General features: G+C 70.5%; 48 protein-coding genes, 1 tRNA gene and 1 pseudogene. 19 read left to right on the top strand and 31 right to left on the bottom strand.

Going from position 1 to position 49,884, the window contains the following annotated elements; translation table 11 throughout:
- Positions 1-123: 123 nt before the first annotated feature.
- From ABD073_RS08470 to ABD073_RS08455, 4 genes are all read right to left on the bottom strand, one after another.
- Complete coding sequence (locus ABD073_RS08470; protein WP_386751695.1) at positions 124-888, bottom strand: carbohydrate ABC transporter permease; 765 nt, start codon at positions 886-888, stop codon at positions 124-126.
- A 173-nt stretch (positions 889-1,061) separates the two neighbouring features.
- A complete protein-coding gene (locus tag ABD073_RS08465) occupies positions 1,062-2,141 on the bottom strand; it encodes a carbohydrate ABC transporter permease (protein ID WP_343873614.1) in 1,080 nt (359 codons plus the stop codon).
- A 72-nt stretch (positions 2,142-2,213) separates the two neighbouring features.
- Positions 2,214-3,524 (bottom strand): ABC transporter substrate-binding protein, encoded by a 1,311-nt coding sequence (locus tag ABD073_RS08460; protein WP_343873612.1) that lies wholly within the window; start codon positions 3,522-3,524, stop codon positions 2,214-2,216.
- Positions 3,525-3,841: 317 nt separating this feature from the next.
- Complete coding sequence (locus tag ABD073_RS08455) at positions 3,842-4,153, bottom strand: DUF3618 domain-containing protein (protein WP_343873610.1); 312 nt, start codon at positions 4,151-4,153, stop codon at positions 3,842-3,844.
- A gap of 140 nt (positions 4,154-4,293) precedes the next feature.
- Here ABD073_RS08455 and ABD073_RS08450 point away from each other — a divergent pair, with 140 nt between their 5' ends.
- Both ABD073_RS08450 and ABD073_RS08445 read left to right on the top strand, forming a co-directional pair.
- Positions 4,294-4,773 (top strand): peroxiredoxin, encoded by a 480-nt coding sequence (locus ABD073_RS08450; RefSeq protein WP_343873608.1) that lies wholly within the window; start codon positions 4,294-4,296, stop codon positions 4,771-4,773.
- Between the two features lie 45 nt (positions 4,774-4,818).
- Positions 4,819-4,904: transfer RNA gene (locus ABD073_RS08445), tRNA-Leu, on the top strand.
- Here ABD073_RS08445 and ABD073_RS08440 read toward each other — a convergent pair.
- The 13 genes from ABD073_RS08440 to clpS all read right to left on the bottom strand — a co-directional run bounded on the left by ABD073_RS08440 (position 4,883) and on the right by clpS (position 16,475).
- Positions 4,883-6,259 carry a DNA polymerase IV gene (locus ABD073_RS08440; RefSeq protein WP_343873606.1) on the bottom strand — a complete coding sequence of 459 codons (1,377 nt, stop codon included), beginning with the start codon at positions 6,257-6,259 and terminating at the stop codon, positions 4,883-4,885. The genes ABD073_RS08445 and ABD073_RS08440 overlap by 22 nt on opposite strands.
- Positions 6,256-7,227 carry a dihydrofolate reductase gene (locus tag ABD073_RS08435; protein WP_343873604.1) on the bottom strand — a complete coding sequence of 324 codons (972 nt, stop codon included), beginning with the start codon at positions 7,225-7,227 and terminating at the stop codon, positions 6,256-6,258. Before ABD073_RS08435 ends, ABD073_RS08440 begins: the two co-directional genes overlap by 4 nt.
- Positions 7,228-7,464: 237 nt before the next feature.
- Positions 7,465-8,259, bottom strand: a complete 795-nt coding sequence (locus ABD073_RS08430) for a thymidylate synthase (protein WP_343873602.1) — start codon at positions 8,257-8,259, stop codon at positions 7,465-7,467.
- Positions 8,243-8,977: a non-canonical purine NTP pyrophosphatase gene (locus tag ABD073_RS08425; protein WP_343873600.1), complete on the bottom strand. Its 735-nt coding sequence runs from the start codon at positions 8,975-8,977 to the stop codon at positions 8,243-8,245. Before ABD073_RS08425 ends, ABD073_RS08430 begins: the two co-directional genes overlap by 17 nt.
- The gene (gene rph / locus ABD073_RS08420) at positions 8,977-9,741 is read right to left on the bottom strand and encodes a ribonuclease PH (protein ID WP_343873599.1); all 765 of its coding nucleotides are present in this window, start codon (positions 9,739-9,741) and stop codon (positions 8,977-8,979) included. The genes ABD073_RS08425 and rph overlap by 1 nt, the downstream gene beginning before the upstream one ends.
- 48 nt (positions 9,742-9,789) lie before the next feature.
- A complete protein-coding gene (locus ABD073_RS08415) occupies positions 9,790-10,404 on the bottom strand; it encodes an MBL fold metallo-hydrolase (protein ID WP_343873598.1) in 615 nt (204 codons plus the stop codon).
- A 22-nt stretch (positions 10,405-10,426) separates the two neighbouring features.
- The gene (locus ABD073_RS08410) at positions 10,427-11,518 is read right to left on the bottom strand and encodes an S-(hydroxymethyl)mycothiol dehydrogenase (protein WP_343873597.1); all 1,092 of its coding nucleotides are present in this window, start codon (positions 11,516-11,518) and stop codon (positions 10,427-10,429) included.
- Between the two features lie 264 nt (positions 11,519-11,782).
- On the bottom strand, positions 11,783-12,598 hold the full coding sequence (gene murI, locus ABD073_RS08405) for a glutamate racemase (RefSeq protein WP_343873617.1): 816 nt from the start codon (positions 12,596-12,598) through the stop codon (positions 11,783-11,785).
- Positions 12,599-12,646: 48 nt separating this feature from the next.
- On the bottom strand, positions 12,647-12,934 hold the full coding sequence (locus ABD073_RS08400; RefSeq protein ID WP_343873596.1) for a FeoC-like transcriptional regulator: 288 nt from the start codon (positions 12,932-12,934) through the stop codon (positions 12,647-12,649).
- Positions 12,931-15,000 carry a ferrous iron transport protein B gene (gene feoB / locus ABD073_RS08395; RefSeq protein WP_343873595.1) on the bottom strand — a complete coding sequence of 690 codons (2,070 nt, stop codon included), beginning with the start codon at positions 14,998-15,000 and terminating at the stop codon, positions 12,931-12,933. The genes ABD073_RS08400 and feoB overlap by 4 nt, the downstream gene beginning before the upstream one ends.
- Complete coding sequence (locus ABD073_RS08390; protein WP_343873594.1) at positions 14,997-15,272, bottom strand: FeoA family protein; 276 nt, start codon at positions 15,270-15,272, stop codon at positions 14,997-14,999. Before ABD073_RS08390 ends, feoB begins: the two co-directional genes overlap by 4 nt.
- Positions 15,273-15,561: 289 nt before the next feature.
- Positions 15,562-16,161, bottom strand: a complete 600-nt coding sequence (locus ABD073_RS08385; RefSeq protein WP_343873593.1) for a DUF2017 domain-containing protein — start codon at positions 16,159-16,161, stop codon at positions 15,562-15,564.
- Entirely contained in the window at positions 16,161-16,475 is a 315-nt protein-coding gene (gene clpS / locus ABD073_RS08380) for an ATP-dependent Clp protease adapter ClpS (RefSeq protein ID WP_343873592.1), read from the bottom strand. Before clpS ends, ABD073_RS08385 begins: the two co-directional genes overlap by 1 nt.
- Positions 16,476-16,606: 131 nt before the next feature.
- Between clpS and ABD073_RS08375 the strand changes: the two genes are divergently transcribed.
- Positions 16,607-17,983: a cation:dicarboxylate symporter family transporter gene (locus ABD073_RS08375; RefSeq protein WP_343873591.1), complete on the top strand. Its 1,377-nt coding sequence runs from the start codon at positions 16,607-16,609 to the stop codon at positions 17,981-17,983.
- Positions 17,984-18,156: 173 nt separating this feature from the next.
- On the opposite strand, the gene ABD073_RS08370 is transcribed toward ABD073_RS08375, so the two are convergent.
- The 5 genes from ABD073_RS08370 to ABD073_RS08350 all read right to left on the bottom strand — a co-directional run bounded on the left by ABD073_RS08370 (position 18,157) and on the right by ABD073_RS08350 (position 23,316).
- A complete protein-coding gene (locus ABD073_RS08370; RefSeq protein ID WP_343873590.1) occupies positions 18,157-18,612 on the bottom strand; it encodes a hypothetical protein in 456 nt (151 codons plus the stop codon).
- Positions 18,613-19,199: 587 nt separating this feature from the next.
- Positions 19,200-19,754, bottom strand: a complete 555-nt coding sequence (locus tag ABD073_RS08365) for a hypothetical protein (RefSeq protein ID WP_343873589.1) — start codon at positions 19,752-19,754, stop codon at positions 19,200-19,202.
- Between the two features lie 155 nt (positions 19,755-19,909).
- A complete protein-coding gene (locus ABD073_RS08360; protein ID WP_343873588.1) occupies positions 19,910-20,902 on the bottom strand; it encodes a type IV toxin-antitoxin system AbiEi family antitoxin domain-containing protein in 993 nt (330 codons plus the stop codon).
- A gap of 150 nt (positions 20,903-21,052) precedes the next feature.
- Positions 21,053-21,790, bottom strand: a complete 738-nt coding sequence (locus ABD073_RS08355) for an aspartate/glutamate racemase family protein (RefSeq protein ID WP_343873587.1) — start codon at positions 21,788-21,790, stop codon at positions 21,053-21,055.
- Complete coding sequence (locus ABD073_RS08350; protein WP_343873586.1) at positions 21,787-23,316, bottom strand: NCS1 family nucleobase:cation symporter-1; 1,530 nt, start codon at positions 23,314-23,316, stop codon at positions 21,787-21,789. Before ABD073_RS08350 ends, ABD073_RS08355 begins: the two co-directional genes overlap by 4 nt.
- A gap of 183 nt (positions 23,317-23,499) precedes the next feature.
- On the opposite strand from ABD073_RS08350, the gene allB reads away from it, so the two are divergent.
- Genes allB through ABD073_RS08330 form a run of 4 tightly spaced genes read left to right on the top strand, consistent with a single transcriptional unit; the run spans position 23,500 to position 28,186 of the window.
- Positions 23,500-24,837 (top strand): allantoinase AllB, encoded by a 1,338-nt coding sequence (allB, locus tag ABD073_RS08345; RefSeq protein ID WP_343873585.1) that lies wholly within the window; start codon positions 23,500-23,502, stop codon positions 24,835-24,837.
- Positions 24,838-24,852: 15 nt separating this feature from the next.
- The gene (locus tag ABD073_RS08340) at positions 24,853-26,088 is read left to right on the top strand and encodes a pyridoxal-phosphate-dependent aminotransferase family protein (protein WP_343873584.1); all 1,236 of its coding nucleotides are present in this window, start codon (positions 24,853-24,855) and stop codon (positions 26,086-26,088) included.
- Complete coding sequence (locus ABD073_RS08335) at positions 26,085-27,368, top strand: allantoate amidohydrolase (protein ID WP_343873583.1); 1,284 nt, start codon at positions 26,085-26,087, stop codon at positions 27,366-27,368. The genes ABD073_RS08340 and ABD073_RS08335 overlap by 4 nt, the downstream gene beginning before the upstream one ends.
- Positions 27,365-28,186 carry a MurR/RpiR family transcriptional regulator gene (locus tag ABD073_RS08330; RefSeq protein WP_343873582.1) on the top strand — a complete coding sequence of 274 codons (822 nt, stop codon included), beginning with the start codon at positions 27,365-27,367 and terminating at the stop codon, positions 28,184-28,186. The genes ABD073_RS08335 and ABD073_RS08330 overlap by 4 nt, the downstream gene beginning before the upstream one ends.
- On the opposite strand, the gene ABD073_RS08325 is transcribed toward ABD073_RS08330, so the two are convergent.
- A complete protein-coding gene (locus tag ABD073_RS08325) occupies positions 28,156-29,001 on the bottom strand; it encodes a TetR/AcrR family transcriptional regulator (RefSeq protein ID WP_343873580.1) in 846 nt (281 codons plus the stop codon). The two genes, ABD073_RS08330 and ABD073_RS08325, sit on opposite strands and share 31 nt — an antisense overlap.
- A gap of 95 nt (positions 29,002-29,096) precedes the next feature.
- On the opposite strand from ABD073_RS08325, the gene ABD073_RS08320 reads away from it, so the two are divergent.
- Positions 29,097-30,098, top strand: a complete 1,002-nt coding sequence (locus ABD073_RS08320; protein ID WP_343873578.1) for an ABC transporter ATP-binding protein — start codon at positions 29,097-29,099, stop codon at positions 30,096-30,098.
- Positions 30,095-30,715: pseudogene (locus tag ABD073_RS15550) on the top strand (hypothetical protein); the annotation flags it as partial. The gene ABD073_RS08320 and the pseudogene ABD073_RS15550, both read left to right, overlap by 4 nt.
- Here the strand turns inward: ABD073_RS15550 and ABD073_RS08310 are convergent.
- The 4 genes from ABD073_RS08310 to ABD073_RS08295 all read right to left on the bottom strand — a co-directional run bounded on the left by ABD073_RS08310 (position 30,712) and on the right by ABD073_RS08295 (position 33,202).
- A complete protein-coding gene (locus tag ABD073_RS08310; protein ID WP_343873576.1) occupies positions 30,712-31,173 on the bottom strand; it encodes a hypothetical protein in 462 nt (153 codons plus the stop codon). The pseudogene ABD073_RS15550 and the gene ABD073_RS08310 sit on opposite strands and share 4 nt — an antisense overlap.
- A gap of 87 nt (positions 31,174-31,260) precedes the next feature.
- Positions 31,261-31,509: a hypothetical protein gene (locus ABD073_RS08305; RefSeq protein WP_343873575.1), complete on the bottom strand. Its 249-nt coding sequence runs from the start codon at positions 31,507-31,509 to the stop codon at positions 31,261-31,263.
- A 175-nt stretch (positions 31,510-31,684) separates the two neighbouring features.
- Positions 31,685-32,440, bottom strand: coding sequence for a sulfite exporter TauE/SafE family protein (locus ABD073_RS08300; protein WP_343873574.1), 756 nt, complete (start codon positions 32,438-32,440; stop codon positions 31,685-31,687).
- A 60-nt stretch (positions 32,441-32,500) separates the two neighbouring features.
- On the bottom strand, positions 32,501-33,202 hold the full coding sequence (locus tag ABD073_RS08295) for a GntR family transcriptional regulator (RefSeq protein ID WP_343873573.1): 702 nt from the start codon (positions 33,200-33,202) through the stop codon (positions 32,501-32,503).
- A 62-nt stretch (positions 33,203-33,264) separates the two neighbouring features.
- On the opposite strand from ABD073_RS08295, the gene fdrA reads away from it, so the two are divergent.
- The 9 genes from fdrA (at position 33,265) to ABD073_RS08250 (ending at position 43,242) form a co-directional block, all read left to right on the top strand.
- Positions 33,265-34,956: an acyl-CoA synthetase FdrA gene (gene fdrA, locus ABD073_RS08290; RefSeq protein WP_343873572.1), complete on the top strand. Its 1,692-nt coding sequence runs from the start codon at positions 33,265-33,267 to the stop codon at positions 34,954-34,956.
- 11 nt (positions 34,957-34,967) lie between these two features.
- Positions 34,968-36,257, top strand: a complete 1,290-nt coding sequence (locus ABD073_RS08285; protein WP_343873571.1) for a YlbE family protein — start codon at positions 34,968-34,970, stop codon at positions 36,255-36,257.
- On the top strand, positions 36,250-37,053 hold the full coding sequence (locus ABD073_RS08280; protein WP_343873570.1) for an oxamate carbamoyltransferase subunit AllH family protein: 804 nt from the start codon (positions 36,250-36,252) through the stop codon (positions 37,051-37,053). Before ABD073_RS08285 ends, ABD073_RS08280 begins: the two co-directional genes overlap by 8 nt.
- Complete coding sequence (gene arcC, locus ABD073_RS08275; protein ID WP_343873569.1) at positions 37,053-37,949, top strand: carbamate kinase; 897 nt, start codon at positions 37,053-37,055, stop codon at positions 37,947-37,949. Before ABD073_RS08280 ends, arcC begins: the two co-directional genes overlap by 1 nt.
- Positions 37,950-38,085: 136 nt before the next feature.
- A complete protein-coding gene (locus ABD073_RS08270; RefSeq protein WP_343873568.1) occupies positions 38,086-38,721 on the top strand; it encodes a TetR/AcrR family transcriptional regulator in 636 nt (211 codons plus the stop codon).
- A complete protein-coding gene (locus tag ABD073_RS08265) occupies positions 38,718-39,650 on the top strand; it encodes an ABC transporter ATP-binding protein (RefSeq protein ID WP_343873567.1) in 933 nt (310 codons plus the stop codon). Before ABD073_RS08270 ends, ABD073_RS08265 begins: the two co-directional genes overlap by 4 nt.
- Positions 39,647-41,254, top strand: a complete 1,608-nt coding sequence (locus tag ABD073_RS08260; protein WP_343873566.1) for an ABC transporter permease — start codon at positions 39,647-39,649, stop codon at positions 41,252-41,254. Before ABD073_RS08265 ends, ABD073_RS08260 begins: the two co-directional genes overlap by 4 nt.
- A gap of 59 nt (positions 41,255-41,313) precedes the next feature.
- Entirely contained in the window at positions 41,314-42,666 is a 1,353-nt protein-coding gene (locus ABD073_RS08255) for a nicotinate phosphoribosyltransferase (protein ID WP_343873565.1), read from the top strand.
- 9 nt (positions 42,667-42,675) lie between these two features.
- Positions 42,676-43,242 (top strand): isochorismatase family protein, encoded by a 567-nt coding sequence (locus ABD073_RS08250; protein WP_343873564.1) that lies wholly within the window; start codon positions 42,676-42,678, stop codon positions 43,240-43,242.
- A gap of 115 nt (positions 43,243-43,357) precedes the next feature.
- On the opposite strand, the gene malQ is transcribed toward ABD073_RS08250, so the two are convergent.
- The 4 genes from malQ to ABD073_RS08230 form a co-directional block, all read right to left on the bottom strand.
- Positions 43,358-45,514 carry a 4-alpha-glucanotransferase gene (malQ, locus tag ABD073_RS08245; protein ID WP_343873563.1) on the bottom strand — a complete coding sequence of 719 codons (2,157 nt, stop codon included), beginning with the start codon at positions 45,512-45,514 and terminating at the stop codon, positions 43,358-43,360.
- 86 nt (positions 45,515-45,600) lie between these two features.
- Positions 45,601-46,401 (bottom strand): RDD family protein, encoded by an 801-nt coding sequence (locus ABD073_RS08240; protein WP_343873562.1) that lies wholly within the window; start codon positions 46,399-46,401, stop codon positions 45,601-45,603.
- Complete coding sequence (locus tag ABD073_RS08235; RefSeq protein WP_343873561.1) at positions 46,401-47,342, bottom strand: RDD family protein; 942 nt, start codon at positions 47,340-47,342, stop codon at positions 46,401-46,403. Before ABD073_RS08235 ends, ABD073_RS08240 begins: the two co-directional genes overlap by 1 nt.
- A gap of 46 nt (positions 47,343-47,388) precedes the next feature.
- A complete protein-coding gene (locus ABD073_RS08230) occupies positions 47,389-48,801 on the bottom strand; it encodes an MFS transporter (protein ID WP_343873560.1) in 1,413 nt (470 codons plus the stop codon).
- An 82-nt stretch (positions 48,802-48,883) separates the two neighbouring features.
- Here ABD073_RS08230 and ABD073_RS08225 point away from each other — a divergent pair, with 82 nt between their 5' ends.
- Positions 48,884-49,690 (top strand): pentapeptide repeat-containing protein, encoded by an 807-nt coding sequence (locus tag ABD073_RS08225; protein ID WP_343873559.1) that lies wholly within the window; start codon positions 48,884-48,886, stop codon positions 49,688-49,690.
- The last annotated feature ends 194 nt before the right edge of the window (positions 49,691-49,884 follow it).

Below are 49,884 nucleotides of genomic sequence, written 5' to 3'. Positions count from 1 at the left end.
GGCCCCCGCCCCAACACCCTCACCCATGCCCCTCGCCGCTTGACGAGGAACATAGGGACACCCCCCCGGACATGCGACAGGGGCGCGGATCTCTCCGCGCCCCTGCCATGTCCTGCCGTGGTGCTACTTCACGCCACCGGCGGTCAGACCCGCGACGATCCGGCGCTGGAAGACCAGCACCATGAACAGCAGCGGGACGGTGACCACCACGCCTGCGGCCATGATCGAGCCGTAGGGGATGTTGAAGGCGGAGTCGCCGGTGAAGCCGGCCAGCGCCACCGGAGCGGTCATCTTCTTCGGGTCCTGCAGGAAGGTCATGGCGAACATGTACTCGTTCCAGACCGCGATGAAGGTCAGGATGACCGTGGTGAAGATGCCGGGCGCCGCCAGCGGGAGGATGATCCGACGGAAGGCCTCCGTGGGGGTGCATCCGTCCACCATGGCTGCCTGCTCCAGCTCGACGGGCAGCTGGCGGAAGAAGGCCGTCAGGTTCCACACGCACAGCGGCAGACCGAAGCTGAGCGAGGGGATGATCACCGCGCGGTAGGTGTTCATCCAGCTCCATGGGAACCAGTCGTAGCTGCCGGTGAACATCTTGAGCAGCGGCACCAGGATGGTGATGGCCGGGAACATCGAGCAGCCGATGATGATGGCCAGCACCAGGGCCTTGCCCTTGAAGCGCAGGCGCGCGAGGGCGTAGGCGGCGACGATGCCGAAGAGCAGGGTCAGCAGCGTGGTGACCACGCTGATCACGACGGAGTTGCCGATCGCCCGCAGGAAGTTGTTCTTCTCGTTGAAGGCGATCCGGTAGTTCTCCAGCGAGACCGGGTTGGGCAGGTACTCGTTGCTCAGGCCCTCGGAGGGCAGGCGCAGCGAGCTGATCACCATCCACAGGAAGGGCAGGATGCAGTAGAGGATGATGAAGGCGATGCCGAGCAGCGAGGCGATGCCCCCGACGACCTGCTTGCCGCTGCGCTGGGGCTTGTTGAGCTGCTGCAGCTCGGCGTCGGTGAGCAGTTCCTGACCGGCAGGAACCGCAGCGTTCATGGAAGCCTGCTGGGTCATGCTGCACTCTCCCCGGAGGTGATGGTCTGGGCGGCCTTGGTCTTGCGGACCTGCTCCTTGTGGAGCTTGCGCATGCGCTTGCGCTGGTCGGCGATGGCCCTGGTCTCCGGGTCACCGACGACGTCGGCGCCCAGCAGCTTGATGAACAGGAAGGCCACCAGCACGATCAGCAGGAAGAGCAGCACCGAGTAGGCCGCGGCCGGTCCGTAGCGCTGGCTGACGGCCTCATTGAAGGCGAACATGCTCAGCGTCTCGACCGAGTACTTGTTCGGGCCGATCAGGCCGAAGGGCAGGTCGAACATGCGCATGGTGTCCAGGGTGCGGAAGAGCACCGCGACCACCAGGGCGGGCTTGACCAGCGGCATGGTGATGCGGGTGAACTGCTGCCAGGTGGTGGCGCCGTCCACCTTCGCGGCCTCGTAGACCTCCGCGGGGATGGTCTGCAGGCCGGCCAGAGTCAGCAGGCCGATGAAGGGTGCGGTCTTCCAGACGTCGGCCATGATGACGGCCCACTGCGAGGCGGCGGAATCACCCAGCCACAGCACCTGTCGGCCGATCAGGCGGTTCATGATGCCGTTGGCGTCGAAGATGACGAACCACAGCTTGGCGGAGACGATGGTGGGGATGGCCCACGGCACCAGGATGGCGGCGCGCACCAGGCCGGTGCCCTTGAAGGCCCGCGCCATGATCAGCGCCATGGCCACACCGAGCACGGTCTCGATCAGCACGCAGACCACGGTGAAGAAGATGTTGTTGGTGAAGGCGTTCAGCAGGCGGGGCATGGAGCCCCAGACACCGCTGACCGAGCTGCTGGTGGCGGTGAAGGCGTTGACGTAGTTGTCCAGACCGACGAACTTCGTGCCCGAGCTCACCAGGCCGGTGGTCGGGTCGACGCCGTCATTGGTCCGGAAGAAGGACTCCTGGACCGACAGGATGATCGGGAGCCCGACGACGAACAGGATGACCGCGAGGGTCGGGGCGACCAGGAAGGCAGCGAGCCGGCCCTGGCCGTCGGAAAGGGGGTTCTTCTTCGCATTCGTGCGAACGGCCCCCGACGTTTCGACAGCTTGTGCCATCGGTTTCCCTCCTTTGGGAACAGGAAACCGGCGCGAGCGGGAGTCCCGCCCGCGCCGGTTGCTGTCGAGAACTTACTTGGTCAGCTCGGAGAGCTTGGTCTGCAGGCCGTCGAAGGAGGCCTTGGGCTCCGAGGTCCCCTGGATCACCTGGTAGGTGGCGTCCTGGATGGCCTGGGTGGCGTCGTTGTACTGCACGACCTGCGGGCGGGGCTTGGCGGTCTTGATGCTCTCCACCAGGGTGGGCAGGTAGGGCAGCTGCTTGGTCAGCTCGGCGTCGGAGTAGAGCGACTCACGCGAGGGGGCCAGGGTGGCCTTCTGCGCGGCGACCTTCTGCTGGGCCTCGTCGGTGTACCACTTGATGAAGTCGCGGGCGGTGCCCAGGTTCTTGGCGGTCTTCGAGATCGCCAGGTTGTGGCCACCCAGGGTGGACACGCCGGGGCCGGTCAGGCCGGGCAGCGGGGCGATGTCGAACTTGCCGGCCACCTTGGACGAGCCGTCCTTGGCCTGCATCAGCGAGTAGGCGTAGGGCCACTGGCGCAGGAAGACCAGCTTGCCGTCCTGGAAGGCCTGGCGGCTGGGCTCCTCCATCCAGGTGGTGGCGGCCTTGGGGATGGTGCCGTCCTTGAAGGCGTCCTGCATCCACTGCACGCCCTTGAGCGCGGCCTCGGAGTTCACCTGGGGCTTGCCCTGGTCGTCCAGGAACTCGCCACCGGCGGAGTTGACGATCTCGGCGATGTTGCAGGTCAGGCCCTCGTACTTCTGGAACTGGCCGCCGTAGCAGTTGATGCCGCTCTGGCCGGGCAGCGCCTTGACCTTGGTGCAGGCGGCCTTCATCTCGTCCCAGGTCTTGGGAGCGGTGGTGATGCCGGCCTGGGTCAGCAGGTCCTTGCGGTAGTAGAGCAGCGCGCCGTCCGAGGAACCGGGCACGGCGTACAGCTTGTTGAAGTAGCTGGCGCCCTTGACGGCCGACTCAAGCATGCCGTCGGTGGAGAACTGGTCCTTGGGCAGCTCGTGGACGTACTGCTTGGCCGCGAACTCGGCGGTCCACACGATGTCCAGGTAGAGCACGTCGAAGTTGGACGAGCCCTTGGTGTTGGCATTGTCCACCATCTTCTGGCGCTGCTCGTCGGCGGAGGCCGACAGCTGCACGAAGGTGACCTTCTCGTCGGGGTGGGCCTTGTTCCACTCGTTCAGCAGCGGCTGGACCAGGTTGTTGTTGTCCTTGCCCTGCACGAACGTGATGGGGCCCTTCTGGTCCCAGTTCAGCGCCGCGGCGGAGCTGTCGGAACCCGCATCCTTGCTGCCGCCACAGGCGGCGGTGGCCAGCACGGCCACCACGGACAGACCGGTGACCGCGACGCGGCGCACGTTCTTTGCAGACATGTGTCTTCCTCACTTCTTTGTGTGACCCCAATCGTCTGGGGCGTCGGTGCACACACTAGACGATGGGAACGCGCCAATTGTCGACGGGGCGGACTTGGGTGCCGGATCGTTACCGGAGCTCTCCGGGCTGGCTGGGGGCCTCGACCCCGGGGACTCAAGGGCGGCGCAAGGGCCCTTGTCACCGAGATTTGCTCGTTCCATGCGGGCGCAGGCCCACTGAGAATTTGACCAACTGGAAAGAAGTAGCTGCCCAGCATGCGACGACGCCCGCCGGATCCTGCCGGCGGGCGTCGAGGGGGTACGTCTGTGGTCGGGCCTCAGCCCTTGCGCACCTTGCGGATGATGGCCCGCAGGGTCAGCAGGCCCAGCATGGCGGCGCCGGCGGCGACCCCGGCGACGGTGAGTCGGTCGGTGCGCCAGCCGTCCTCGTCCTTGACCTGGCTCTTGGCGTGGTCCACCTCGGCCATCATGAAGGCCTTGGCCTCGTCGACGCTGCGCTGCTTCACGGCCTTGGGGTGCACCTCGGTGACGAGGCCCTCCACGTTCGCGCTCATCCGGGCACGTGCCGCGGCGATGTCTGCGCGGATCTGCTCGGCGGAACGGGGATCTGCCTTCTTGGTGTCGGCCATGGGTGGTCTCCTGTGTAGCACGGTCATCGGTCCCCGAGGGGCCGCATGTCCACACCAGCCTATGCCCCAGCCGTCCTGCCGTGCCACGACGGGGACGGACGGACGTGTGCGCTGTCGGCGAACCCCGTTATCGTGGGGGCATGACCGATCGCCTCGCAGCCGGCTCCGCCGCCCCCGACTTCGCCCTGCCCGACGCCGACGGCCGCATCGTCCGGCTGTCCGACTTCGCCGGCCAGAAGGTGGTCCTCTACTTCTACCCGGCCGCGATGACGCCGGGCTGCACCACCCAGGCGGTCGACTTCAGCGCCGCCGTCGACGACTTCACCGGCTCCGGCTACCAGGTGGTCGGCATCAGCCCGGACACCCCCGAGAAGCTCGGGAAGTTCCGGGAGAAGGAGAACCTGGGGATCACCCTGCTGGGCGACCCGGAGCGCACCGTGCTGGACGCCTACGCCGCCTACGGCACCAAGATGCTCTACGGCAAGGAGATCGAGGGCGTGATCCGCTCCACCTTCGTGATCGATGTCGACGCCGAGGGCCAGGGCACCATCGAGGTGGCGCAGTACAACGTGAAGGCCACCGGCCACGTCGCCAAGCTGCGACGCGAGCTGGGGATCTGAGCAGGGCCCCGCACGACCCCACCGCGCCGGGGCAAGGGCGCGCAGGCCGGAGTGGTGGAATTGGCAGACACGCAGGATTTAGGTTCCTGTGCCCACAGGGCGTGAGGGTTCAAGTCCCTTCTCCGGCACCATCCTCGGCGGGCTCGGCCCGGTCCCAGGCCATCGGCAGCGGTTCGGTGGCATGGGCCAGCTGGTCATCGTCGGTGCGGAAGGTGCGCACCGGCCCGATGCCGCTGTGACGGTCCTCGAAGCGGACGGTGACCCGGCCCAGGCCTGATCCCCAGACCCAGCCACGGCCGTGCTCGGGGTGCTCCACCTCGCTGCCGGGGCTCCACTCCCCCATCCGACGACGGCGCTGCGGCTCTTCCTGCGTGGTGGTGGTCTGGTCGGGTGCAGCGCTGGGCTGGTCCCCCGCCAGGCCGAAGAGCTCCTCCTGCGCGGCCAGGGTGAAGTTGGCCACCCCGACGCCGAGCAGCCGGACCCCCTCACGCACGTCGAGCGCAGCCAGGAGTTCTCGCGCCACCTGGGCGATCCGCTCGGTGGAGTCGGTGGCGCCCTCCAGGGTGCGTGAGCGGGTCCAGGTGGTGAAGTCGGCCAGCCGCAGCTTGAGGGTGACGGTGCGGGCGAACTGGCCGGAGCGTCGCAGCCGGGCGGCCACCAGGGCCGCATCGCGGGTGGCGGCCTCGGCCAGCTCGGCGCGGTCGGTGATGTCGGTCTCGAAGGTGTCCTCGACGGAGATCGACTTGGCCTCGCGACTCGGGCTGACCGGGCGGTCGTCGCGGGCGAAGGCCAGCTCGTGCAGCGCCTCGCCCCAGCTGCGGCCCACCTCGCGGGTCAGTTCGGAGACCTCGGCGCGCTGCAGGTCGGCGACGGTGCGGATGCCGAGCCGGTCCAGCTTGTCCATGGTGACCGGGCCGACGCCGGGCACCGAGCGAGCGGGCAGCGGGGAGATGACCTCCACCTCGTGGCCGGGCGGCACCACCACCAGCCCGTCGGGCTTGGCCATCTCGCTGGCCACCTTGGCGATGAACTTGCTGGAGCCGATCCCCACGCTGGCGGTGAGGCCCTCGGTGCGCTCGTGCAGGGCGGCGCGCAGCTTCTGTCCCAGGGCGCGCAGCTGGTCCAGGTCACGGCAGTCGTGCCCGCCGGCCTCCAGGTCGACGAAGGCCTCGTCGATGCTGAGCGGTTCCACCAACGGTGAGAGCTCGCGCAGCAGGGCCATCACGATCCGGCTGGACTGGCGGTAGGCGTCGAAGCGCCCGCCCAGCACCGCGGCGTGCGGCGCGCGGCGACGGGCCTCGTGCATCGGCATGGCGGAGCGGACGCCGAAGCGTCGCGCCTCGTAGCTCGCGGTGGAGACCACGCCGCGGCCGCCCACTCCCCCGACGATCACCGCCTTGCCGCGCAGCGAGGGCTTGTCGCGCTGCTCGACGGCCGCGAAGAAGGCGTCGAGGTCCAGGTGCAGGATCGCGGCGGTGGACCTCACAGGTCGGCGACGGAGCCGCCGAAGACCAGCCGTTTCCGCCCGTCGGGATCGCTGGCGCGCTCCACCAGCTCCAGCCCGATCTTCTCGGCCACCGCGATCGCTGCAGCATTGGTGGGACGCAGGGCGGCGCGCAGCTCGGCGTCGGGGTCGACCACCTTGAGCGAGGTGATGGCGGCACGCGCCACCTCGACGGCATAGCCCTGCTGCCGGGCCTCGGGCACGAAGCGGTAGTACAGGCTCCAGGTGCCGTCCGGGTTCTCCTTGCTGCGGCGCACGCCGCCGACGCCCTTGGGCGCCTCGGTGAGCCGGTCGCGCACCAGCCAGTAGCCCAGGCCGTCGTCGAGCCAGTGCTCGATGTTGGCGGCCAGGCCCTGTTCGTGGCGGGAGATGTCGACCACCGGCAGGTCGTCGGCGGAGTGCAGCCGGGCCCAGTCGGGCAGATCGGTGGGGGCGACGGGGAACATGGTGAGCCGCTCGGAGCGGGTGATCGGGAACCAGCGGGTGAAGTCGAACTCGCCGCGCGGTTCGCGACTCAGCAACCGCCAGTCGGTGGGGTCGACCTCGGGGAAGGTGACCTCGCCCCAGCCGTCGGCATGCACCTCGGTGATGTCGAGCTCGGTGAGGAAGTCCCAGGCATTGCGGTAGACCTGTCCACCGCCGCCGACGAAGCAGACATCGTCCAGGCTCTCGGCCAGTTCCAGGGCGAACTCGACGGAGCCGACCGCGAAGCTGGGGGCGCTGTCGGCATCGCTCAGCTCGATCTGCTCGGGATCGCGGCTCACGACGATGGTGGTGCGTCCGGGCAGGTAGCGGCCCATCGCCTCCTGCGTGTGGCGGCCCATGATGATGGGGTGGCCCATGGTGGTGGCCTTGAACCGCTCCCAGTCCTCACGGAACTTGAAGGGCTGGTCGTGGCCGTCGCCGATCACGCCGTTGCGGCCCACCACCGCGATCGCGATGACACGCATCTGTCGTCCTCTCTCCCGCCTGCCACCATCCTTCCATGCGGCTCGCCGCCGCGGGTGGAGCTGGTTGGCGCGCCCCCGGGTCGAGGCACTGGCGAAGGGTCTGCGCGCGGCCGTCGAGCGGGTCCGAGGGCGTCGCCCCCTCTTCCTGACTCGGCGTGCCTGCAAGCGAGGTACGAGCGAGCAGTCCACGCACGCCGAGCACGGGGGGTCCAAGGGGGGTCGCCCCCCCTTGCACCATCAGACGGCGATCGGTGCCTTGATGGTGGGGTGCGGGTCGTAGCCGATGACCTCGATGTCGGCGAGCTCGAAGGCGTCGATCTCGCGGACGGCGCGATTGAGGCGCAGCGTGGGCAGCGGGCGGGGCTCGCGCTCCAGCTGGGTGGCCACCTGCTCGAAGTGGTTGGAGTAGATGTGCGCGTCGCCGAGGGTGTGCACGAACTCCCCCACCTCGAGCTCGCAGACCTGGGCGAACATGTGGGTGAGCAGGGCGTAGGAGGCGATGTTGAAGGGCACGCCCAGGAAGATGTCGGCGCTGCGCTGGTAGAGCTGGCAGCTGAGCCGGCCGTCGGCCACGTAGAACTGGAAGAGCGCGTGGCAGGGCGGCAGGGCCATCAAGTCCACGTCGGCCACGTTCCAGGCGCTGACGATGTGGCGGCGCGAGTCCGGGTTGTGCTTGATGGACTCGATGACGCGGGCGATCTGGTCCACGTGCTCGCCCGAGGGGGTGGGCCAGCTGCGCCACTGGTAGCCGTAGACCGGCCCGAGGTCGCCGTTCTCGTCGGCCCACTCGTCCCAGATGGAGATCTTGTTGGCGTGCAGCCAGGCCAGGTTGGTGTCGCCGCGCAGGAACCAGAGCAGCTCGCCGAAGATGCTGCGGGTGTGCAGCTTCTTGGTGGTGAGCAGCGGGAAGCCGTCGGTGAGGTCGAAGCGCATCTGGTGGCCGAAGACGCTACGGGTGCCGGTGCCGGTGCGGTCGGCCTTGTCCACGCCGTGGTCCATCACATGGCGGAGCAGGTCACGATACTGCTGCATCGTCGCCGTCCTCAGGCTCGTCGTGCTGGGAGAGGTCCTTCAGGTTGAGCATCCCGGCCACCACCAGCATCATCGCCCGCACGGCCTGGCCGCGGTGCGAGATGCGGTTCTTGAGCTCCGGGTCCAGCTCGGCGCTGTGCAGGCGTCGCCCGTCGCGTTCGGGGGCGTCGTCGGGGATGAAGAGCGGGTCGTAGCCGAAGCCGTTGGTGCCGCGCGGCGCGGTGGCCAGCTCACCGGGCCATGCGCGACGCAGCACCTCGCTGCGGCGCAGGCCGCCCAGACCATCGGGCACGGCGAAGGCCATGGCGCAGACGAACCGTCCCTGGCGTTGGCCCATCGGCACGTCGGAGAGCTGGCGCAGCAGCAGCTCGTTGTTGTCCTGGTCGTCGCACTGCGGGCCGGCCCAGCGGGCCGAGCGAACGCCCGGGCAACCGTTGAGGGCATCGATCTCGATCCCGGAGTCATCGGCCAGCGCGGGCAGGCCGGTGCGCAGGGCGCACTCACGCGCCTTGATCAGGGCATTGCCCTCGAAGCTGCGCTCGGTCTCGGCCGGCTCGGGGTAGGGATCCAGGTCCGACAGGCCCAGCACCCGCATCGGGATGCCGAAGCCGTCCACCACGGCCCGCAGCTCGCGCAGCTTCTTGGCATTGTTGGTGGCCAGCACCACGCTGGCGCGCGGCTCCTCCTGCCCGGCGCCCTGGGGGCCGGGAGCGCTCATCAGCGCACCTCGGGCGCGGTCCCGGGGCCGTCGAGCGCGGCCTGCTGCATGGCCTTGAGCTCGTTGCAACCCTTGAGTCCCAGGTCCAGCAGGGTGTTGAGGGTCTCGCGGTCGAAGGGGACTCCCTCGGCGGTGCCCTGCACCTCGATGAAGTCACCGTTGCCGGCCACCACGATGTTCATGTCGGTGTCGGCGGTGGAGTCCTCGGTGTAGGCCAGGTCCAGCATCGGGACGCCGTCGACCACCCCGACGCTGATGGCGGCCACCGAGTCCTTGAGCGGCTCGCCCTTGAGGGCCTTGCGCTCGCGCAGCCACTCGACGGCGTCGGCCAGCGCCACGTAGGCGCCGGTGATGGAGGCGGTGCGGGTGCCACCATCGGCCTGCAGCACGTCGCAGTCGATGACGATGGTGTTCTCGCCGAGCGCCTCGTAGTCGATCACGGCGCGCAGCGCGCGGCCGATCAGGCGGCTGATCTCGTGGGTGCGGCCGCCGATCTTGCCCTTGCGGGACTCGCGGCCGTTGCGGGTGTTGGTGGAGCGGGGCAGCATCTCGTACTCGCTGGTCACCCAGCCCCGGCCCTGGCCCTTCATCCAGCGCGGCACGCCCTCCTCGACGCTCGCCGCCACCAGCACCCGGGTCTTGCCGAACTCCACCAGGCAGGAGCCCTCGGCGTGGTCCAGCCAGTTGCGGGTGATCCTGACCTCGCGCAGCTCATCGGCCTGGCGGCCGTCGACACGGGTGGCGGTGGGGGTGGTCTCAGACATGGGGCAAACCTATCCTTCTGGGCTGACAGTTCTGGGGGATGCGGGCGCTCAGTTGCCGAGCAGCTCCGCCTCCGCACCGATGGTGGTGGGCTCGCCGTGGCCGGGCAGCACCCGCGTCTCGTCGTCGAGCGGGAAGAGCTGGCGGCGGATGCTGTCCTCCAGCACATCGCGGCTGGAGAAGGAGCGGCCGGTTGCGCCCGGGCCGCCCTTGAACAGGGTGTCGCCGGTGAAGACGGTCCTGAGCTTGGGCACGTAGAAGCAGCAGGCGCCCGGTGAGTGACCCGGGGTGTGCAGCACCTCCAGCTTCACGCCGGCCACCTCGTAGACGTCGCCGTCGGCCAGCGCGCCGTCGGGCTCGACGTCGCCATGGGTGAGGCTCCACAGCTCCGCGTCGTCGGGGTGCAGCAGGACCGGGGCCTCGAAGCGGTCACCGGCCTCGGGTGCCACGCGGACGTGGTCATCATGGGCGTGGGTGCACAGGATGGCGAGCACCTTGCGGTCCCCCACCACCTGCTCGATCGCCGACACGTCGTGCGGCGCGTCGATCACCACGCACTGCGCGTCGTTGCCGAGGACCCAGATGTTGTTGTCCACCTGGTGCACCTCGCCGTCGAGGCTGAAGGTGCCGCTGACCACGGCATGGTCGATCCTGACGTTGCCCATCTCTCTCCCAGCTCTGGCGCGCTCAGTCCAGCACGACGACGCTGCGCAGCACGTCGCCGGTCTCCATCCTGCCGAAGGCCTGTTCCACCTCGTCGAGCGCGATCCGCTCGGTGACGAAGGCGTCCAGCGGCAGCCGGCCCTGCAGCCACAGCTCCACCAGCATCGGGAAGTCCCGGCTGGGCAGGCAGTCGCCGTACCAGGAGGACTTGATCGCCCCGCCCCGGCTGAAGATCTCGATCAGCGGGGTCTCCCAGGTCATCTCCGGCGTGGGGACGCCCACCAGCACGACGCGACCGGCCAGATCGCGGGCCTCGAAGGCCTGCTGGAAGGTCTCGGGACGCCCGACGGCGTCCACCACCACGTCGGCGCCGTGGCCGTCGCAGATCTGCTGCACCTGGCCCACCACGTCCACGTCCTTGCCGGAGAGCACGGTGTGGGTGGCACCCAGCTCGACGGCCTTGTCCAGCTTGCGCTGGTCGGTGTCCACCGCGACGACGGTGGTGGCCCCGGCCAGCACGGCACCGGCGATGGCCGCCATGCCCACGCCGCCGCAGCCGATCACGGCCACCGACTCGCCGCGTCGCACGGCACCGGTGTTCAGGCTGGCGCCCAGGCCGGCCATCACGCCGCAGCCCAGGAGGCCGGCGACGGCGGGCTCGGCCTTCTCGTCCACCGGGGTGCACTGCCCGGCGGCCACCAGGGTCTTCTCGGCGAAGGCGCCGATGCCCAGGGCGGGGGTCAGCTCGGTGCCGTCGGCCAGGGTCATCTTCTGGCTGGCGTTCGCGGTGTTGAAGCAGTACCAGGACTCGCCCTTGAGGCAGGCGCGACACTGGCCGCAGACCGCCCGCCAGTTGAGCACCACGTAGTCACCGGGGCTCACCGAAGTGACGTCGGGGCCGACGGCCTCCACCACGCCGGCGGCCTCGTGGCCCAGCAGGAAGGGGAAGTCGTCGTTGATGCCGCCCTGCTGGTAGTGCAGGTCGGTGTGGCACACGCCGCAGGCCTGCACCTTGACCAGCGCCTCACCCGGCCCGGCATCGGGGACGACGATGTCCACCAGCTCCAGCTCGGCGTCCTTGGCGCGGGCGATGACGCCCTTCACGGTCTGCGGCATGTGCCGACTCCTCTACGGTCTGGTGCGATCAGCGGGGGCAGGTGCAGCGGTCCTGCGGCTTGACGTCCGCGAGGGCCTGCTCGATGTGCTCGCCGCACCCGGCCCAGGTGGGCTTGCCGCAGCGGTCGCACGTGACCTTCTTGCACATGGTGAACTCCTGTCAGTCGAGGGAAACCGACGGCGCCTCCAGCGCCGGCCAATCAGGCACCTCGACGATAGCTCGCCTCGGCCCGGCAAGCACCTTCACCGGCCCCGGGCGAGCGCTCAGAGCGTGATCTTCTGCACGTCCTGCACGAAACCGCCCATCAGGCGCGAGCCGATGCCCTCGAAGTCGGTGGGGTCACCGGTGGTGAGGAAGAGCCGCTGGGCCTGACGGGGCTGGTGGTGCAGCAGCTCGCGGCGCTGCAGCACCTGGTAGGTGGCCTTGGCGCACTCGTCGGAGGAGCTGACCAGGCTAATCTCGTCGCCCAGCACATAGCTGATCACGCCGGAGAGCAGCGGGTAGTGGGTGCAGCCCAGGATCAGGGTGTCGATGTCGGCACGCTGCAGCGGCGCCAGGTATTCCCGGCTCACCGCGAGCAGCTCGTCCCCGCCGGTGATCCCGGCCTCCACGAACTCGACGAAGCGCGGGCAGGGCTGGGTGGTCAACGTGACCTGGGGCGCGGCGGTGATGGCGTCGTTGTAGGAGCGCGAGGTGGCGGTGGCCAGGGTGCTGATCACGCCCACCCGGTTGTTGCGGGTGGCGGCCACGGCCCGCCGGGCGGCGGGCATGATGACGTCGATGATGGGCAGGTCGTAGCGCTCGCGGGCGTCGCGCAGGGCCGCCGAGGAGGCGGAGTTGCAGGCGATCACCAGCGCCTTGACGCCGTGGGTGACCAAGCGGTCCATGCACTCGATGGCATAGGCGCGCACCTCGGCGATCGGCCGGGGGCCGTAGGGCGTGCGGGCGGTGTCGCCCAGGTAGATGATGTCCTCGTTGGGCAGCTGGTCCACGACGGCGCGGGCCACGGTGAGGCCCCCGAATCCGGAGTCGAAGATGCCGATCGGCGCATCGCTGCCGATGTCTGACTCGAAGGGGATCACGCGCCTGTTCCTTTCAGCCCTGGCCTCGCCACGGCTCGACCCATCCTAGGTTCGTCGCAGGCTGAGCTGCACCAGCACGGGTCCGCTGCGTGTCGCCGACGGGGCCGCGGCACCGCAACCAGCGGTCCCCTCGTCGGTGCCGGAGGCGCAGCTGCCGCAGCCGCCGCTGGGGCAGCCCATGGACAGTTCCCTGGCCTCGATGCGCCCCATCCGTCGCAGGTGCTCGACGCCGGCACCCACCACCTCGCGGTCCAGGCCGGCCATCCGCGCCACCTCGTCGAGGCTGGTGGCTCCCTGCTGGAAGGCCTGCAGGACGGCCGCCAGCGGCCTCACCAGAACAGCCTTCCCACCTGGAAGACGGCCACCGCGCCGAGCCAGGCGACGGCCAGCTGCATCACCACCCCGAAGACGGTCCAGCGCCAACCGATCTCCCGCTTCTGCGCGGCGAGGGTGGCCACGCAGGGCGTGTAGCCCAGCAGGAAGACCAGGAAGGCGATCACCGCGGGCAGCGGGTGCCCGCCCGAGGAGTTCTCGAAGTCGGCCCGGATCCGCTGGCCCAGGCTGCCGGGATCGCCTCCCTCTTCCGGCTCGTCCACCGCATAGGTCTGCGCCCAGGAGCTGATCACCGCCTCCTTGGCGACGAAGCCCACCACCAGCGCGGAGGTGGTCTGCCACTGGTCGAAGCCGGCCGGCGCGAAGACCGGGGTGACGGCCTGCGCCGCCACGCCGTAGACCGAGTCCTCCACCGGCACCTCGCCGAAGCGCTGGCCGCCGACGGCGGGGGTGGCCTGCAGCAGCCAGACCACGCAGACGGTGGCCACGATGATGCCCGAGGCGGTCTGCAGGAAGCCCTTGAGCCGCACCCAGGCCACCGAGGCGGTGAGCCGTGCGGTGGGCACCTGGTAGGCGGGCAGGTCCAGCACCAGCGGATCGGTGCCCATGGTGCGCCACAGGGTCTTGCGCAGCACCAGGCCGCAGAGCACCACCATCAGGATGCTGACCAGGTACATCGCGAAGACCACCGTGCCGGCCCAGCGCCCGAAGAAGGTGGTGGCCACCAGCACGTAGACCGTGAGCCGAGCGGTGCAGCTGGTGAAGGGCACCAGCAGTGCGGTGAGGATGCGCTGGCGCTCCTGGGGCAGGATCCGGGTGGCCGAGATGGCCGGTACATTGCAGCCGAAGCCCACCACCAGGGGCAGGAAGGCGCGACCGGGCAGCCCGATGGCACGCATCATGCGGTCGGTCACGACGGCGGCACGGGCCATGTAGCCGGAGTCCTCGAGCAGGGCCAGCAGCACGAACATCAGCGCCATCAAGGGCACGAAGGTGAGCAACATGCCGACGCCGGCCACCAGGCCGTCGACCAGCAGCCCCTCCACCCAGCCACCCCCGAGCCCGATGGCGCCCAGCAGGGTGCGCGCGGCGTCGCTGACCGGGCCGGAGAAGAAGCCGTCCAGGGCGTCCTGCAGCGGGGCGGCGACCACCGTGGTCACCTGGAAGACGCACCACATCACGGCCATGAAGACCAGCGGGCCCACCACCGGGGCCGTCACCCAGCGGTCCACCCGGTCGGACATCGAGGCGCGGGCCTCGCCGGAGTCGCGGGTGCCGGCGCTGACCGCCTGCTCGATGAAGGCGAAGCGCTCGTCCTCGCGCAGCAGGTCCTGCTCCAGCACCGGGAGCGCGGCATCGGGTTCGACGTCGATGGTGCGCGGTGTGGCGGGTGGGGCGTCGATGGCCTGGTGCACGAGCCGGGTGAGGTTGTCCGCTCCCCTGCGGTGGCGGGGATCCAGCGCCACGACGGGGCAGCCCAACGCCTCCGACAGGGCGAAGGTGTCCACCTCGATGCCGCGGCTGCGTGCCACGTCGGTCATGGTGAGCGCCACCACCAGCTTGAGGGCGCGCTCGCGCAGCTGGGCGACGATGTAGAGGCTGCGGGCGAGATGGGCGGAGTCGGCCACCACGACGGTGACGTCGGGCAGTTCGTCGGCCGGACCGTCCACCAGCAGTTCTCGGGTGAGGGCCTCGTCGGGGCTGATCGGGTCCAGCGAATAGGCGCCGGGCAGGTCGATCAGGGTCAGGTCCAGGGGCCGGTCGGCGCTGGCGGCGCCGCAATGGCATTCCTCGCAGTCGCAGGTGCGGCCCGCGACGGTGGTGCGCCAGATGCCGCGGGAGACGGTCACCGTGGTGCCGGGCCAGTTGCCCATGGTGACGCGCGAGCCGGTCAGCGCGTTGAACAGGGTGGACTTGCCCACATTGGGCGCTCCGACCAGCGCCACGACGGGCGCCTGGTCACCCGCGCCGGCACCGGGATCGTCATTGCAGCAGGCCTTGGCGGACAGGATCGGCTTGCGGGTGCCGATCTGCAGCAGGGCCGGGGAGTCCTGGTCGATGCTCATGCCGGCTCCTTCGCCCCACCGACGCGGGCCAGGGTCTCGACGCTGGGCTCGGCGTGCAGCCGCTGCAGCATCCCGCGGTCCAGGGCGATCCTGGAGCCCGCCACGTTGACCACCCGGCCGCCCCCGGCCGTACGGTGCACCAGGCTGAGCTGGGCGCCGCGTCGCAGGCCCAGGGCAGCCAGTCGACGGCACAGGTCGGGGCTCCCCTCGGCACGCATCAGGGTGAGGGACTCGCCGAAGGGCGCCTCTGCCAGGGTCATCGTGGGGCTCATGGCGACCACACTAGGTGAGGTAAGGCATACCTTTGTCAGCGGGGTCCACTTTTCACCGCTTGGGCCGTGGGAACTCGCTGCACCCGCGCCTCGACCCGGGACCACGAAGACCGATGTCCCGCGCTCCTCGTAGGCGACGACACGCCTCGCGACGGTCACGATCCGGCCGCAACGGCTGGTTATGCTCACTGTTCCCGTACTGGAGGCCCTGCTTCCGTTGCGGATCCGCCGGTGGGCGAGCTCCATCTCGGGGTTGCTCGCCCACCGGCTCGCAGCTCACCCGCATGCCTCACAGCGCGTCGATCAGGCTCTCCTGCACCCACCCGATCCACTGGTAGATCTCGTGCAACCAGGCGCGGGGGTCGTCATCGGGCCGCTGGGCCGCCTCGTCCGCACTGATCTCGTCGCTGATCTCCAGCCGCACGGCCAGCGCCAGGCGCACCGCGGTGAGGGTCTTGAGCCAGGCCTGGACGTGAGCGTCGGGCACCCGGCACCGCCCGCGACGGTCGGTGCTCTCGAGGTCGTCGAGCACGATGCGGGCCTCGGCCATCTTCTGGCTGCTCTGCTCGGCCTGGGTGAAGCGCCGGAAGTCGTGCGAGGCCGCGGGATCGTCGGGATAGGCATCGGGGAAGAGCCGCCGCACCACGGGGTCCACCTCGTCATCGAGGTCCTCGTCGAAGTGCTCGATGGTGGGAGCCTGGTCGCGGCTGAACTCGGCCTCCCAGCGCGCGAACGGGTCGGGCTCGCTGGCCTGCTGCGCCAGGGCAGCCGAGGGCTGGTGCTCGGCCAGCAGCTCCGCCAGCTGGTCGACGGTGCTGGTCAGCACGGCGGCCTCGTCGGCGTCGAAGTGGATGACGAGTCGGTCGTCCTCGCGCTCGATGCCACGCATCAGCTGGCCCGTTCCATGGTGGCCCACAGCCCGAAACCGTGCATGGCATTCACGTCGCGCTCCATCTCCTCGCGCCCGCCGCTCGATACGGCGCACTTGCCCTCGTTGTGCACCGTCAGCATCATCTGCTCGGCCTTCTCGCGGGGATAGTTGAAATAGGTCACGAAGACGTGCGTGACATAGCTCATCAGGTTGACCGGATCGTCCCAGACCAGGCAGACCCAGGGCTTGCTGGTCTCGACGTCCTCCTCGACGCGGTCCGCGACGGCGGTACCGCCGGCGGGCGTGGTCTCGGGCGTCGCAGGCGTGGTCATGGCTCCATTGTGGCGCACGCGGTGGCAGCCGTCTTCACCCCAGCTCGAGCCGACCCTGTGACCACGATGGAGGACCGTGCCCCGCAGGGTGCCGCGCACGCCTAGGGTGCCCTCGTCCAAGGAAAGGAATCATGATGAGCTCCCCCGCCGCGTCCGTGCGCACCCCCTGGTACCGGTCACTGTTCGCCCAGCTGGTGGTCTGCGTGCTGCTGGGCATCCTGATCGGCGCGCTGTGGCCCGGTCTGGGCAAGCAGCTCAAGCCGCTGGCCGACGCCTTCATCAAGCTCATCAAGATGATCATCGCGCCGCTGATCTTCTGTGTTGTGGTCAACGGCATCGCGGGCGTGGGCAATGCCAAGGCGGTGGGCCGGATCGGCGTGAAGGCGATCATCTACTTCGAGGTGGTGACCACCTTCGCCCTGGTCTTCGGCATGGCGGTGGCGGACCTGCTCAAGCCCGGCCGCGGCTTCAACATCGATCCCGAGGTCCTGGCGGCCGGCGAGCAGTCGCTGGAGAAGAAGACCGGTGGCGCCGAGCTGCCGCACACCACCCAGTTCCTGCTCAACATCATCCCGGACTCGGTGGTCAAGGCCTTCGCCGAGAACACCCTGCTGGCGGTGCTGCTCTTCGCCTGCCTGTTCGGGATCTCACTGAGCCAGCTGCCGGCCGAGCGCACGCGCGAGGTGCGGGGTGTCATCGAGCAGTTCACCGAGGTGCTCTTCAAGCTGATGGGCTACATCATGCGGGTGGCGCCGCTGGGCGCGCTGGGCGCCATGAGCTACATCATCGGCCAGTACGGGCTGCGCACCCTGGGCTCCTTCGGCAAGCTGATCCTGTGCTGCTACCTGGCGGCTGCCCTGTTCGCGGTGGTGCTGTGGGCGATCGCCCGCTTCTACGCGAAGGTGGACATCTGGCGCTTCGTGGTCTTCTGCAAGGACGAATTCCTGCTGGCGCTGGGCACCGCCTCGACGGAGGCGGTGATGCCCCGGATCATGACCAAGCTGGTGCAGTCGGGCAACAGCCAGGCGGTGACCGGCCTGGTGGTCCCCACCGGATACTCGTTCAACCTGGACGGCGCGACGATCTACCTGGCCATCTGCTCGATCTTCCTGGCGCAGGGCTTCGGCGTGGACATGACGCTCACCCAGCAGCTGACCATGATCGGCGTGCTGATGCTGACCAGCAAGGGCATGGCCGGCGTGCCGGGCTCCAGCTTCCTGGCGCTGAGCGCCACCGCCACGGCGCTCGGGATCTACCCGGTGGCGGGCGTCGCGCTGCTGCTGGGAGCCGACCGGATCATGGACTCGATGCGAGTCTTCGTGAACCTGCTGGGCAACTGCGTGGCCACCTTCGTGGTGAGCCGTTCCGAGCGGGCTCTGGACTACGAGCGGATGCAGCGTGCCTTCGCCGGCCACCCCGACGACTTCGACGCGATCCTGGAGGCCGACCTCGCCGCCCAGGAGGCGCAGGCCGCGGGTGGTGCGCAGGCGGGACCGGCGCCCGCCTGAGCGCAGAGCGACGCGCGTGGGAGGACCGAGCGGCCCCGACACCACCCGACGCAGCGCGGCCAACGGGCCTTGGGCGCCGTCCCCTGCCGGGGCGTACTGCCTCGCGGTCAGCAGTCGCCGAGCGCGCACGGTGGCCGTTCGGGGCGCTGCGCGAGCCCGCCACCTGCCCGCGACTACTTGACGACGACGGAGACGAGCTCGCCCACCTCGACGGTGCGGGTGGTGCTGCGGTCCATCATCACGCTGCCGCTGGCTCCCAGGACCTCCCAGTCGACCTGCCAGACGGCGGTGGCGGTGATGCGGTGGTTGCCGGGCTTGAGCCAGGTGTGCCCGCAGTCAGGTGAGGGCTTCATGGCCTGCTCGCCAGCCGGGCGCGGTGTCGAGCTGGTGCACGTGACGGTCTCCCCGTCGCCGGTGTCGATGGTGGTCTCGACCGGTCGGGCCACCAGGCGCACCGTGATCCCCTGCTGGGTGGTGGTGCCGTCGACCTCGGCGTCCTGGTCGGTCCAGAACCAGACCGGGAGCCCGACGGCCAGCATCTTCCACTCGTTGTCGGTGGGCTCCGGCCCCAGGTGAAGGACGGGCTCCGGGAGCTGGACATTGGCGACGGCCTGCTGGATGACGGTCACCACGTCGACGACTGGCGCGGGGGCGGGTTGGCCCGCCGCCGGGCTTCCACCGGCTGGCGCGGGCACGGACCCTGGGGCTGGCACCGCGATGCGCGAGACACCGGCCGCGGCCTCCTGCGCCGGGAACCGCAGCGTCCCCACGTCCTCCATGCCGCACATGTGGGTCGCCGAGGCGATGCATCCGGTGGTGTAGAGCCGCCTCACGTAGTAGTCCGCCCGAGCGCCCGTCCTGGCGATGCTGGCCAGCCCAGTGGTGAAGGACAGACTGGGTACGGCCGGTACAGCAGCAGAGCGGGCGCCGGATCCTCCGCTCCGCCGGATCGGAGCCGCAGGCCACCCCTGGGGTACTCCACCTGATGTGGGCCGCTGCACTGCGGCGGTGGATGGAGCAGGCGGGCGATAGGTCGAGCTGCGGACTCGCGATGTCACCGTGCGCCGAGTGCCTGAAACAGTGACGCTCCCTTGGCCAAGAAGCGCTCGATAATTATGATCCCCACTGCCTGGCTCCGTAGACTCCTCGGCTCGGGCTGGCAGTGTGCAGGGGAAAACCACGCCGACTAATAGGCCTGTCAACAGTCCACAGACTCTTAGGCCGGGCATTGCTCAACGTCCTTCACGGTCTGGACAAATCCCTTGAGTTTGCCATCGAACCGTTTGAAAAAGATCTCCTTGTACACCAGCGGCCCGTGACCGATCACCCGTCCGTCGCGCTTGTCGAGCAGCTCAATCTGCCGTGAATCAGCACAGACTCGAATCGCAGTGATAGAACCTGCGACCGAAGCATCAGGGTCAGGCTTCACGTACGTAAGCGTGGTGGCTCCGCGAACGTCAGACTCCCCACGCAGTCGGTACGATTCCTTAACCAGTTCTGAAACAGTCTCCCTCATCGTCCCGGCCAGCCACTGATCCCACTCTGCGGGCATCTGGGCTTGCGGGAAGTTGGCACTCTCCATCTTCTGCATCTGCGCGAAGTACGCCTTGTAGACCTCGACTGCCTCTAGGTAGAGCGGGTCCTGGGCCGGGTCAGAGGGGGTCGCGGACGGCGCGGGCGGGGTCGGCGTCGGGCTGCTGGCGGGCTGGTCGGCGGGGCTGCAGGCGACCAGCAGGGTGGCCGCGAGCAACGGCGCAATCAGCTTCTTCATGATGCCTCCGGGGTGCTGGAACTCCACCAACATGTCATCGGGCAGGCGTTATGCCAAGGGTGATATCGCGCATCTGTGGACAAGTGCTGACCAGCCATCCTGAGATCCCTGTGAGGACACGGAATTCACCTTTGTCCACAATGCGGTCAGCACATTCAGGCCGCCCATGCCGGCAGCCACAGTCCCGCCGACCGACAGCTGGGACAGGGGTGCCCCATCCCCTGCCATCCGAGCTGGTGCAGCTTGGTCGCCACCTGGAAGGCGGTCTCGCAGGCCTGGCCGTAGACGTCGTGGTAGCCGTAACGATGCGTCCACAGACCATCGACCGATGCCGCATTGTCACGCCTCAGGTCGCGGAAGACCGCGGAGGTCAGGTCGTGCAGGCGCCCGTCGAGCTCGCACAGCAGCCCGAACTCCTCATAGAGGACATCGGCCCGCCCTCCGGCCCGCCTCACCTGACGCGTGCCGGTGGGAAGACCATGCGCCTTCTCCACCCGCTCCCGATAGAGCACCTCCAGCGGGGACTCAAGTCCCTGCGCGTCATCGAGCAGATCCGTCAACACGCTTCGAACGGGCAGCGGCGTGGTGGGCAGGAAGGCACGGGAGTCCACCTCCGCCCGCAGGATCTTGGGTGAGACGAGCCGCTCCCGCAGCGCTGTGGTGGCCCACTCGACGGTGCGTCGTGGCTCCATCGCGCACAGGTCCACCACGGTCACAGCCGGTGGTGTCCGAGGCAGCAGCCCCACCGGCCGGGGCAGATGTCGTCTCCGCTCAAAGTACACACCGGGATAGTCGCGGACCCGACGATTGGCCGGCAGGACGACGTGCAATGACTCCGGTTCGTCGCTCACCAGCTTCTGAAGATGCCCGGCCGAGCGGCCAGCGAGCATCGCCCCGTCCCCTGCCATCAGCGCGGCTGCCCAGGCACGGCTCTGCCAGCCCGGATCACCTGAGTGCGTGGCGAAGACGTTCCGCCCCAGCCGGACCCATGTGCCGCGACGCAGCATCGTCTTGACGCTCGAGGGGCTCATGCCGAGTCCTCTTGCTTGGTCAAGGGTGATGACTCCAGCCTGCAGGTGGGCAAGCGTGGTGACATCGGCTGGGAGGTTACGGGTCGCGGGCATGCCGACCACGGTGCGCCCTGCCATCCCCCAACGCCAGCCTCCCCTCGCGCGCTGTGGACAATTCCTCGGTTCGCCCACGGCTGTGGAAAACAATTGCGTGGAAACTTTGGGACACCTATCGACCCAAAGTTTCCACGCAATCGCGTTGGACGCCTGTTCGGCGTCCGTGACGGCTCATTCGGCGATGCTGAAGCCCTCCAGCAGGCCGACATAGGTCTTCGGGCGGGGCGCGGCCCACTCGTGCTTGCTGGCGGTGGGCACCTTGGCGCGGACCATGGCCTCCACCAGGCCGACCGCGGCGGTCACCCCGTCGATCACGGGGGCACCCACCTCCTCGGTGACGGCAGCGGCCATCTCGGCCATGCCGGCGCAGCCCAGCACGATCGAGTCAACGCCCTCGTGGGTCAGCGCCTCCTTGGCGAGCTCGGCCACCTTCTGCTCGGCGACGCCGTCCAGGTCCAGCACCGGCACCTCGCAGGCCAGCACCTCGCGGCACTTGGCGGAGAAGCCGTAGGCCTCGGCCAGGTCCCAGGCCCGGCCGGCGGTGCGGGACAGAGTGGTGACGACGGCGAAGCCGCGCCCGGCCAGAGCGGCCAGATGCATCGCGGCCTGGGCGATGCCCACCACCGGACGACCGCCGGCGATCTCACGGGCGGCGTCCATGCCCGGGTCGCCGAAGCAGGCGAGCACGAAGCCGTCGACGCCGTCCTCGACGCCCTTGCGGATCTCGTCCAGCACGCCGGGGACGGCCAGCGCCTCGTCGTAGTGGCCCTCGATGGAGACCGGCCCCATGGTGGGGTTGACCGCCTCGATGACCACGTCAGGCGCGGCGACGGCGTGCGCCGCCTGAGCGATGCCCTCGGTCATCGAGGCCGAGGTGTTGGGGTTGATGACCCGGATCCGGATGCTCATGCGCGCGTCGCCCCCGTCTTCAGGCCACGATCGGCCTGGTCGTAGTGGCCGTGCTCGTCGGCATGGGCCGGCAGCAGCCAGTAGGCCAGGCCACCCACCAGCACGCTGATGAACCAGGTGTAGTTCTGCGCCTGGGCGAAGAAGGCGCCCGGCAGGAACATCACGGCCAGCGCCACCAGCCCGCCGATGACGGTGGCCCAGACGGCGCGCATGTTGACGCCGTTGGTGTACCAGTAGCGGCCCGAGGGATCCATCGTGTAGAGCTCGTCGACGTCCACGCGCTGCTTCTTCACCCAGTAGTAGTCCACCACCAGGATGCCGAAGAGCGCACCGGTGAAGGCGCCCAGCACGTCGAGCGTGTAGTGGATCATCTGCGGGTTGGAGTACAGGTTCCACGGGGTGATGAGCACCGAGCCGATGGCGGCGATCATGCCGCCGGTGCGCCAGCTGATCCGCTGCGGCGAGACGTGGCTGAAGTCGAAGGCCGGCGAGATGAAGTTGGCGACGATGTTGATGCCGACGGTGGCGATCGCGAAGGTGAGGGCACCCAGGACCAGCGCGAAGGTGTTGTCGATCTTGCCGACGGTCTGCACCGGGTCGGTGATCAGCTCGCCGTAGACGGGCACGGTGGCGGCGGCGCAGATCACGGTGAGCAGGCTGAACAGGGTGAAGTTGATCGGCAGGCCCCAGAAGTTGCCCTTCTTCACGTCGCCCATGGTGCGCCCGTAACGGGAGATGTCACCGAAGTTCAGCAGCGGACCGGAGAAGTAGCTCACGATCAGGCTGATGGCCATCAGCATGGTGGGGATGGCGCCCAGGCCGGAGAACTTCACGCTGCCCAGGGTCAGGTTGATGTTGCCGATGCCGGCCTTCCAGACCAGGTAGATGGCCAGGGCGAACATCACGACGTAGACGGCGGGGCCGGCCCAGTCGATGAAGCGGCGGATGGACTCCATGCCGTGCCAGAAGACGAAGGCCTGCGCCAGCCACAGGATCATGTAGGCCAGCCAGCCCAGCGCGGACAGGCCCAGGAAGCCGTGCTGGGTCTTGTCCGCCCAAGGGCCCAGGGCGGGCCACAGCTTGAGCAGCACGATCAGCACCGCCTCGGAGGCCAGGAAGGTCTGGATGCCGTACCAGGCCACGGCGATCAGGCCGCGGATCACGGCGGGCACGTTCGCGCCCTTGACGCCGAAGGAGCTGCGGGCGATCACCGGGAAGGGCACGCCGGCCTGCTGGCTGGGCTTGGCGACGATGTTGGCCAGCAGCTGCACGATCACGATGCCGACGATCAGGCAGATGAAGACCTGCCAGGAGGCCAGCCCCAGGGCGAACAACGAACCCGCCGTGACATAGCCACCGACCGAGTGCACGTCGCTCATCCAGAAGGCGAAGATGTTGTACCAGGACCACTTCTGGTTCTTCAGCGGCGCCAGGTCGTCATTGGTGAGGTCCGGGTGGTAGTCGGGACCGACGTGGATGTCGGGGTTCGCGCGGAGCGCGGACATCACCTCTTCGTGGTCTGCCATGGGGTGTCTCCAGTCCTGAAATCTTGGTTTCGGCACAATCTGCACGCCTCGTGTTTCAGCCGTGTTGCAGTCTCCTGCGCCGTTGGCTCGCCCCAGCGTAAGGGTGCAGGACCCCATTTCCATCCGACGGGCCGAGGTGAAACGATTGGTTCACCGCCCCGAGGGGGCCATCAGGAGGACACCATGAGCACCACCATCAGCGCGCAGCTCGCCGTCGTCGACGACCGGCTCCAGGCCGCCACCCTCACCATCGCCGACGGCCGGATCACTGCCGTCAGCCCCGGCACCGACCCGGAGGCCGACGTCCAGCTGGACGACCAGGTGGTGCTGATGCCCGGCGGCGTCGACACCCATGTCCACCTCAACGAGCCCGGCCGCACCGAGTGGGAGGGGCTGGCCACCGGAACCCTGGCCGCCAGCCTGGGCGGCGTCACCACCGTGCTCGACATGCCGCTCAACTCCGTGCCCTCCACCACCACCCCCGAGGCGCTGGTCACCAAGCGCGAGGCCGCCGAGGGCCAGCTCTCGGTGGACCTGGGCTACTGGGGTGGCGCCGTCCCGCAGAACCTGGGCCGGCTCGAGGAGCTGTGGCGCTCCGGCGTCTTCGGCTTCAAGTGCTTCACGCTGCCCAGCGGCGTCGACGAGTTCGAGCCGCTGGACCCGCAGCAGTTCCTGGCCGCACAGCGCGAGATCGCCGGCTTCGACGGCCTGCTGATCGTGCACGCCGAGGACGCGCACACCATCGAGTCCGCCCCGCACCAGGGCTCGAAGGCCTATGCCGACTTCCTCGCCTCCCGCCCCGACGAGGCCGAGCTGGTGGCCATCCGTCAGGTCATCGACGGGGTGCGCGAGACCGGCTGCCGCACCCACCTGCTGCACCTGTCCAGCGCCCGCGCCCTGGACCTGCTGGCCGAGGCCCGCGCCGAGGGCCTGCCGCTGAGCGTCGAGACCTGCCCCCACTACTTGTGCCTGGCCTCCGAGACCATCCCGGACGCCTCGCCCCAGTTCAAGTGCTGCCCGCCGATCCGCGACGCCGGCAATGCCGACGAGCTGTGGGCGGCGCTGGACGAGGGCATCATCGACATGGTGGTCACCGACCACTCCCCCGCCACCGCCGAGCAGAAGTTCAAGGGCGACGGGGACCTGCAGCTGGCCTGGGGCGGCATCGCCGGCCTCCAGGTGGGCTACTCCGCCGTGCTGCACCACGCCGCCCTGCGCGGCTTCGGCCCGGAGCGGGTGGCCCGCTGGATGGCCACCAACACCGCCCAGGTGGTGGGCGTGCCCGGCAAGGGCGCCATCGCCAAGGGCCACGACGCCGACCTGGCGCTCTACCGCCCGGGTGCCGCGCTTGAGGTGAGCGTGGTGGACCTGGCGCACAAGAATCCGATCTCGGCCTGGGACGGCGCGCAGCTGTCCGGCCGCTTCGAGCAGGTGTGGCTCCGCGGCCAGCTCGTCTCGCAGGGCCAGCCGATGGCCCCCGTGGCGAGCCTGGCCGGCCGCGACTTCCTGCGCACCAACTGAGAAAGGCACCATCGCATGAGCTTCGACCCGAATGAGCACCAGCAGGTCAACCCGCCCACCCGGCTGCTGATGGGCCCCGGCCCGATCAATGCCGACCCCCGCGTCACCCGCGCCATGTCTGCCGCCCTCGTGGGCCAGTACGACCCGTGGATGACCGACCTGATGAACCAGACCATGGAGCTGTACCGCCAGGTCTTCGTCACCGAGAACTGGGCCACCATGCTCGTCGACGGCACCTCCCGCTCCGCCATCGAGGCGGCGATCGTCTCCCTGGTGGAGCCCGGCGAGAAGGTGCTGGTGCCGGTGATGGGCCGCTTCGGCCTGCTGCTCCAGGAGATCGCCGAGCGCGTCGGCGCCGAGGTGGTCACCATCGAGCGCGACTGGGGCACGGTCTTCACCGACGAGGAGATCGAGGCCGCCATCGTCGAGCACCGGCCCAAGCTGCTGGCCACCGTCCAGGGCGACACCTCCACCACCATGAACCAGCCGCTGGCCGGCATCGGCGCCATCTGCCGTCGCCACGGCGTGCTCTCCTATGTGGACGCCACTGCCTCGCTGGGCGGCAACACCTTCCGGATGGACGAGTGGCAGATCGACGTGGCCACCGCCGGGCTGCAGAAGTGCCTGGCCGGTCCGTCGGGCTCCGCGCCGATCTCGATCAGCGAGCGGGCCGCCGAGGTGATCCGCGGGCGTCGCCACGTCGAGGCCGGCATCGCCGACGGCAGCCAGGGCCAGGGCGTGCGCATCGCCAGCAACTACTTCGACCTGGGCATGGTGATGGACTACTGGGGCCCGCAGCGCCTGAACCACCATACCGAGGCCACCTCGATGCTCTACGCCGCCCGCGAGTGCGCCCGCCTGCTGGCCGCCGAGGGGATGGATGCGGCGGTGGCCCGCCACCAGCTGCACGGCGGGGCGATGGCCGCGGGCCTGTCCGGCCTGGGCCTGGAGCTCTTCGGAGACCAGGCGAACCGGATGAACAACGTGATCGGCGTGAAGATCCCCGAGGGCGTGGCCGGCGACGAGCTGCGCGCCAGCCTGCTGGCCAACTACGGCATCGAGATCGGCACCTCCTTCGGTCCGCTGGCCGGCGTGATCTGGCGGGTGGGCGTGATGGGCTACAACACCCGTCGCGATGCCGTGCTGACCACGCTGGTGGCGCTGGAGGCGGAACTGCGCCGCTTCGGCTTCACCACCACCCCGAATGCCGGCGTCGACGCCGCCCTGGCGCACTACGAGGAGAACAAGTGAGCACCACCCCCACCCCGATCGTCGACGAGGCACCCGCCCCCACCAGCCAGCAGGCCGCCGAGCAGATCATGCAGCGCTGCGACGAGATCGCGAAGCTCTCCTGCCGTGAAGACGGCATCGAGCGGGTCTACCTCTCGCGCGAGCACATGGCTGCCGACAAGATGGCCGAGCGCTGGATGAACGAGGCCGGCCTGGCCACCTGGCTGGACGCCGCCGGCTCGCGCTGCGGGCGCATCGAGGGCCGTGAGCCGGGGCTGCCCGCCCTGGTGCTCGGCTCCCACCTGGACACCGTCCCCGATGCCGGCCGCTATGACGGCATCCTGGGCGTCCTGCTGGCCATCGAGACCGCCCGACGGATCGCGCCGCGCGCCGCCGAGCTGCCCTTCGCGCTGGAGGTGATCGCCTTCCACGAGGAGGAGGGCGTGCGCTTCCGCTCCACCCTGCTGGGCTCGCGGGCCTTCGCCGGTACCTGGAGCGAGGACCTGTGGCCGCTCCAGGACGCCGACGGCATCAGCCTGGAGCAGGCCTTCCGCGACTTCGGCCTGGACCCGGAGCGGGTGGACGAGGCGGCCCGTCGCAGCGAGGAGCTGGTGGGTTACCTGGAGGCTCATATCGAGCAGGGCCCCTACCTGGAGGCCGCCGATCGTCCGCTGGGCGTGGTGAGCATCATCGCGGGCGCCCGCCGGATGGAGATCACCATCACCGGTGAGGCCCGCCATGCCGGCGGCACCCCCTACGAGAAGCGCCATGACGCCCTGGTGGGCGCCTCGGAGGCCGTGGTCGCCATCGAGGAGATCGGCCGTCGTCGGGGCGTCATCGCCACCGTCGGGCAGATCACGGTCGAGCCCGGCGCGGTGAACGTGGTGCCCGGCGTCGCCCGGTTCTCGCTGGACCTCCGCGCGGAGACCGACGAGGCCCGCGACGGCGCCTGGGACGAGATCGCCGATGCCATGGCGGAGCTGTGCAGCGCCCGCGGCCTGGAGCTGGAGAGCGTCCAGATGCACGCCGCCCACTCGGTGGTCTGCGACGAGCAGCTGCGCGCCGCCATCACCTCCGGCATCACCAGCGCCGCGGGTGACGAGGAGCCGATGGTGATCTGGTCGCGCGCCGGCCACGACGCCATGGCGGTGGCCGACGTCTGCCCGGTGGCGATGCTGTTCACCCGCTGCCACGACGGGATCAGCCACCATCCCGACGAGTCGGTGCTCACCGAGGACGTCGCGGTGGCGCTGGACGCCTTCGAGGCGGCCGTCTGGGCCGTCGCCGCCCAGCACTCGTGAGTGACACCGCAGGGCTGCACCAGCGGATCCGACGGCACTTCGCCGAGCTGCCGCCGCAGGAGCAGAAGGCCGCCGGCGTGGTCCTGGAGCGGATCGACGACCTGGCCGCCTGCAGCGCCGCCGAGATCGCCGACGCCAGCGGGGTCTCCCGCGCGACGGTGAGCCGGCTCTTCCGCAGCCTGGGCTACTCCTCCTTCGTCGAGGTGAAGGAGGAGGCCCGGGCGCTGCGCAGCCGCGGGGTTCCGCTGGTGCTGCCCGACGAGCCGCTGCGCGACCGGATGGAGCAGGAGGCGGCCAACATCTCGCGCGCCCTGTCCTCCCCCGCGGCCCTGGCCGATGCCGCCGGCATCCTGGCCCGCGCCCCGCGGGTGGTGGTGATCGGGCTGCGCAACTCCTACCCGGTGGCGCTGCACTGCCGCACCCAGCTGGCCCAGCTGCGCCCCGGCGTGGTGCTGGCACCACAGCCCGGCCAGACCCTGGGCGAGGAACTGGTGGACCTGGGCGACGACGACGTGGTACTGCTCTTCGGCTTCCGTCGCCGCGCCGCCGGCTTCGAGGCGCTGCTGGAGACGCTCACCGAGTCCAGCGCCCGCGTGGTGCTGGTGGCCGACGAGTCGGCCCGGCTGAACGGCACCCAGGCCGACATCTGGCTGGAGTGCCCCACCGAGGGCGTCGGCGCGGTGCAGTCCTATGCGGCCGCGATGGCGCTGGTCAGTGCCCTGGCCGACGAGCTGGCCACGGTGCTGGGCGAGCCCGCCGCGGCCCGTGCCCGCCAGATCCAGGACCTCTACGAGGAGCTGGACGAGCTCTCCGACTGAGCGGCTTCCTGCTCCCAGAAGGCCGGGGTGGCCACCGCGCGCAGGAAGTTGTCGGCCAGCGTGCGCACCGCCTGCTCCGAGCTGACCGCCCGGTCCGGGCCCAGCACCCCGGACATCACCGGGTTGATCGCGACGTGGAACAGGATGGGGCCGCCGAACTGCTGCAGCAGCAGCGGCAGCGGCAGGTCGCGCACCCGGCCGGCGGCCACCTCCCCGGCCAGCCAGCCACCGAAGGCGGCCATGATCCGAGGCGCCCCGAAGCGCACCACGGCCTGGGCGGCCGGGTCGCTGCCCCGCCCCAGGGCCTGCGCGGCCACGGCCGCCTCCACCCGCGGCCTGCTATTCATGCCCTCCACGACGCGCTGGTAGAAGCCCTCGGCCGCGCTGCGCAGGTCCTCATGGGGCTGGGCCGCCCACTGCTCCACGGCCGGCAGCGGGCTGAAGCGCTCGAAGGTGGCGGCCAGCAGCTCGTCGCGGGTACGGAAGGCGGCGTAGAGGGCATCCACCGAGCAGTCGGCGCGCGCGGCGATCGCCTCCATGGTGGTGGAGGCCAGGTCGGTCTCGTCCAGCAGCCAGGCGGTCGCCTCCAGGGCACGCTCCTTGACCGGAGCGCGTCCGCCCAGCTCCACACCGGCGGCGGCCACGGCCTCGTCGAGCGGCGCCCTGGTGCCACCCAGCCGCCGCAGCAGGGTGCTGCGCGACACCCCCGCCGCGCGGGCGATCTCGGCAACACTCACGTCGGCCACGTCACGCCCGGAGCGGGCGGCGGCCCGCACCGCGGCGTCGACGAACTCCTGCGGCACCTCGAGATCCATGGGACGACCCTACTGCACTACCTGACACACGTATCGGGTGTTACTGTTGCGATGTGTCACACGCGTGGCGCAGAGCACCCCCACAGGAGCGGACGATGAACCAGGTACCCATGCGGCACGCCCTGCTCGAGGACGACGAGCCCGAACAGCGCCGGCAGCCGGTGGCTCCCCCACCGCCACGGCCGGCCGCGCGCCCGCTCAGCGACGAGTCGGTGATCCGCACCGAGGGCCTGGTGAAGCGCTTCGGCTCCTTCACCGCTCTGGACGGGGTGGACCTCGACGTGCGCCGCGGCGAGGTGATGGGCTTCCTGGGGCCGAACGGTGCCGGCAAGTCCACCACCATCCGCGTCCTGCTGGGCCTGCTGCGCCCCGATGCCGGCACCGCCAGCCTGCTGGGCGGCGATCCCTGGACCGACGTGGTGGAGCTGCACCGCCGGCTGGCCTACGTGCCGGGCGACGTGGTGCTCTGGCCCGGCCTGTCCGGCGGCCAGGCCATTGACCTGCTGGGCAACCTGCGCGGCGGCATCGACGAGCAGCGCCGCGACGAGCTCATCGAACGCTTCGAGCTGGAGCCCACCAAGCGCGGACGCCAGTACTCCAAGGGAAACCGGCAGAAGGTGGCGATCATCGCCGCGCTGGCCTCCGACGCCGAGCTGCTGGTGCTCGACGAGCCCACCAGCGGCCTCGACCCGCTGATGGAGGCCGTCTTCACCGACGAGATCACGTGCGAGAAGGAGCGGGGCCGCACCGTGCTGCTCAGCTCCCACATCATGAGCGAGGTGGAGGCGCTGGCCGACCGGGTGAGCATCATCCGCGCCGGGCGCATCGTGCAGACCGGCACCCTCGATGAATTGCGCAGCCAGGCCCGGGTGAGCATCGGTGCCGTGCTGGACCGGGCCCCGCTCGACAACGAGCTGGCCATGCTGAGCGAGGTCCATCTCTCCGAGCAGCTGCAGCTGAGCGGTACCGTCGCGCCCGACGAGGTGAACCGCGCCGTCCAGGCCCTGCTGGACCTCGGGGCCCGCAACCTGACCGTCACGCCGGCCTCGCTGGAGGAGCTCTTCCTGAGCCAGTACGAGGGGTCAGTGGGCCGATGAGCGCCGCCACGGGTGCTCCACTCCTGCTGCGTGCCACCGCCGAGCAGGACCGCAGGAACATCGCGCCCTGGGTGCTGCTGATCAGCGTGCTCTCGGCCACCTCGATCATCGCCTACCGCTGGATCATCGACACGACGGCCGAACGAGCCCAGCTCTCGATGAGCCTGGGCATCAACCCGGCGCTCGGCCTGGTCTTCGGCCAGGCCCGTGACCTGATGACGCCGGAGGGCTTCAACGCCTGGCGTGCCCTGATGCTGGGCTCGATGTTCGCGGGGCTGATGGCGATCCTCGTCGTGGTGCGCAACTCCCGCAGCCAGGAGGACTCCGGGCAGGCCGAGCTGCTGGCCTCCGGGGTGCTGGGCCGCCAGGCCCGACTGGCCGTCGCCGTCGGCCTGGCCGCCATCGCCTCGCTGGCGCTGGGCCTGGTGAGCTGGCTGCTCACCGTCGCCTTCGGGGCCACCATGGCCGCCACGGCGCTGCAGTCGGCCTGTTATGCCGCCTCCGGGCTGATGTTCGCCGGGGTGGCCGCCATCTGCTGCCAGATCGGTGCCGACTCGCGCACCGCCTCCAGCCTGGCGATCGCGGTGCTGGGCACCTGCTACGCCCTGCGCGGCTACGTGGACTCCAGCCCCGACCTGCCGGAGTGGACCCGCTGGGCCACCCCCTTCAGCTGGCTCTCCGAGACCCGCCCTGCTGCGGGCAACCGCTGGTGGCCGCTGCTGGTGCCGCTGGTCTTCGCCGTGGTCTGCATCGCGGTGGCCTTCTGGCTGGAGGGACGTCGCGACTTCGGCCAGGGCCACCTGTCCACCCGTCCCGGACCGGCGCACGGCGGCCCTCGCTTCGGCATCTGGTCGCTGGCCTGGCACCTGCACCGTGGCGCCGTGGTGGGCTGGATGGTCGGTTTCCTGGCGCTGGGCTCGATGTTCGGCAGCCTGGTCAGCTCGATGGGCGAGCTGGTGGCCAGCAATCCCGCGCTGGCGCAGGTGCTGGCCCAGGGCGCGGTCCGCCCCGAGGAGATCCGCTCCTCCTTCGTCGCCACCATCCTGCAGATCATCGCCATCGTGGTCTCGATCATGGGCGTGGGGATGGTGCAGCGGATCCATGCCGAGGAGGTCGGTTTCCGGGTGGAGCCGCTGCTGGCCGCCTCACTGCGCCGCCCCACCTACCTGGCCAGCACTGTGGTGCTGGCGCTGGCCTCGACGGCCGTCGGCCTGCTGGTGGCCGGCACCGCGCTGGCCCTGGTGGCTTCACACGCCGACGCGTCGATCTCCTTCGGCGACGTACTGCAGCAGGCGGTGGTCACCGTTCCGGCGGTCTGGGTGCTGGTGGCGCTGTGCACCGCGGTGGTGGGGGCCGCTCCCCGGCGTCGGATGGTGGGCTGGCTGGCCGTGGTGGCCACCTTCGCGATCACCCTGCTGGGGCCGACCCTGCACCTGTGGGACTGGGCGATGGCGATCAGCCCGCTGCGCCATGTGCCGCACGTCACCGCCGCTGATCCGGACTGGGCCGGGCTGGCTGGCGCTGACCTTCTGCCTGTTCCTGGCCGTGGGCTTCGCAGGCTTTCGTCGACGCGACGTGGGCTGAGCTCAGCGCACCGCCATCCAGCCCATGTAGGCGGCCATGCACAGGCCGAAGACCACGATGAAGACCCGGAAGACCTTGGGCGGGATGCGGCGGGCCAGCCAGGCCCCGGCCAGCGCGCCGACGATGGAGCCGATGGCCACCAGGGCGGCGTAGTCCCACAGGATCGCGCCGCGGGCCATGAAGAAGATGGCGGCGACGATGTTGACCAGGCACTGCAGCAGGTTCTTGATGGCGTTCTGCTCCTGGATCCCGACGGCCAGGAAGATGCCCAGCACACCCAGCAGGATCACGCCCTGCGCGGCGGAGAAGTAGCCGCCGTAGACGCCGGCGGCGAAGACCAGGCCGATCAGGGCGGTCCACCGGGTGCCCCCGGCCGGCTTCAGCGAGCGGGCGATGCGGGGCTGGAAGGCCACCAGCAGGGCCGCGAACAGGATCAGGAAGGGCACCACGATCTTGAAGGTTGCGCTGGACAGCTGCGTGAGCAGGAAGGCACCGATCACCGCACCCAGGCAGGAGGCCACCGAGAGCCGGACCAGGGTGCTGCGGTGGGTGGTGCTCAGCTCCCCGCGGTAGCCCCAGGCACCCGCGATGGAGCCGGGCACCAGGCCCACCGAATTGGCGATGTTCGCGCTCACCGGGGGCACGCCCAGCATCACCATCACGGGATAGGTGATCAGCGAGCCGGAGCCCACGATGGTGTTGACCGCACCGGCGCCGAAGCCGGCTGCGATGACGGCGAGGATGTGCCACAGCTCCATGGCCGCGATGGTATACCAGCAACCGCCCGGCGGGAACAGCGACCCGGGGCCTGCCCGACCTCAGCTGAACAGCGCGATGGAGTGCTCGCGGGTGCTCTCCACGTGGCGGACCGCCCAGAAGGCGGCCAGCTCCTCGTCGCCGCTGCGCACCGCCTCCAGGATGTGCGCGTGGTCGCGGCACAGGTCACCCTCGTGACGGGTGATGGTCTGGCGGAAGAGGCGCTGGATGATCGAGTCGAGCGGGCCCACCACCTGCTGCAGCAGCTCGGAGTGCGAGGCCAGGATCAGGTCGCGGTGGAAGTCGGCATTGGCGCGGGATCCGCTGGCGGCATCGCCGGTGGTCGCGGCCCGGGTGGCGCGGTCATGGTCCTCGTCGAGCACCGCGAGGTCCTCGGTGGTGCGCGACCGTGCGGCCAGGCGGGCGGTCAGCGGCTCGAAGGCCAGCCGAAGGTCGAAGAGCTCGGTGACGTCGCGGGCGGTGAGGCTGGTGACGGTGGCCCCCACCCGGGGTTCGGTGATGACCAGCCGCTGCTGCTCCAGCACCAGGATCGCCTCGCGCACCGGAACCCGGGAGACGCCGAACTGCTCGCTCAGCGCCCGCTCCCGCAGCCGGGTGCCGGGCTCCAGCTCGCCGGAGACGATCTGCTCGCGCAGCACCTCCACCACGTGGTCGCGCAACGCATGGCTGGCGGCGGTGAGCTCGACGCTGACGCCCTGCGGACGGGCGATGTCGACGGCCGGCGGTCGGGGCTGGGTGGTCATGGACGAAGTCTACCGAGCAGGGTCCGCTTTGGTATACCATCGCGGCGAACAGGAGGATTTCCGTGCTGAAGACAGTCGTGAAGCCGAATCTCTACCAGGACTCCGTGGCCCTGATGGTGCTGAGCCGCAAGCTCAGTGACCTCGAGGGGGTCAGCAAGGTCTCGGTCATGATGGGCACCCCCGCCAACAAGGACATTCTGCGCAACACCGGCTTCGGCTCCGCCGAGGTGGATGCCGCGCAGCCCGGTGACCTGGTGCTCGGCATCGAGGCCGATGACGAGGCCACCGCGGACCAGGTGGCCGCCACCGCGCTGGAGATGTTGAACAACCAGAGCTCCGCCAAGGGCGCCAGCTCGCTGCCGCGGGTCCGCTCGCTGCACCGCGCCCTCGACAAGCTGCCCGGCGCCAATGTCGCGCTGGTCTCGGTGCCCGGCGAGCACGCCGCGGCCCAGACCCGCGAGCTGCTGGAGTCGGGCCTCAACGTGATGGTCTTCAGCGACAACGTCTCCGTCGACGACGAGGTCTGCCTCAAGCGCCTGGCCGACGAGCGCGGGCTGCTGATGATGGGTCCCGACTGCGGCACCTCGGCGATCGCCGGCGTCCCGCTGGCCTTCGTGAACAGCACCCGCCCCGGTTCGATCGGCATCGTGGGCGCCTCCGGCACCGGCACCCAGGAGGTGATGAGCCAGGTGGACCGGCTCGGCCTGGGCACCTCGCACGCCGTCGGCGTCGGCGGCCGCGACCTGACCGCCCCGGTGGGCGGCACCACCACCCTGGCCGCCCTGCGCGCGCTGGACGACGACCAGGCCACCGACACCATCGTGATCGTCTCCAAGCCCCCGGCCCCCGAGGTGCGCGAGCGCGTCGTGGCCGCGGCCCAGCAGCTCACCAAGCCCGTCGTGGCGCTCTTCCTGGGCGAGCGGCCCGAGGTCGAGCGCGAGGGCACCGTCTGGTTCGTCGCCACCATGGCCGAGGCCGCCGAGAAGGCCGTCGAGCTGGCGGGCTGCTCCCGCTTCTCCCCCGCCCCCGGCCAGCGCACCATCCGCGGCCTCTACACCGGCGGCACCCTGGCCGGCGAGGCCGCCATGGTGCTGCGCCAGGAGCTCGACCTGCCCGCCGACGACGGCAACCACGCCCACGGCGTGCAGCTGGACGCCGAGGGCCACCGCATCATCGACCTGGGCGACGACGAGTACACCCAGGGCCGCCCGCACCCGATGATCGACCCCTCCAGCCGCTCCGAGCGGATCGGCGAGGTCTTCGACGACGAGTCGGTGGCCGTGCTGCTGCTCGACGTGGTGCTGGGCCACGGCTCCACCGAGGACCCCGCCGGGGCGGTGGCCACCGAGGTGCGCGAGGGCATCGAGCGGGCCCGTGCCGCCGGCCGCGAGGTGGCCGTCGTCGCCTCGCTGTGCGGCACCGCCCAGGACTTCCAGGACCTGGAGGCCCAGCGCCGCACCCTGCAGCAGGCCGGGGTCACCGTCCTGCCCAGCAATGCCGCCGCCGCCCGCCATGCCGCAGGCCTGGTGCAGCTCGCCGCCGCGCGCGCCGCACGCCCCGAGCAGCAGGCCGCCCCGGTGCCGCCCGCGGTGGCCGACCTGCTCGCCGGCCCCCGCGTCGTGAACGTCGGCCTGGCCGGCTTCGCGGAGACCATCGCCGCCCAGGAACAGGCCGTGGTCCAGTGGACCTGGCAGCCCCTGGCCGGCGGCGATGCCCGCCTCTCGTCCCTCGTCACCCAGCTCATGAACCGTTGAGGAGCCAGCCCATGACCGACACCCAGACCTTTGCCAGCATCGACGAGGCGAACCGCGCCGTCATCGAGGCCATGATGGCCGCCCAGCCCGTCCTGGTGGACGTGGTGCAGGCGCACGAGGTGGTCCCCGAGCTCGCCGAGCCGACCCGCACCCTGCTGCACGCCGGCCCGCCGATCGCCTTCGAGGACATGCCCGCCCCGGTGCAGGGCTCCTGCATCGGCGCCGCCCTGTTCGAGGGCTGGGCCAGCACCGAGGCCGAGGCCCGCGAGCTGGTGGCCCGCGAGGTGCGCCTGCTGCCCTGCCACAGCGTCGGTGCCGTCGGCCCGATGGGCGGCATCACCAGCGCCCACATGGCCATGGTCGTGGTGGAGAACCAGGCCGGCGAGAACCGTTCCTTCTCCACCATGAACGAGGGCATCGGCAAGGTGCTGCGCTTCGGCGCCTATGACGACGAGGTGATCGAGCGGCTGCGCTGGATGCGCGACGTGCTCGGCCCCTCGCTGGCCGCCGCGCTGCGCCAGACCGACGGCGGCTACCCGCTGAACCCGGTGATGGCCCGCGCCCTGACCATGGGCGACGAGATGCACCAGCGCAACATCGCCGCCTCCGCCATCTTCGCCAAGGACATGGCCCCGCTGCTGGTGCGCGCCGGCCTGGAGACCGATGTCCTGCAGCAGGTCACCGACTTCCTGGGCCGCACCGACCAGTTCTTCCTGAACCTGGCGATGGCCGCCTGCAAGGCGATCACCGACGCCTCCCGCCAGGTCACCGAGGGCTCCGTGGTCACCGCCATGACCCGCAACGGCCACGAGTTCGCGATCCGCGTCTCCGGCCTGGGCGACGAGTGGTTCACCGCCCCGGTGAACACCCCCACCGGCCTGTTCTTCACCGGCTACGACCAGTCGCAGGCCTGCCCCGACATGGGCGACTCCGCCATCACCGAGACCTTCGGCCTGGGCGGCATGGCCATGATCGCCGCCCCCGGCGTGACCCGTTTCCTGGGTGCCGGCGGCTTCGGCGACGCACTGGCCACCAGCGAGGAGATGGCCGAGATCGTCACCGGCCACAACCCGGCGCTGTCCATCCCCACGTGGGACTTCCAGGGCACTGCGCTGGGCATCGACGTGCGCAAGGTGGTGGCCACCGGGATCACCCCGATCATCAACACCGGCATCGCCTCCATCGAGCCGGGCGTGGGCCAGATCGGTGCCGGCACGGTCCGCGCTCCCCTGGGCTGCTTCACCAAGGCCCTGGAGGCGCTGGCGCAGCGCTACGGTGTCGAGGCCGAGAGCCATGCCTGAGCATCCCGTGGTGCTGCGCGCGGTGCGCGGCACCTCGCTGGGGCTGCAGAGCCTGGCCGGCGCGCGCCAGGTGCGGATGGGGCAGCGCTTCGAGCACTCCGCCAACCTGGAGGTGACCGGCCCGGCCGGCCGCCCGATGGTGGTCAACCTGACCGATGACGTCTGCTGCCCGTTGCAGGTGATGCTCGACGAGGCCTCGCAGGCCGTCGTCGAGCAGACCTGGGCACCCGGAGCCGTGGTGCACGTGGAGACCGAGGGCGCGGGGCGGGTGCAGATGCAGACCCCCTTCACCGGTCCGATCGACCCCGGGCCGGCCGTCACCATGGCCCAGCCCTGGCTGGCGCGCTCCTGGTTCTCCTCCGAGGACGGTCGGCTCTTCGGCCAGCCTGCGCTGCGCCGCGCCCTGGCGGGAGAGGTGGATGCGCTGATGGGCCTGGGCGCCGGGCTCACCCCGGCCGGAGACGACGTGCTGGTGGGCTGGATCGCCTGGCACCGGGCCGTCACCGGCTCCGCGGAGCAGTTCGAGCACCTCGATGATGCGTCGGTGGGTGCCACGACGCGCACCTCCAGCAGCCTGCTGGCCGCGGCCCTGGCCGGCGAGACCGGACGCGCGGTCAACAACATGCTGGGGGCCCTGCGCTCCCACGACATGGCGCTGTTGCAGCAGTCGGTGGACCGGCTGGCACAGCACGGCAGCAGCTCGGGCGCCGATGCGCTCTACGGCCTCCACGCCCTGTGGACCCGGCCCAGCGCGCTGCCCCTGGATGGACGACGACGAACACAGGAGGTCAGCTGATGAGGGTCGTGGTGGCACTGGGCGGGAACGCCATCTCGCGTCGCGGCGAGCAGATGACGATCGACAACCAGCGGCGCAACCTGCGCGAGGCCTGCAGCGTCCTGGCGCGCGTGGCCCAGGAGCACCAGCTGGTGATCACGCACGGCAACGGCCCGCAGGTGGGCCAGTTGGCGCTGCACAACAAGGACGGCTACCCGCTCGACGTGCTGGGCGCCGAGACCCAGGGCCTGATCGGCTACATGATCGAGATGGAGATGCGCGCCGTGATGGCGCCCGGCCAGATGCTCACCACGGTGCTGACGCTGGCCGAGGTGGACCCCGACGACCCGGCCTTCGGCGATCCCACGAAGTTCGTGGGGCCGGTCTACCGCGAGGACCAGGCGCGGGCCATGGCCGCGCAGTACGGCTGGCAGTTCCGTCTCGACGGCGACGACCACCGTCGCGTGGTGCCCTCCCCGATGCCGCGACGCGTGGTGCAGATCGACTCGGTGCGACGACTGCTGGACGCCGGCCACATCGTGGTCTCCACCGGTGGTGGCGGCATCCCCGTCGTTCAGGTGCCGGAGGGCGGCTACCGCGGCGTGGAGGCCGTGGTGGACAAGGACGCCTCCAGCTCGGTGATGGCCAGCTCGATCGAGGCCGACGTCTACGTGATGGCCACCGATGCCGATGCCGTCTACCTGGACTGGGGACTGCCCACCCAGCGCGCGATCACCGAGATCGACGTCGAGGAACTGGACGCCATGACCTTCCCGGCCGGCTCCATGGGGCCGAAGGTCTCGGCGGCCTGCCGTTTCGTGCGCGCCTCCGGGCACCCCGCCGTGATCGGACGCCTGGACCAGCTGCAGGCGATCCTGGACGGCACCGCCGGCACCCGCGTGCTGCCGCACGCCTGACCCATCCACGCTGCGGGCCCCGGTCGTCGACCGGGGCCCGCGGTGCGTCCGGGGCGTCTGGCCCCGTCCGGCACCGGTGACGAAGCTCACAGCACCGGACCTTGCCCATCATTGATGAGCGTTCAGACTATTGAACATGAGTTCAACCCGGAGTGACCTGAGCACCGAGGCCCGGATCCGCGCCGCCGCCGTCGAGGCCTTCGGCAGCCATGGCTTCGAGCGCACCACGGTGCGCCAGGTGGCCCGAGCCGCCGGTGTCTCCCCCGGCCTGGTGATGCACCACTTCGGCAGCAAGGAGGGCCTGCGCCAGGCCTGCGACGACTGGGCCATGGCGGCGCTGGCCCAGGAGAAGACCTTGCTCACGCTCAATGCCCTGCCGGACATGGAGGACTACCTGCGCCAGCATCCGGAGTACCGCCCGCTGCTGGCCTACCTGGTCGCGGCGCTGCGCGCCGGGGGCGAGACCGCCACCCGGATCTACGACCGGTTGCTGGAGACCAGCCACGAGCTGGTGGAGCAGGGCATCGCGGCCGGGGCGATCCGTCCGATGGCCGACCAGCAGGCCGTCGTCGCGTGGATGGTGGCCTCCTCCTGCGGCGTCATGCTGCTGGCCGAGCCCTTCAGCCGGGCCCTGGGCGGCGACTCCCTCACCGATCCCGCCGTCGTGAACCGCTACAGCCTGGCCACCGCCGATGTCTTCACCCACGGCTTGCTCACCACCGGCTTCGCGGATGCGATCGGCACCGCCTGCAGCCCCCAGGACGAGGCATGAACCACGCCATCGAGATCCACGACCTGGTCAAGACCTTCGGCCGCACCCGGGCCCTCGACGGGCTCACCATGAGCGTGCCGGCCGGCCAGGTGCACGGCTTCCTGGGCCCGAACGGGGCCGGCAAGTCCACCACCCTCCGAATCCTGCTGGGCCTGCTCCGGGCGGACTCCGGCGGCGTCAGTCTGCTGGGCGGCGACCCCTGGCGCCAGGCGCCGGAGCTGCACCGGCGCCTGGCCTATGTGCCCGGCGACGTGAACCTGTGGCCCAACCTGACCGGTGGCGAGGCCATCGACGTGCTGGGCCGGGCCCGCGGCGGCCTGGACCCGGCCCGCCGCGCGGAACTGGTGGAGGCCTTCGAGCTGGACCCGCGCAAGAAGGGACGCTCCTACTCCAAGGGCAACCGGCAGAAGGTGGCGCTGGTGGCCGCCCTGGCCAGCCGCGTCGACCTGCTGCTGCTCGACGAGCCCACCAGCGGCCTGGACCCCTTGATGGAGCGCGTCTTCACCGAGCAGATCCGCGCCGAGCAGCACGCCGGGCGCACCGTCCTGCTGAGCAGCCACATCCTCAGCGAGGTGGAGGCGCTGTGCGACCACGTCTCCATCATCCGCGCCGGACGCGTCGTGGAGACCGGCACCCTGGCCGAGCTGCGCCACCTGCACCGGCTCGACGTCACCGCCGAGCTGGACTCCCCGCCGCAGCGCCTGGAGCAGCTGCCGGGCGTGCACGACCTGCGCATCGAGGGCAGCACCGTCCACGCCCATGTCGACGCCGCCGGCATCAATGACCTGCTGGAGGTGCTCACCGCCCACGGGGTGCGCTCGCTGACCTCCACCCCGCCCAGCCTCGAGGAGCTCTTCCTGAGCCACTACGAGGGATCCGGTGGAACGGGGCCGGAGGATCCGGCCGCCCCGGGGGCTCGACGGCGATGAGCACCCTGACCGGCCTGTCCGGCTGCCTGCGCCTGGCCTGGCGGCGCAACCGGCTCTTCCTGGCCTGCTGGATCGCCGGCCTGGCCGTCCTGATGCCGCTGACCCTGGGCCAGTACGAGACCATGATCCCGCCCGGCACCGATCCCCGCGCCACCCTGGAGCCACTGCGCCACAACCCGTCGATGCTGGCCCTGCTCGGCCCGGCCTTCGACGTCTACACCACGGGTGGCTTCGTCTTCTGGCGGGTGGGCGGCTTCTGCTCGACCTTTGCCGCGATGATGGCCGGCTTCGCCGTGATCCGCACCACCCGCGCCGAGGAGGAGGAAGGTCGTCTGGAGCTGGTGCGCGCCGGCCAGGTGGGCCGCCATGCCCCGCTGGCTGCGAGCCTGCTGCTGGGTGCGCTGGCCGCGCTGGCCCTGACCGCAGCCTCCGCCGCTCCCCTGGTGGCAATGGGGCTGCCGGTGGCCGGCTCGCTGGCGTCCGGCACGGCACTGGGGATCGAGGCGCTGCTCTTCACCGGGATCGGCGCCGTCGTGGCACAGGTCTTCGAGTCCACCCGCACGGTGCGCGGCTGGACCATCGGGCTGCTCTGGGGCGGCATGTTCTTGGCCCGCATGGTGATCGACGGGGCCGGGCCGGCTGCCGAGCGGGCCCGTCTGGGCTGGCTGGTGCCCTTGGAGTGGGGCATGCTGCTGCGTCCCTTCGCGGGCCACCGCTGGTGGGTGGCGCTGATGGCGCTGGCCCTGTTCGTCCTGCTGGCACTGCTGGCCTTCCGGCTGGAGTCGGCCCGCGACCACGGCGCCGGACTCGTCGCCGCCCGCCCCGGTCCGGCCGTCGCCTCCCCCGCCCTGTCCGGCGCCTGGGGCCTGGCCTGGCGGCTGCAGCGCAACAGCCTGCTGGGCTGGAGCCTCGCGCTGCTGCTGGGTGCGGCCGGGGTGGGTTCGATCGTGGCGCAGCTGCACGACGCGCTGGCCGACAACCCGCAGCTGGGCCAGATGCTGGAGAAGCTGGGCGGCAGCCAGGACCTCGACGTCGCCTTCTACGGCGCCATGCTGGGCATCATCGCCACGGTGGTGGCGGTCTTCGGCGCCAGCATCCTGCTGCGGCTGCGCAGCGAGGAGGTGCACGGACGCGTCGAGCCGCTGCTGGCCACCGCCACCAGCCGGCTGTGGCTGGCCAGCTCCCACCTGGCGCTGGCCACGGTGGCCCCCTGCCTGGTGCTGGTGGGCGTCGGGGCAGCGCTGCCGCTCGCCGAGGCGCTGCGGGGCGGCGACTGGAGCCCGGTGGGCACCTATGGCCGTGCCGCGGCGGGCCTGCTGCCGGGCGTGCTGCTGGTGGTGGGCCTCGCCATGGCCCTGCTGGGCTGGCTGCCCCGGCTCACCGGCCTGGTCTGGGCGCTGCTGGGCTGGACCCTGTTCGCCACCTGGGTCGCGGTGCTCTTCGACCTGCCGGCCTGGTTGCTGCGGCTGCAGCCCTGGGGCCACCTGCGCCTGCTGCCGCGCGACGCCTGGAGCTGGACCCCGTTCACCGTCGAGCTGCTGGTGGCCCTGGGCCTGCTGGCTCTGGGGCTGGCGGGCTACCGCCGTCGCGGCATCCCGGCCTGAGAAGGGCCGACGGCGAACAGTCGTGACCCGGCGGTCCGCCGTGTCCTAGGCTCGTCGCCATGACCACCGCACTGCTGACCGACCACTACGAGCTGACCATGGTGCGCGCCGCCATGGGTGCCGGCACGGCCTTCCGCCGCAGCGTCTTCGAGCTCTTCCCGCGACGCCTGCCCGAGGGACGCCGCTACGGCGTGGTGGCCGGTGTGGGCCGCATGCTCGACGCCCTGGAGGAGTTCACCTTCGACCCGGCAACGGTGGCCTGGCTGCTGGAGCACGACGTGGTCAACCAGGAGCTGGCCGAGTGGCTGTCCTCCTACCGGTTCAGCGGCAACATGTGGGGCTACCCGGAGGGTGAGGTCTATTTCCCGGGCTCCCCGCTGCTGCGCGTCGAGGGGAGCTTCGCCGAGGCCTGCGTGCTGGAGACGCTGCTGCTGAGCATCTACAACTTCGACTCCGCCATCGCCTCGGCCGCTTCTCGGATGACCGCCATGGCCGAGGGCCGCCCCTGCATCGAGATGGGCGCCCGTCGGGCGCAGGAGATGGCCGCCGTGGCCGCCGCCCGCGCCGCCTACGTGGCGGGCTTCCAGAACACCTCCAACCTGGAGGCCGGCTTCCGCTACGGCGTGCCCACCACCGGCACCGCCGCCCACTCCTTCACCCTGCTGCACGACAGCGAGGAGGAGGCCTTCAAGGCCCAGATCGCCGCGCTGGGCGAGAAGACCACCCTGCTGGTGGACACCTATGACATCGAGGAGGCGGTGCGCACCGCGGTGCGGATCACCGAGGGCCGACTGGGGGCCATCCGGCTCGACTCCGGCGACCACGCCATCGTCGCCCGTCAGATGCGCGACCTGCTCGACGACCTGGGTGCCACCGAGACGAAGATCATCGTCACCAGCGACCTCGACGAGTGGCAGATCGCCGCGCTGCGCGGCGCCCCGGTGGACGGCTACGGCGTCGGCACCTCCGTGGTGACCGGCTCCGGCCACCCCACCTGCGGCTTTGTCTACAAGCTGGTCTCGCGCGCCAACTCCGACGATCCCGCCGCCGAGCTGTACCCGGTGGCGAAGAAGTCCACCAACAAGAGCACCGTCGGCGGCCGCAAGTTCGCGCTGCGCCGCCTCGACGACAACGGCACCGCCTCGGCCGAGATCATCGGCATCGGCGAGATCCCGAAGGGCGACGCGAACGACCGCGAGCTGATGGTCCAGTTGGTGCGCGACGGCCAGGTGGTGGGCCGCGAGGAGCTGCAGGCCTCCCGCGAGCGGCACGAGCGTTCCCGCGCCGAACTGCCGGTGGCGGCGCTGCGGGTCAGCAAGGGCGAGCCGGCCATCCCCACGATCATCCTCGACTCCGAGGGCGACGAGGCCTACAACCCCTACCTGCACTCCGCCGTCCCCACCAACATCTGAGGAGCAGCCATGAGCACCGCACTCGTCGTCGTCGACGTCCAGGTGGACTTCTGCGAGGGTGGCGCGCTGGGCGTCGACGGCGGCAACGTCGTGGCCAGCAAGCTGGCCGCCCAGCTCGCGGACCGTCGCGGTGGCTACGACTGGGTGGTGGCCACCCGGGACCACCACATCGATCCCGGCGAGCACTTCAGCGACCAGCCCGACTTCGTGGACAGCTGGCCGCCGCACTGCGTGGTGGGCACGCCCGGCCAGCAGCTGCACCCCGAGCTGGCCGGTTTCGCCTTCGACGCCGTCTTCGACAAGGGCTCCTACGAGGCCGCCTATTCCGGTTTCGAGGGCAGCATCGGGGGCACCGACGAGGGGCAGCGGCTGGCCGACTGGCTGCGTGAGCACGAGGTGACCCGGGTGGACGTGGTGGGCATCGCCACCGACTACTGCGTGCGCGCCACCGCGATCGACGCAGCCAAGGAGGGCTTCGCCACCAGCATCTTCGGCCAGCTCACCGCCCCGGTGCACCCGGAGCGGGTGGAGACGGTCTTCGCCGAGCTGGCCGAGCGCGGCATCGGCATCGCCTGAACCCGATCAACGCCACGCCACGCCTCACCAGCAAGGACCGCTGAGCGCTCCCACATCATTGGGAAGGCTTTGTGCCCGATGAGGGATCAAATCCTTCCCAATGATTCGCGTCGGATCAGCCGAGGCGGCGGGCCGGGAGCTGCTCGAAGCCGTTCATCACGGCGGCCAGCCGGTTGGCGCGCTCGGAGCCGAAGACGTCCTCCAGGAGCATCGGCTCGCCCTCGGGGCTGGACAGCGGCACCCGCCAGTTGGGGTACTCGTCGATGGTGCCGGGCTGGTTCTGGGTGCGGCGGTCGCCCACCGCGTCCACCAGCGCCGCATTCAGCACCTTCGACGGGGTCCAGCTGAGCATCCGGTGCATGGCCAGCACGATCTTCTCGACGTCGCGGCTCTCGGCGTCCTCGGGGCTGAGCGCACCGCGGGCCACCAGGGCGTCGATCATGGCCTGCTGCTCGGCGCGGCCGTGCTCCAGCTCCTCCTCCAGGCTCTCGGTGAGCATGCCCAGCTCGTCGCGCAGCCGGATGTGGTCGCCGGCCAGGTAGCCAGTGGTGGGCGGCAGGTCATGGGTGGTGACCGAGCTCATGGCGTACTCACGCCACTGCTCGGGTGCCAGCGGCTGGCCCTGCTCGTCGTTCTCGAACCACATCACGCTGGTGCCCAGCAGGCCGCGACGGCTCAGGTAGTCGCGCACCCACGGCTCGACGGTGCCCAGGTCCTCACCGACCACCAGCGCCTGGGAGCGGTGCGCCTCCAGGGCCAGGATGCCGATCAGCGCGTCGTGGTCGTAGCGCACATAGGTGCCGTCCTTGGCGGACAGCCCCTTCGGAACCCACCACAGCCGGAACAGGCCGATGATGTGGTCCACGCGCAGCCCGCCGGCATGGCGCAGCACGCCCTGCACCATCTGACGGAAGGGGGCGTAGGCCAGGTCGGCCAGGCGGTCGGGGCGCCACGGCGGCTGGCCCCAGTCCTGCCCCATCTGGTTGAACTGGTCCGGCGGCGCGCCGACGGTGCAGCCCTGGGCGAAGACGTCGGAGAGCATCCAGGTCTCGGCGCCGGCGGCGTTGACGCCCACGGCCAGGTCGCTGACGATGCCGACGGGCATGCCGGCATCCTTGGCGAACTGCTGGGTGGTGGACAGCTGGTTCTCCGCGATCCACTGCAGCCACTTGTAGAAGCGGATCTCGTCGTGGTTCTCGCGGTAGAAGTCGGCCACCTCGGGGCTGGTGGGGCGCTGGAACTCCTCCGGCCAGGTGCGCCAGTCGACGCCGTGGCGGCCGTAGAGCGCGCACCAGGTGGCGAAGTCGCGCAGCTGGCGGCCCTCGCGACGGATGAAGTCCTCGAAGGCCATCCGGCGGGTGGGCTTCATCCCGGCGGCGAAGATGATGCGCAGCGCCTGCTCCTTGGCGGCCCAGGACTCGTTGCGACGCACCTCGTCCACGCCGTCGAGCTCGGTGTGCAGGTCGTCGAGCAGCTGCTGGATCCGGCGACGGTCGGCCTCGCCCAGGTGGGCGTACTCGCTGATCTCCTCGGGGCGGATGTAGAGCGGGTTGACGTACATCCGGCTGGTGGGCAGGTAGGGGCTGGGCTCCAGCGGCTCCTTGGGCTGGGCCGCGTGCAGCGGGTTGACCAGCACGTAGCCGGCGAACTGCTGGGTGGCCGACCAGACGGCCAGGTCGGCCAGGTCGGTCAGGTCACCGACACCCCAGGAGTCCTGGGAGCGCACGCTGTAGAGCTGGGTGGCATAGCCCCAGATGCGGCGGTTGTTCATGCTGGCGGGCAGGCCCAGGAAGCTGGGGGTGATGACCAGGCTGGACTCCACCTCGACGTCCTCGCTGCGCAGCACCAGACGGTGGTAGCCGAGCGGCAGGTCGCTGGGCAGCTGGAAGGTGGCCTCGCCGATCCAGGTGCCGTCCACCTCGCGGTCGTCGGCGTGGTTCTCGGTCTGCCAGGCCTCGCGGGTCTCGCCGGACTCCAGGCACACGTGCAGCTGGGCGTCGGCTCCGGCGGTGACGTGGACGTTCACCCAGATGGGCAGGCCCTGCTCCACCACGACGCACGGGGGCAGCTTGCGGCGCCACGGGCGCAGCCGCAGGTCCTCGACGGCGGCCTGGCGGGACTCGGGGGTGGAGGCGTCGATCTCCAGGCTCTTGAGCACCTCGATGATGGTCTGCTCGCTGATCTGGGTGTGGCGGCCCTTCCAGTCCCAGAATTCGGAGGCGATCCCGAAGTGGTCGGCGAGCTCGGCGAGCAGCGGATCGTTCAGTGCCATGGGGGAAATCCCGTCGATTCGGCGTCAGCAGTCCGGACCAGCCTAGCGGCGATGGTCGTCGGTCTCGACCGGTGAATCGAGGCTGCTCAACGCATCCCGGCGCGGGCCCACTGGTGGTCCACCACCTGCGTGCCGGCGAGCCGGTCGTGCAGGCCCTGGCGACGCCGGTCGACGGCGGCCCAGAGCACCACGACGAGCCAGAGCACGAAGGTGGGGGCGGTCAGCCGCACCACCAGGCTACGGACCAGCGCGGTGGTCCAGCGCAGCCCGGTGCGGGGTCCGTCGGCCAGAGCGGCGTCACGTCGGGCGACGCGCAGGCCTGCGGCCCGGTGACCGAGCGTCGCTCCCCCGGTGGACAGGCAGGCGACGTCATAGGCCACCCGCAGCAGCACGCCGGGGATCATGGCGCGCACCCAGATGCCCAGCAGGTCTGCGGTGAACCAGTCCTGCAGGCCGCCGGGGCCCAGCCCCACCAGCAGCCAGACGCGCCACAGGCCCAGCAGCTCGTTGAACAGCGGGCCGTGCCAGTGCTCGAAGAGCACCATCGAGACGGCCCACAGCATCATCGAGTCCACCAGGTAGCCGCGGGCACGGGCCCACCAGCCCGCCAGCGGCACACCGTCGGCGGTGCGAGGGCGGTTGTCCGGCATCCCGAAGACGTCCACCGGGGCGGCAGGCGGCCACGTGGCCTGCTGCTGGGGCCAGGCCTGCATCTGCTCCCCACCGAGCTGCGGCGGCACCCAGCCGACTTGCGGCTGCGGCCCACCAGTCTGCGGCAGGCTGGCCCCGTGAGGGCTCGCCTGGACGTGGCCGGTCCAGCCCTGGCCGTCCCACCAGCGCAGTCGACCCTGGGCGGTGGGGTCGGCGTACCAGCCGGCGACCGGCATCAACGGCTCCGGACCACCTGGGTGCGGGCGGCCATGTCGTGCAGCGTCTGGCGGCGCTTGGTGCCCAGCGGCATCAGGTAGCTGATCAGCGGCAGGATCGGGAGGGCGGAGACGGCCGAGAAGACCAGGGCCCGCACCAGGGCCGGGACCCAGCCCAGCTGGCGCGGGGCGCGGCCGTTGTCGGTGGGCACCACGCGGATCCCCATCAGCAGCTGGCCCAGGCTGGCGCCCAGGAAGCGCCACAGCAGCAGGAAGTAGACCAGGGCGACGGCCCAGCTGATCGCGCTCAGCGGGGTGAGGGCGCCCTCCATGTTGTACTTCACCAGCAGGTCGTTGGTGTTGGCGGGCATGGTGGGCGGGGTGCCCGCCTGGGTCTGCGCCATCATGTCGTTGAAATAGGCGGTGTAGCCGTCGACGAGCTGCTTGACCCACTTCCAGCCGAACAGGCACAGCAGCGCCGAGGTGACGATGCCGTCCACCAGGAAGGCGAAGACACGACGCCACCAGCCGGACAGCGGCACGGCGTCGGCGGTGGTGGCGGCCTGGCCACTCTGGGCTGCCGGATAGGGCTGGCCGGGCACCCAGGAACCATTGCCGGGCTGCTGCGCGCCGGGAGCGCCGTAGGGCTGCTGGCCGTAGGGCTGTCCCGCGCCTTGCGCCGGCTGGATCTGGTGCTGGGGTTGGCCACCCTGGTAGGGGCCATAGCCGGGCTGGGCGGCGCTGTCCTGCTGCGCGCCGGGCTGCTGCGGAGCCTCGCCCTGCTGCGGCCAGCTGCCCTGCGGCGGGGCGGCGTTGGCCTCGAAGCCGGAGCTTGCGGCCACGGGGGCCTGCGGGCGGGGCTGCGCGGGACGGGTGTTGTGCGTCCAGCGCTCGCCGTCCCAGTAGCGGTCACGGGTCGCGTCGGCCGGGTCCGGGTACCAGTCCATCGGTGGGTTCGTCACCATTCCACTATGTCATGTGGCTGTGACAGCTTCCGTTGCGCGCGGCTCACACCCCGGCGGTGGCATTGCGGACGTGGCCGATCCGCGAGGCGGCGAGCACGCCCACCAGGCCGCAGGCGGCGGTGGCGGCGAAGACCATGCCGAAGGTGGTGGAGCCGGACGACTGGGTGTGCAGGGCGTGGAAGAGCCCGCCGGCGATGCCACCGGCGAGGGCGTTGCCGAGGCCCTCGGCGGTCTGCAGGCTGGACGTGTTGCGGCCCAGCTGCGCCGGTTCGGACAGCGTCATGACAGCCAGCGAGCCGCTGGCGATGCCCAGGCCCATGCCGAGGCCGGCGACGGTCCAGCCGACAGCGGCGAGCGCGATGGTGCCGGCCGGGTGCCAGGCCGCCACGACGATGGCCCCGATGCCGGCCAGGGTGCAGGCGACGCCGAGCTGGATGATCTGGTCTCGTCGCAACTTCAGCCAGGGACGCGACTGCACCCAGGAGCCCAGCGTCCAGCCCAGCGAGCCGATGGTGAGGGCCAGGCCGGCCTGGAAGAGCGACAGTCCGCGCAGCTCCACCAGGCTGAGCGGCAGGAAGGCCTCGGCGGCGAAGAAGGAGCCCGCCTGGCAGGCGCGGCTCCAGACCACCGCGGACAGTCCGGGGCGGACCCGCAGGAAGCCGGCCGGCATCAGGCGGGGCACGGAGACCAGCAGCAGGACCAGGGCCACGACGCCCAGCACCAGACCGGTCCAGCCGAGCAGCTGGCTGGCGCCCTGCAGCAGGGCCGCCGAGGCCGCGGCCAGGCCCGCTGCCCACAGCGGGACCGGATTGGCGCCCTCCACGTGGGGCACGTGGCGACGCTGCAGCTCGGCCAGCGGACCGGCCGACAGGGCGGTGGCGGCCAGCAGCAGCGGAACCAGGGCCCAGAAGACCCAGTGCCAGCCGAAGCGGTGGGTGACGAAGGCAGCCACCGGCGGGCCGAGGAAGGCGGGCATCACCCAGCAGAAGCTGAACATGGTCATGATGGAGGCGCGCTCGTGCTCGTCGAAGGCCTTGGCCACCACCACCATCAGACACAGGTTCATGGCGCCGCCGCCGACCCCTTGCAGGAAGCGGGCGGCCACCAGCACCAGCATCGAGGGGGCGGCTCCCGCCACCAAGAGGCCCAGCAGGAAGAGCACCGTGCCCAGCGCCAGCGGCTTGACCGGGCCGACCCGGTCGCTGAGCCGGCCGGCGAGGGCGGTGGAGAAGACCATGCCCAGGACGAACAGGGTGAAGGCCCAGGCGTACAGCCCCAGGTTGCCCAGGTCCTTGGCGGCCTGCGGCATGGCGGTGGCCACCGCGACGGACTCGAAGGCGACGCAGACCACGCCGGAGAGAAGTCCCACCATCAGGGCACGTCGGCCGTGCACCACCGGGGGCTGGGTCCCAGCAGTGGTTCCCGATCGGTCCGGGTCCAGGGGTTCGTCAGCCACGGTGGGACTCTATGCGAGCGGACCTCGGGCGGCACAAATGGAATGCCGCCCGGGAGTTGGTCCCCTAGTGTCAATGCCGGAGGTGGATCTCGTGGACTTCGTGGGTGACTGCGCCCGGTGCGTCGGGCTGTGCTGTGTCGCCCTCACCCGAACCCGTTCCGGCGGCTTCGGTGCCGACATCCCGGCCGGAACTCCGTGCCACCACCTGCGCGAGGACAACCTGTGCCGGATCCACCCGCGGCTTCGGGAGGAGGGGTGGCCGGCCTGCACCGTCTTCGACTGCTTCGGGGCCGGGCAGCAGGTCACCCAGGTCACCTTCGCGGGGCGGGCGGACTGGCGCGACGATCCTGACCTGGCCAGCTCGATGTTCGCCGTCTTTGCCGCCATGCGGCACCTGATGGAGATGCGCCGGCTACTCACCGAGGCCGAACAGCTGGCACGCGGGGAGCTGACTCGCCCCGTGGTCGACCTCGTTGGTGAGCTGCGGACCGTGGTGGAGAGCAACGCGGCCGAGCTCGCCACCATCAACATCGGCGAGCTGCGGGGCCGGGTCGGGGACCTGCTGGTGGCCGTCAGTGAGCAGTACCGCCACCCGGCGCCCCAGCCCGGGCGTTTCCGGCCTCGGGCACAGCTGATGGGTGCCGACCTTCGCGGCGCCAACCTGGACCGTCACTGCCTGCGCAGCGCCCTGCTGATCGCGAGCGACCTGCGCGGCGCCAGCTTCGAGCGCACCGACCTTCTGGGCGCCGACCTTCGCGACGCCGATCTGCGTGGCGTAGACCTGAGCGGCGCGATCTTCCTCACCCAGCAGCAGCTCGACGCGGCCCGCGGAGATGCTCGCACCCGGCTCCCCGAGGGGCTGACTCGACCGCAGCATTGGTGCGAGTGAACAGTCAGTCCACCAAGAATTCACACGAGCCGATGATTCGTGAAGCAATCTGTGCGGGGGTGAGGTCCTCTGTGGGAATGACCAGGTCCCAATCGACGTCGTCGAGCACCCCGTGGTGCCCGCGGGCGGGACTGCCCCCAGTTTGGTTGACAGATTTCTAGGGGCTGGTCAGGCGGCCTGTGTGACCGTCTGAT

This window comes from Luteococcus peritonei (genome assembly GCF_039526385.1).
Classification (GTDB): Bacteria; Actinomycetota; Actinomycetes; order Propionibacteriales; family Propionibacteriaceae; genus Luteococcus; species Luteococcus peritonei.
The sequence above is the reverse complement of the archived record's forward strand: the minus strand, read 5'-3'. Positions and strand labels throughout refer to the sequence as shown.

What these genes read in the sequence shown, in the direction of transcription:
- ABD073_RS08470 (WP_386751695.1), bottom strand. Translation starts at nt 888, where the DNA reads ATGGTGATCAGCTCGCTGCGCCTGCCCTCCGAGGGCCTGAGCAACGAG.
- ABD073_RS08465 (WP_343873614.1), bottom strand. Translation starts at nt 2,141, where the DNA reads ATGGCACAAGCTGTCGAAACGTCGGGGGCCGTTCGCACGAATGCGAAG.
- ABD073_RS08460 (WP_343873612.1), bottom strand. Translation starts at nt 3,524, where the DNA reads ATGTCTGCAAAGAACGTGCGCCGCGTCGCGGTCACCGGTCTGTCCGTG.
- ABD073_RS08455 (WP_343873610.1), bottom strand. Translation starts at nt 4,153, where the DNA reads ATGGCCGACACCAAGAAGGCAGATCCCCGTTCCGCCGAGCAGATCCGC.
- ABD073_RS08450 (WP_343873608.1), top strand. Translation starts at nt 4,294, where the DNA reads ATGACCGATCGCCTCGCAGCCGGCTCCGCCGCCCCCGACTTCGCCCTG.
- ABD073_RS08435 (WP_343873604.1), bottom strand. Translation starts at nt 7,227, where the DNA reads ATGCGTGTCATCGCGATCGCGGTGGTGGGCCGCAACGGCGTGATCGGC.
- ABD073_RS08430 (WP_343873602.1), bottom strand. Translation starts at nt 8,259, where the DNA reads ATGCAGCAGTATCGTGACCTGCTCCGCCATGTGATGGACCACGGCGTG.
- ABD073_RS08425 (WP_343873600.1), bottom strand. Translation starts at nt 8,977, where the DNA reads ATGAGCGCTCCCGGCCCCCAGGGCGCCGGGCAGGAGGAGCCGCGCGCC.
- rph (WP_343873599.1), bottom strand. Translation starts at nt 9,741, where the DNA reads ATGTCTGAGACCACCCCCACCGCCACCCGTGTCGACGGCCGCCAGGCC.
- ABD073_RS08415 (WP_343873598.1), bottom strand. Translation starts at nt 10,404, where the DNA reads ATGGGCAACGTCAGGATCGACCATGCCGTGGTCAGCGGCACCTTCAGC.
- ABD073_RS08410 (WP_343873597.1), bottom strand. Translation starts at nt 11,518, where the DNA reads ATGCCGCAGACCGTGAAGGGCGTCATCGCCCGCGCCAAGGACGCCGAG.
- feoB (WP_343873595.1), bottom strand. Translation starts at nt 15,000, where the DNA reads ATGAGCATCGACCAGGACTCCCCGGCCCTGCTGCAGATCGGCACCCGC.
- ABD073_RS08390 (WP_343873594.1), bottom strand. Translation starts at nt 15,272, where the DNA reads ATGAGCCCCACGATGACCCTGGCAGAGGCGCCCTTCGGCGAGTCCCTC.
- ABD073_RS08385 (WP_343873593.1), bottom strand. Translation starts at nt 16,161, where the DNA reads ATGCGTGGCATCGAGCGCGAGGACGACCGACTCGTCATCCACTTCGAC.
- clpS (WP_343873592.1), bottom strand. Translation starts at nt 16,475, where the DNA reads ATGACCACGCCTGCGACGCCCGAGACCACGCCCGCCGGCGGTACCGCC.
- ABD073_RS08375 (WP_343873591.1), top strand. Translation starts at nt 16,607, where the DNA reads ATGATGAGCTCCCCCGCCGCGTCCGTGCGCACCCCCTGGTACCGGTCA.
- ABD073_RS08365 (WP_343873589.1), bottom strand. Translation starts at nt 19,754, where the DNA reads ATGAAGAAGCTGATTGCGCCGTTGCTCGCGGCCACCCTGCTGGTCGCC.
- ABD073_RS08360 (WP_343873588.1), bottom strand. Translation starts at nt 20,902, where the DNA reads ATGGCAGGGCGCACCGTGGTCGGCATGCCCGCGACCCGTAACCTCCCA.
- ABD073_RS08355 (WP_343873587.1), bottom strand. Translation starts at nt 21,790, where the DNA reads ATGAGCATCCGGATCCGGGTCATCAACCCCAACACCTCGGCCTCGATG.
- ABD073_RS08350 (WP_343873586.1), bottom strand. Translation starts at nt 23,316, where the DNA reads ATGGCAGACCACGAAGAGGTGATGTCCGCGCTCCGCGCGAACCCCGAC.
- allB (WP_343873585.1), top strand. Translation starts at nt 23,500, where the DNA reads ATGAGCACCACCATCAGCGCGCAGCTCGCCGTCGTCGACGACCGGCTC.
- ABD073_RS08340 (WP_343873584.1), top strand. Translation starts at nt 24,853, where the DNA reads ATGAGCTTCGACCCGAATGAGCACCAGCAGGTCAACCCGCCCACCCGG.
- ABD073_RS08325 (WP_343873580.1), bottom strand. Translation starts at nt 29,001, where the DNA reads ATGGATCTCGAGGTGCCGCAGGAGTTCGTCGACGCCGCGGTGCGGGCC.
- ABD073_RS08320 (WP_343873578.1), top strand. Translation starts at nt 29,097, where the DNA reads ATGAACCAGGTACCCATGCGGCACGCCCTGCTCGAGGACGACGAGCCC.
- ABD073_RS08310 (WP_343873576.1), bottom strand. Translation starts at nt 31,173, where the DNA reads ATGATCGAGACCACGATGGCGATGATCTGCAGGATGGTGGCGACGAAG.
- ABD073_RS08300 (WP_343873574.1), bottom strand. Translation starts at nt 32,440, where the DNA reads ATGGAGCTGTGGCACATCCTCGCCGTCATCGCAGCCGGCTTCGGCGCC.
- ABD073_RS08295 (WP_343873573.1), bottom strand. Translation starts at nt 33,202, where the DNA reads ATGACCACCCAGCCCCGACCGCCGGCCGTCGACATCGCCCGTCCGCAG.
- ABD073_RS08285 (WP_343873571.1), top strand. Translation starts at nt 34,968, where the DNA reads ATGACCGACACCCAGACCTTTGCCAGCATCGACGAGGCGAACCGCGCC.
- ABD073_RS08280 (WP_343873570.1), top strand. Translation starts at nt 36,250, where the DNA reads ATGCCTGAGCATCCCGTGGTGCTGCGCGCGGTGCGCGGCACCTCGCTG.
- arcC (WP_343873569.1), top strand. Translation starts at nt 37,053, where the DNA reads ATGAGGGTCGTGGTGGCACTGGGCGGGAACGCCATCTCGCGTCGCGGC.
- ABD073_RS08270 (WP_343873568.1), top strand. Translation starts at nt 38,086, where the DNA reads ATGAGTTCAACCCGGAGTGACCTGAGCACCGAGGCCCGGATCCGCGCC.
- ABD073_RS08265 (WP_343873567.1), top strand. Translation starts at nt 38,718, where the DNA reads ATGAACCACGCCATCGAGATCCACGACCTGGTCAAGACCTTCGGCCGC.
- ABD073_RS08260 (WP_343873566.1), top strand. Translation starts at nt 39,647, where the DNA reads ATGAGCACCCTGACCGGCCTGTCCGGCTGCCTGCGCCTGGCCTGGCGG.
- ABD073_RS08255 (WP_343873565.1), top strand. Translation starts at nt 41,314, where the DNA reads ATGACCACCGCACTGCTGACCGACCACTACGAGCTGACCATGGTGCGC.
- ABD073_RS08250 (WP_343873564.1), top strand. Translation starts at nt 42,676, where the DNA reads ATGAGCACCGCACTCGTCGTCGTCGACGTCCAGGTGGACTTCTGCGAG.
- malQ (WP_343873563.1), bottom strand. Translation starts at nt 45,514, where the DNA reads ATGGCACTGAACGATCCGCTGCTCGCCGAGCTCGCCGACCACTTCGGG.
- ABD073_RS08240 (WP_343873562.1), bottom strand. Translation starts at nt 46,401, where the DNA reads ATGCCGGTCGCCGGCTGGTACGCCGACCCCACCGCCCAGGGTCGACTG.